We start from the raw sequence: 57,671 nt of genomic DNA, 5'->3' as shown, positions 1-57,671 counted from the left end.
GGGATATGTCCCTGTCCAAAGATCACCAGCAATCGCTCATTTTCTTCTGTATAATTCAGAATATTGGCATAGATCTTTATATTTCTTTTATACCACTCCCCTACAAGTTCAGCTCCCAACTGATCGGTATTAATTTTTAAAAAAACCTCTTCCTGTCCATTTATCGTGTCTAACTTGTAATCATTGGTCATTTTTCGCATTTTCTTATTCAATTGCACTAAAAATGGATTGTACATATCCTGATTCCTTTTGAGCGCTTTTTCAGAATTAAAATCTATTAGATTTTGCAATACGGTCTGCTTGCTCAACTCTTTATTTACCTCCTCCATGTATGCTCCTGTTTCGGTCAATTTTTTCTGGAATTGTGGCATCTGTTCCTCAGATAGTGATTTTTGGAGTTCATCCATTAACCAGTAACCTTCTGCATCTACGGCATATACCCCATCGTGGCCCAGCTGCCTTGCCAGTTTAAAACCTAGCTGATAAATCTCATTCCTACCTGAAGCCAGATCTTTCAGTTCAAGTTGATGCGATTTATATAATTGAAATAAACTATCATACCTCTTCTGCAAGTTAGGATTTGCTTCTATAAAAATCTTGGTGGGTTTAAAATTTTCTAATTTACTAACAACCTCTTCAATTTCCTGCTGACGCCTTTCTGAAAAATAATCTTCCACGTCAAGATTAAAATTATCCTGCCCGGGATTATCAAAATGATAGACTCCAAGCAACATCACTTCATTAGTATTTTGAGCATTGCCTAAAATACTCATCAAGCTTAACATAATGGAGATAGAGAAAATTTTCATAAGCAATTGATTTTTAACGCATCCTATCAAGAAAGAGATACTCTCATCAAAAATGTTACAATATTCCCTACTAATGCTATTAAAAAGATCCCGGTAGTTTTATTTGTGATCCAAAGCAGGATAGAGTGGATTCTGTAAAATAATTTAATAGAACTTAACCGTGCTTTTCAAATCTAAGCGAACTTCCGAAGTTGGTATAATATTTTCATTTACTTCTTCTGCTCCAATGTGTTATTTTGAACTATTGAAATAATTTCCTCAATCGAAATATTGGGATCTGTTTCAATATTTGGTATAACTCCTTCTAATTCCCAGTTCGAGTTTGTTTTCGTAATAACGGGTGCAGCGGTAGAAATGGAAATTCTGAAATCGTGTGGCAGCTCAAAATATTCATTCATATGGGCAGCGCCATTCGTTCGCTCGCCTATGATTTTAGCTATACCAAATGCCTGGGCGGTATAAGCAAAATACTCTGCAGCTGAACCTGTTTTTTCATTCACTATAAGAAATAAAGGGCTACCGTCCCTCAATTCTCCATATACAAGATCGGAGGTGTATTGTGTATAGGGAGTACTATTTCTATCTGCAAAATGGGTTGTAGAAAGATGAGTTGGAGGCCCGTCAAAATAATGGTTGAGAATATATAGCATGATACCCGGATAACCTCCTCCATTGTTTCGTAAATCAATGATCAGGTTTTGCGAATTCTCCACCAATTTCATTGCTGCAACCGCTGTAGGCATTGTACGCTTTGGATGCATGAATTCAGTGATTTTTATATAAGCCGTATTATCATCCAATATCCTCACACTTTCGAAACCGTAATTATCTTTTAGTTCATTTTCTTTTTCCAGTTCTTCCCAACTCTTTTCTGAACTCCCGCTCCCCGCTTTTTGCTTTTTTCTTTTAATATACATATGCCCATCGTTACTGATTTCCTCCAAATCCTTGGAGAGTATGTTTATTAAGCTATCCGGATCATGAAACTTTATGTATTTTCCTGAATTAACCAACTTTTTAAATTCACCGGCTATCCTTTTGCCCTTATCTTCAAAAACATAATGCTTTAAAATTAATTCCGGAATAGCAGTAATAATTTCTTCTATTTGGTTTTTAGTTAAATTATCTGGATCCATTTCTTCCCTGTTAATCACAGGAGACAGCTCCTCATTAAAAGTTTTTCTCTGTTCAGAAGTTTTAGCCACCAAAAAGCTGGTAAAGAACAGCGTATATATTATACCAATTTTAATTTTACTCAGTTTGGACTTAGTTAAGTAAAGAATATTTTCCATGGATTTTTTGATATTTTTAAATGATAATTCTTTTAATAAGTGTTAAATAATAGAAGGGCCCAGGCTCTTGATATAAATACAATATTCATTAATAAATCTGGCCCATATAAAACTCAAGTATCTTCCTTCTGATTAACCATTCATAATAGCTGTTTCGCAAATTGATCCTGGCACGGTCCAGGTTATTCTTACTAATGATATATTCCACATAATTACTTACACCATTGTTAAACCGCACCTCGTTAACACTAAAAGAATCTTCATAAGCGAGAACCTGTTCCTGAAATAAGTTATAATTCTCATATGCGGCGGTCATCAAATTATGAGCAGTTCTAACTTCAGTTTCCAGGTCATTTTTTGCATTCTCTAGTTCCAGCTGTGAATCTTGAAATTCCAGTTTGCGAAGTTGTATATTCTGCCGAGCCCTAAAACCATTAAAAATTGGAATATCTACAGAGATCCCAATAACGGTATTGAGGTTGTTATTAAGCTGATCTAAAAAAGGTATTGATTCCTGTGTGAATTGTTGTTCATTTCTAAACACTGAATAATCTGTACCATCTACAGTCACAAAACCTGCGGTTTCCACCACTTCACTCCCCGTTTCATTAAAAAGATTGGCCAGACTTGAATAATTGGAGTTGACCTGAGCAAAAAAATCTACGCGGGGCACGTAAAGCGACCTGGCAACTGCTATATTTTCTTCGGCAGCATGTACACGAAATTCCCTGGCCTCGATGGAAGGCATATCCTTCAGGGCATTTTCATACACTTGTTGTGCTGATTGGGTAAATTGACCTAGACCTGTCTCCCTGTTCTCATAGTCCAGCTCTATATCATATTCCACATTCAGTAATTGCTTTAACTCTAATTTTGCCTGTTCCAACCTTGACTTGGTTTCGGTAATTACGGTCTCATCATTTTTTAATTGACCTACTATATCAGTATAGTCAGCAGGATTTCCTTCCCCCTCCTCATATAAACTTTTAAGTCTCCGGGCTTGTTCATCGGTGCTTTGATATCTCAATCGTGCCAGTTCCAATAGATCCTTATTATTCAGGACCTGATAATACGCGATCGCTACATCCAGAATGAGACGTTGCCGCGCCTGTTCTTCCTCTGCCTTTGCAGCACTAAGGTTAAACTTATCCCGTTGAATAGAATTGAGGATTTCAAATCCATTAAAAATCTGGTTTCCAAGATTCAATCCTACATTGGTAAAATTCAATTGTTGATCGATATATGAATTCGTAAAAGGGTCAATACTTCTACCGGTATTCGTACCGTAATTAAAGTCGGCATTAATATTAGGAAGTAAGCGGGATCTGGTTTGCCTATAGTTTACATCTGCCGCTTCTCGCTGAATAATGGACTGGCGATACGAAATATTATTATCTAAAGCTATGGTGATGCATTCAGAAAGTGAAAGGCTTTTAGAGTCGAATCCCTGAGCTTTAGCAGACAGGATCACTAGAAATAGTATGATGATGATGATCGATGATTTTCTTTTCAAAACAGATGATTTTAATTTTTTACGATACTTCCATCCAGCAGATGAATGGTTCTGGTTCCATAGGCCGCATTACTTTCAGAATGTGTCGCCTGGATTATAGTCGTACCCTCCTTATTAAGTTCGGCAAATAGCTCCATGATTTCCTCACTTTGCTTCGAATTAAGGTTACCGGTAGGTTCGTCTGCAAGAATAAGTTTAGGGTTGATGATCAGTGCTCTGGCGATTCCTACCAGTTGTTGCTGGCCTCCACTTAACTGATGAGGAAACAGATCCTTTTTACCAACGATGTTAAACCTGTCAAGCATATCGGCCACTCTGGATTGTCTTTCAGACCGATTTACCTTTTTATACAGCAAGGGTGTTTCTATATTTTCATATACCGTTAGATCGTCCAGTAAATGATATGCCTGAAAAATGAAACCGATATTCTCATTAAAGATTGCAGTCCTCTTCTTCGGTTTTAACTCGTGTATGGCCTCACCGTCAAAGTAGTACTCGCCTTCATCAAATTCGTCGAGCATTGCGATTACGTTCAGTAAGGTTGATTTACCACTTCCTGAAGGGCCCATAATGGAAAGAAACTCTCCCTGCTCCACTTTCAGATTTAAGTCATTGAGAAGAAAAACCCTTCGGCCTCCATTATTGACCCATTTGTAAATATGATCCAGTGTTAACATTCTTGATTTATTTTTAGAATATAGATGTAATGATTGTGCCATGTTTTTAATCTACTGTATATCAAAACTTTAATTAAATTTATGAGTTTTTAATGTGTTCATTTTCGAACAGGGATTGTTTAAATCTGAACAATCAGCACACTCTTAAAAGTCAGTTTCTAGCAAAAAACAGAAACCTGCCTATATAGTAGCAGGTTTCAAATTCAACTAATTCAAGACAAATTTATTCCGTTCTAATCGCCTTTATGGGATTAGACATTGCCGACTTCAGCGTTTGATAGCTTAAGGTGAAAAGCATAATCATAAGAATTAGTCCCGCTGCTATGAGTAAAATCCAGGGCTCGAAACTGGTTTTGTAAGCAAATTTGTGAAGCCATTCTTTTGCAAGGAAATAAGAGACCGGCGCTGCAAGTACGAAGGCAGCAAGTAACAATATCATGAATTGCCCTGTTAGCAGCTGCCAGATAGAAAATACTGAAGCTCCAAGGACTTTTCGAACACCGATTTCCTTTCTGCGCTGCTCTGCCATATAGATGGAAAGACCCAGCACTCCGAGACAACTAATTAAAATTGCAAATCCACTGAAAGTTCCTATAAGCTTTGCCGTACGCATTTCAGCCACAAAATTCTTCTTATAATCCTCATCCATAAAACTATAAGAGAAAACTCCCTCAGGATCAAAAGATGTAAAGGTCTTTTGAGCGTGGGTGATCGCGGTTTCCAGTTGCCCGGCACTACTTATCTCTATATTGACGAAATTCAGGAAACCACCATAATGCAGTACGAAGATTGCAGGATCTACCGGATCAAAAGGCGATCTGGTCACCATATCTTTAACCACACCTATGATCTTAAAATTCCCATTATTGCCCCATTGAACATATTCACCAACCGGGTTATCAAGACCCATATATTCCACCGCGGTTTCATTAATAAGTATAGCTGTGGAATCACTCCTGAATTCCCGGGAAAAATCACGTCCCTCAACGATATTCCAGTTCACCATTTTCCCAAAATCATAAGTAGCCCTTAAAGTATAGAAGCTATCATTCATATTAGGGTCTTTTCCTTTCCAGTTGAATCCTCCATTGGTTATCTGGGTGTTCGAAATCTTCACATCAGAAGCTGCCACATTACTAATTGCCGGTGAGGCAAGAAGCTGTTGTCTTAAGCCCTGAAAATTCTTTATAACCTTTGAACTATTAATGGGTATGGAAACCAGTAGTTCCTGATCGTAATTAACAGGCCTGTCTTTCACAAAATTAATCTGATTAGTCACCACAAGGGTTCCTATAATGAGCAGGATGGAAATGGAAAATTGAAAAACCACCAGGCCTTTTCTCATGGCTCCTGACCCATCCCGGGTTTTCAGCTTTCCTTTTAATGTTTCTATAGGATTAAAACCTGAAAGATAGGCCGCAGGATAGGCACTTGCCAGAATCCCGGTTATGAATACGAGTAAAATACCAGATATCCAGAACCACAATTCTAACCAGGGAAACTGTAAGGATTTCCCGGTAATTTCATTTAGGAAAGGGAGCGTGAGAAATGAGATCCCAATGGCGATTACGAAAGATAAAAGAACCAGTAATATAGATTCGGTAAAAAACTGCTGTATAAGTTGTTTCCTCCCGCTTCCCAGAGTTTTTCTGATCCCAATCTCCTTTGCACGCTTCATTGCGTGGGCAGTGCTCAAATTGATGAAATTGATACAGGCCAGGAGAAGTATGAATAATCCGATAATCGCAAAAATTCTTACATATTCAATCGCTCCGCCAACATTTTCACCGTTTTCAAACTCAGAATATAAATGCCATTTATCTGCTGGAAAAAGGAACATTTCAGCCTCGTCATGATCTTCATAACGCTCGCGCTTAATATTTTTTATCTGGTCTGAAATCCGGGCCATTGAAGTTCCTTCGGCAGTTTTCACAAAAGTCTGAAACCAGCTGTTCCCCCAGCCTAAACGTTCCTCATATTGCTGATTCTCGGCCAGCAATCTCCAGGGAGCGATGAATTTCCAGCTCTGAAAATCGGAATTATCAGGCAAATCCTTATATACGCCCCCCACCAGAACTTCTAGCGAACTCATAAGCTTTATTTGCTTTCCTACAGGATTTTCATCTCCAAAGATCGATTTGGCAAGAGATTCTGAAAGCAGTATTGAGGAGGGATCGTTGAGTGCATCCTTACTCCCCGAAAGCAGGTCAGGTTTTAGAATCTGTATAATAGATGCTTCCGCAAAACTACCATGCCCTATCACTTTTGTTTCTCCAAACTTTACTGGAATATCGGTACCAAAGGTGCTGGTTGCGACCGCTTCAAAGAAACTTCCATATTCATCCCTAAGAACGGGCGCCAATTGAAGTGGCTGATTCTCTTTTGTTTGCTTCTGCCCTGCAAAGGTCTGCGTTTGCATAACACGTGCGATCCTTTCATGGTCTGGAAACATTTTGTTGAACGATACCTCATCGTAAATCCATATTCCTATGGAAATTACAGCCGCCAGACCTATTGATAGCCCGGTGATATTCAGAAAAAAGAAACCTGTGTTCTTTTTAAATTTTCGTAGTCCTAATTTTATATGATTGGTAAACATAACTATTCTGTTCTAAGGTTTTTTACGGGGTTGGTAGATGCGGTTCGTATGGTTTTTAAACCTACCGTGAAGATCATTATGATGAAAGAAATTCCTCCTGCCAGCACAAACGTCCACCATTGTATACTTATCCTATCAGGATAACTACTCAGCCACTCCTCCATCTGGTACCAGGTAATTGGAACTGCCAGTGCAAGACCTATCAGCAGCAAAATCACAAAGTCCCTGAGGAGTAAATTTACAATGGATGGAACGTTGGCTCCCAAAACCTTTCGAATACCTATCTCCTTCCTTTTTTGTTCAGCGATGAAAGAGATGAGACCAAATAATCCAAGTGTGCATAATATAACGGCCAGGACCGTAAAAATCGTGGAAATTCTTGCCAGCCTTTTTTCTTCAGAAAGCAAACGTTCAAGTTCCTCATCCACGAAACGGTACTCCATTGGTTTATGCCTCAATATATCGTTCCAGGAAGTATTTATTTTATCGAGTGTTTGAGAGATGTCATTTCCTGCGATCCTTACAACCATCCAGTCTGTTCGGCTATCCATATAATTGAGTATAGGTCTGGTAACCGATTTCAATTCAGTAAACTGAAAATCTTCAGTGACCCCCACGATTTCCAGGGCCTGGTCGGTTTCACCACCGGTTTTGTACATCAGTTGCTGACCAATCGCCTTTTCAGGCTTTAAATTGAAAGCCTTTAGTGCCGACTCATTAACGATGATTCCCAAAGTATCTGTTTCTGAAAGTGTTCGCCCGTACATCATTTTAGTACCTACCGTTTCAAAATAACCCGGGCTTATACCGTTGTATACCATGGTCTGGATCTTATTGGGATCTTCGCCCGGAAGGTAAATAGCAAGATCGGCATCCCGTACCTGTGATGGATACATGTCACTTAAAGCCGCTGAAGTCACCCCGGGGATATTTCCCAGACTATTGCTTAGTTGCTGAATGGCATCCTTGGCCTCATCGGTACCAAGTTTTATCGCAATAATATTTTCTTTACTGTATCCAAGATCCTTATCAAGAGTATGATGAATCTGATTCAGAATAATGATAACGGCTGCTATCAAACCTATGGAAACCATGAATTGGAATACAACAAGTGCCTCGCGAAGAAATCCTCCTGATGAGGATGAGAAACTCCCACTTTTCAGGATCCGTACAGGCTTAATACCTGCAAGTAAAAATGCTGGATACATGCCTGCTACCAATCCCGTAAGGACTGCAATAACTACAAGTCCGGCCAAAATCTCCCAATTCCATAATATATCGATTGTCAAAGAGGTCTGAAACAGCCCGCCCAGCAATGGCATTCCCAGTGCGATTAAAGGAATACTGATAAAGGCTGCTACAAAGGCCAGAATAACGGACTCACATAAAAACTGTTTTATCAAAGTGTTCTTACTGGCCCCGATGGTTTTTCGAATCCCGATCTCTTTAGCCCTCTTATGTGCCCTTGCTGTACTTAGATTGATAAAGTTCACACTTGCTACAAGCTGAATGAAAAGTGCAAGGATAGCGAGCATCTTCAGGTAATTAATGTCTGAAGTTTTTCCGATTTGAGATTCTATGCCGGCGGAATGCAGATTGATATCCTGAATATTCTGCAAATACAGCTTCTTGCTTTTTCCCCATTTTTCGAGATCTTTTTTAGCATACTTTTCCAGGAAGCCTGGCAACTTGGTCCTAACAAGATCAACATCAGCATTTTTCGCAAGTTTAACGTAGGTATGAACGAAGTTCTGGGTTGCAAAGTCGGTAGTATTTCTTACGAATTCTCCCATTCCGGGGGTATTCATGGATAAGATATAATTGGGCCGTAGATGCGATTTTCCAAAATTTTCATCAAAAACACCGGTGACCTTCAGCAGTAATTCATCCTCTCCACTTCCCTGAACAAGGTATTGATTTAATGGATTATCACCTTTAAAGTATTTCTCTGCCATTCCAGAAGAGATTACGATCGAATTTGGTTCGTTTAAAGCCCTTTTAGAGTCTCCCTTAATAAATTTGAAAGTGAAAATCCTGAAAATCGTACTATCTGCCAGATAGCCTTCAGCTTCAAAGTATGCTTCTTTCTGTCCTTTTGGTCTTAGCAATTCGCTGTTCTCAGAACCCAGATAAACGATTCGAGTCGCCTCCTCCACTTCGGGAAATTCGTCTTTCATGGCAAAGGCATACGGAGGTCCCGCTGTTGCAAAATTTGATTCACGGGAACCGTTGGTAGATCCTATAAAGGTTCGTAATCGGTAAACTTCGTCGGCATGTTCGTGATGAGTATCAAAATTGAGCTGGGAGAAAATATACACCATGATCGCAAGGCAGGATAAAGTCCCCAGTGTAAGCCCGAGAATGTTGATGAACGCCTGGGTTCTGTTCTTGAGAATGTTTCTCCAGGCAGTTTTAAAATAGGTCTTCCACATAATTTGATTTTTTGATTGATAGAAATTTATTCGCTTCTAAGGCTTTTGATAGGATTCAGAACTGATGATCTTATTGTCTGGAAAGCGACGGTAAGGAATGTTATTCCAAGTACCGCCATTCCGGATAGAACAAAAACCCAGATATTAATGTTAATACGGTATGCAAACTCCTGTAACCAGCTGTTCATAAAATAATATGCAAGAGGAATCGCAACAAGAAGTGCGATAAATACAAGCTTCATAAAGTCTGAAGACAGCAGTTTCACCATAGAGGCCGTGCTGGCGCCGAGAACCTTTCGAACTCCAATTTCCTTACGCCTCTTCTCGATCATAAAAGCGGAAAGTGCGAATAATCCAAGAGAGGCTATGAAAATGGCCAGAATAGCGAAAATTGAGAAAACAGTTTTTACGCGTTCCACGTTTCGATACATTTGAGCAAAACTTTCATCCATGAATTCGTAGCGTAATTCCTGGTTTGGTGCAAATTCTTTCCAGAGATCCTCTATTTTCGTCATCGTTCGCTCTACAGAACCAGAATTGAGTTTAACCGATACAATAGAAGGTGTTAATCCATAATAGAAACTAAGTGGCTCCACCTTGTTTTTCATGCTTTGATATTTAAAATCTTCTACCACTCCAATGACTTCGTATAGATCGTTAAATCTTGAGATTTGCTTGCCTACAGGATTTTCCAGACCAAGTTGTTTGGCCATCTCCTGGTTAATTATGGTCGTATTATTACCGGAATCTGATTTTCCTCTGAAATTTCTTCCTTCAAGCAGAGTGATACCAAGGGTTTGCAAATAATCCTCATCAATATACCAGGCCTGCCCCCCAATAGCCGGATCAATATTCCATTTACCGGCTTTACTGAAAGAATTTCCGTTTCTACGTGTACCTTCAATTGGCAGGAATGAACTGATGCTCGCTGAAGTGATCCCGTCCACCCCTTTCAGTTCTTCTTTAAACGAGCTGATCTGGTCTGAAATGGTAGTGGTACCATAAATCTGCAGTACCTGATCTTTTTCAAAACCAACTTTTGAGTTCAAAATGAAATCCATCTGCTGGTTGATGACGAGCGTTCCCACTATCAGAACTATGGAAATCACAAACTGAAAAACTACCAGGGCACTCCTGAGGTTGAAAATAGTTCGTGATTGTTCCGACTTGCTACGGAAGGCATCGATAGGCTTGAAACCTGATAAAAACAGTGCGGGATAGATCCCTGAAAGTACACCTACCAGTACCGCCATTCCAACAAATACAAGATAAAATAAAGGCTCATTCAAAGGAATGGATAATTCCAGTCCCGTTGCCGTTCTGAAAAATGGAAGTAACACTACAGAAAGAAAGAAGCCTATGAAAAACGCAAATATTGAAACCAGAACCGACTCAGAAAGAAATTGAAAAATAAGATGGCGCCGATTGGAACCTACAACTTTCCTTAAACCCACTTCCTTCGCCCTTTTTGCCGATTTCGCGGTGGAGAGGTTAATAAAATTGATACTCGCGATCAATAAGATAAAAATGGCAATGATAGCAAAGGTGATCACTACCTGAATATCATTTCGTTTGCCAACTTCATAACTAACATCGCTGGAATATAGATGTATCTCTTCAATAGGCTGAACCCTGAGTGACATATTTTCCTCCAGATTAACAGCCATATCAAAACCAGCTTTTAAATAGGCAGGTTTTAAATACTTCCGGATCATGGTTTGGCTTAGCCTCTTTTCAAATTCTTCCGTATTCGTACCCTCACTTAATTCTAAATAGGTATAATAATTACTCAGGAACCACCGGGTTTGTTCACCTTCGCTAAACTCCATATCCTTTAGTGTGAGTAAAAAATTATAGTCCATGTGAGAATTCTCAGGAAAATCCTTCATCACTCCGGCAACCGTGTAGGGTCTATCATTATTTCCATTCAGAATTATGGTTTGACCCATGGCACTTTCATCCTTAAAATATTTTTTGGCCATGCTTTCCGTCAAAACCAGGGTATTAGGCTGATAAAGGGCAGTTTTGGCATCCCCTTCTATAAAAGGAATACTGAAAATATCCAGGATCTCCTGGTCTGCATATGCGAATTTTTCTTCATGAAATTGCCGTGGAACGGAGTTGATTTGTATCTCATTTTCCCCTGCACCAGGAAATGACTGAACATCATTGATCCTCCCGGCCTTAAGTACTTCGCTGAATTCACTTTGCATGGTGGAAGCCATATTTGCGGAAAAATGCACGCCAACATCATCAAAGTCACTCATAGAGTAAGGTGACTGTAACCGGTAAATATTCTCTGAATTTGGCACAAAACTATCGTAGGAGGATTCATGTACCACGTACAGGGAAATAAGCAGGCAGGCACAAACCCCAATTCCTAAACCGATTAGATTTACGATGCTGAAGCCTTTGTTCTTAAGGATATTTCTCCAGGCAATTTTTATATGATTTTTAAACATTCCAGTATTTGATTGATCTTATTCGGTTTTTAAACTTTTGACGGGATTTTGAACAGCTGCATGAATAGTTTTAAAACTAATTGTAAAAACTGCAATTATCAGGGCAATTAAACCGGCCGCCAGGAACATCCAGAGAGAAAGACTTACCCTATATGGATAATTCTGAAGCCACTCGCTGCTAAAATACCATGCTACAGGTGTCGCGATAACAAAGGCTACTAGTACCAGTTTTACAAAATCCCTGGTTAAAAGCATAGTGACCGTTCCAATCCCTGCACCCACAACTTTCCGGATTCCAATTTCTTTTTTACGCTGGGCGGCCACAATAAGCGACATCGCAAAAAGTCCCATACAACTTAGTGTTATAGCTACTATAGATCCGCTGGTGATCATGGTGATCATGTTTTTCTCCCTTTTCAGGATCCTGTCAATATTCTCATTTAAGTAGGATCCCTGAAATTCAGCTTCAGGTTCAATTTTTTTCCAGGCTTTTTCAATTGTTTTTAAAATAGCTGCTGAATTGGCATTCCTTACCTTCACATAAATATATCTCATATTCCAGTGCGGTTTAAGGAAAAGGCTAATCGGTTCGATAGCCTGGTCCAGATCCTGAAAATTATAATCCTTTACAACTCCTATAACTGTGAACTTTTCAGCCCCCGTGTCATCCATCTGTAGAGGAGTTCCAATAATTTTCTCCTGATTGAGCTGTTGGGCCATATTCTCATTGATGATCACTGCAAGACTATCAGCAGGTCGCGACCTGTCAAACGAGCGGCCGGCAACCAGTTCCAGACCAATTGTTTCAGGATAATCGTATTCTACCATTAAAAGATTGGTTTCTACCGTTCTTCCTTCGAACTGAAAGCTCATTGCACTGGAAGATCTTCCACCGTCAAGACCAAGGCCAAGCACCCCATTTGCTGCTGTAATGCTTTCTATTCCCGGAGTTTTACCCAATTCATTCCGCAATTGCTGAATTACGCGGGCATCTTCTTTTTTCCCGTTCATCGGAATAGAGATCACCTCCTGCTTGTTGAAGCCTAAATCTTTATTCTGAAGATACTCCAGCTGACTATACAGCACCACAGTACCACTGATAAGGAGAATTGCAATGGCAAATTGAAAAACGATCAAAGTATCCCTAAGCTGGTTGTTTCCATCCCTTGAAAGTCTGCCTTTTAAAGCACTGATGGTTTCAATTCTACTTGCTGAAAATGCAGGGTAACCTCCGGCTATCAGACTTACAAGCAGGACGATTAACAGAAGAAATAAAACACCCTGTGGGGTGATGATCATGTCCAGCGATGCACTGGTTCTAAACAGGCTTTGGAATTCCTTTAGCAACAAACGGGCAATTCCCAATCCTAAAAGCGCACTAAAAAGAAAGACCAGCAGGCTTTCTCCCCAGAACTGGAAGAATAGCTGACCTTTCCCTGCACCTAAGGTCTTACGCATACCTATTTCCCTGATTCTCTGGAAATTCCTGGCGATGCTCATGTTGATGAAATTAACACTGGCTATAAAAATGATCAAAATGGCAATTCCGAGTAATAGATTAGGAAAGAGTCGATCTGCCATTAGCATCCCGTCTTTTTCTTTTGCCAGATGGATATCCTTTAATGGAAGCAATCTCTCCTGGATAAACTGACCATTTTCATCAGGGCTTACACCTTCCTTCTTCATCTGTTCAATGAATCCCTGGTTATGTGAGTTTGAAAAAGCTCTGGATGCTTTTTCAAAATTTGCCACACTTACGCCAGGCTCCAGTTTTATATATACCTCATGATTGGCATGACCCCAGTCATCTTTCAAATCTCTGTAGGCCGATGATGACTGCTGAGTAAAATCTGCCGCAATATCAAAACCCAGACTCGAATTTTGGGGAATGTTCTTAAGCACTGAGGTAACCAGAAATGGTTTTTCTTCACCATCAAGTTGCATGGAAATTGTTTTTCCAACCGCCTCTTCCTTTCCGAAGATGGTTTGCGCAGTCTCCTGAGTCAGGGCAATTTCATTGGGTTTTCCTAGGGCTTCAGAATCACCTCTGGATACGGGAAAATCAAATATTTTAAAGAAATGCGGATCGGTAAAAGCAACACTAAACCTGAATTGTTTCCCTTCAGAAATGATCACTTCACTCCCGGCATTGTACCTGGCAATCTGCTCTATCCCCGGAACTTCCTGCTTCAATGCTTCAGCAAAAGGTATTGGCTGTGAGACAAGAATCTGTCTTCCGGAAGGTACCTCGTAGGTTGAATAGGATTGATAGATGCGATCTGACTGATGGAAATTATCATAACTAAGCTCATAAATAGAATACATACCCAGCAACACTGCAGAAGCAAAAGCCACACTCAGTCCCACAATATTAATTCCGGCAAAGGTTTTTTCCTTAATAAGCGATCTCCAGGCAATTTTAAAATAATTACGAATCATATTATTCTGATTTTATGCTGTTAATTGGATTTGAATTAGCCGCTTTCACAGTTCTTATACTTACCGTTCCTAAAGCTATTATCATGGAAGCAAGACCCACCAATGCGAATATCCACATAGAAATTTCAGTTCGATAGGTGAATTTTGATAGCCAGTTTTGCATAAAGAAGAAAGACAGGATAGATCCCAATGTAAAGCTGATCATGAGAAGCTGTAAGAATTCCTTGGACAGACTAAACCAGATTTTAGATACAGACGCACCTAAAACTTTTCGAATCCCAATTTCCTTCTTTCTTTTTTCGGTAACAAAGGATGCCAGTCCGAACAAGCCCAGGCAACTTATAATTATCGCTAAAAACGTGAACGCGGTTCCCAACTGTGCAATTTGTTCTTCAGACTTGAATTTTTTTGCAAAATCTTCATCCACGAATTCGTATTGAAAAGTTAGATTGGGAAATACCTCTTTAAAAATACTTTCAAGCACCTGTAGATTGTCGCTTACATTCCTGGAAGGATTTAACCGGATGATATAAAAATTCTTCCGGTCATATTTATCAAATGCATAAATGGCCTGTTTAACCGGTTCGTACGGCGAATCGGCAATAACATTTTCCACCACCCCGATAATCTTCAAAGGAGGTGCCGAAGGATTATCAGCATCACGAATCAATTTTCCCACAGGATCCTGTAACCCCATATAATCCACTGCCGCCTTATTAATGATAACTGCATTGGAATCGGCAGGAAATTCTCTTGAAAAATCTCTACCTTCCAGAAAATCAACCTTCAATGTTGACATTAAGTTGTATCCGCCCTCACTCCAGGTAAATTCACTCCCCATATCTGCAGGTTTACCATCCCAGGTAAATCCAGAAACGTTGGACCAGATTTTAGTTACGGGATTTTTACTGGCAGCTATTTCTGTCACCGCCCCGGTTTGAAGAAGGCGGGTTTTGAAACTTTCAAATTTACCCTGGTAATCTTCGCTCATGGTCTCCATTTGAACCAGACCGTTACGATCATAACCAACAGGCCTGTTTTTGGTGTGATGAATTTGTTTGATAATGATAACAGTACCCGTAATTATGGCTATGGAAAGGGTAAATTGCAAAGTGACCAGAAACTTTCTGGCCAGGCTTGCTCCGTTTCCATCTCCCCCCGAGCTCTTGAGAACTCTAAGCGGCTTGAAGGAAGAGAGGTAAAATGCAGGATAACTTCCTGCCAGCAGGGAAATTATAATGATAAAACCTGCCGAAATAACCCAGAATATAACGCTGTTCCATGGATAGCTGAGCACGATTCCCGCAAAACTGTCAAAAGAATTTCTAACTAATAAGATAACCACCAACGCAACTAGAGCTGCCAGGCAAACAGTGAGTAAGGCTTCGGTTAGAAATTGAAAAATAAGAGATTTCCTTTTCGAACCCAGTGTTTTTCGCACCCCTATTTCACTGGCTCTTTTACGGGATTTCGCCGTACTTAAGTTCATAAAATTGACACATGCCAGTAGAAGAATAAATATTCCTATCAATCCGAACATTTTCAGCTGATCTATACGTCCGCCTTCCTGGATCCCGTTCTTAAATTCAGATCTTAGGTACCAATCCTGCATTGGAAAAAGAAACAATTCAGGATCTTCCGCATTATTAACGATTGCATTCTTTTTTACATCCTTAATTTTATTGGAAACTTCAGATATATTTACACCGGGAGCCATTTTCGCATACATCTGAAAAGAATTATTATACCAGTTGTCTCTGGAATCTCCGGCCCATTCTTTGGAGGAAAGAAAAAATTCCCATGGAAGCACGTATTTTACATTACTAAGCGAATTTCGGGAAGGCACATCTTCATAGATAGCCGAAACTCTTAATTTATTACCTCCGTCCAGCTCGATGATTCTTCCAATAGGATCACTATCCGCGAACAATGATTCAGCCGCACTCGCCGCCAGCATTACCTCATTTTTAGTGCTGAAGCCGCTTCGGTCACCTTTGATAATATTTAGCTCAAAGGTGCTAATGGCTGAAGATTGCATATAGTTCCCGGGAATGGTTACCAGTTTATCCTCAAACCTGATATCAAGATTATTGGTCCATGAAGACATGGTAATTTCCTCAAAATACTGGCCGTAATCTTCTCTTAACACAAACTCCAGGGGCATGGGAATGGTTGGTGCTGTACCAATTTCATTATTATATTCCTGATGCTGGTAAACCTGTACTATTCGATCTTTATCCTGAAAATAACTGTTGTAATTAACTTCATTATAGATATAAACCGCAATTAAAAATGTAGAAGCTAACCCAAGGGCAAGTCCGAATACGTTGATGCCAGTGAATAATAGATCCTTTTTGAGATTACGCCACGATATTTTAAGGTAATGTATTATCATAATTTTTGATTGATGAATGACTCCTGTTATACCAGCACGTTCTCGGTCACTTTCTGACCGTCCAGCATCCTGATGATTCGATGACTGAATTTTGCATCGTGTTCGCTGTGGGTTACCATTATAATGGTAGTTCCCGCCTCGTTAAGTTCCGTTAGCAGGTCCATAACCTCATTACCGTTGCTGCTATCGAGGTTTCCGGTAGGCTCATCGGCAAGAATCACTTTTGGGTTATTAACCACCGCTCTGGCCACCGCAACACGCTGCTGCTGACCACCAGATAATTGCTGCGGAAAATGTTTCCTGCGGTGCATGATCTGCATCTTTTCAAGTACTTCATCAACACGTGCTTTTCTATCGGCAGGCTTTACTCCTGTATAAATAAGGGGTAATTCCACATTTTCGAAAACGGTAAGCTCATCTATAAGGTTGAAGCTCTGGAAAACAAACCCGATATTATGTTTTCTCAAATTGGCTCTTTTTCGCTCATTAAAATTCGCGACCTCAATGCCATTAAACAGATAACTACCGCCGTCTGGATCATCGAGCATTCCAAGGATATTCAGTAAAGTGGATTTTCCACATCCCGAAGGCCCCATTATGGCGGCAAATTCGCCTTCTTTTACTTCAAAGCTCAGCTTGTTGAGCGCGATAGTTTTAACCTCTTCTGTTTTATAATATTTTTCAAGGTTGGTGATCTTTATCATTGTCTTTAGTTTAAAATGAGTTCTTCAATATCTTCGTAATTGCTGTAGCTGGAGGTAATTACCCTGTCTCCGGGCGAAAGACCTTCAAGTACTTCGTAATATTCTGTATTCTGACTCCCGATCTGAATCGGGGTTTTATAAGCCATGTCTCCATTTTCGGTAACCTTGAATATCCAGTTCCCTCCGGTTTGCTGAAAAAATGCTCCTTTAGAGACCAGAAGGGCTTCCTTTTCCTGGCTCAAAGCCAGCTTAATCTGTAAACTCTGGCCTCTTCTTATATTATCAGGAACCTCCTCTTTGAAATGCATGTCTACCTGAAAACGACCATTGCTCACCTGGGTATATACTTTCTTTATTTCCAGTTCATACTGCTCTCCATTAAAACTGAAGGTCCCTATTTGTCCATTAAAGACGCGCGTAATATAATGCTCGTCAATTTCGGCTCTCACTTTATATCCGCTAATTACATCAATTTGGCCAAGGCGCTCACCTTTTTGCTTCGACTGGCCAATTTCTGCATCCAGTGCCGTTAATTGACCATCTACGGGTGCCCTTACCACAAGATCTTCAACTTTTCTTTTCATAAGCTCCAGTGCTTTACGGGTTCTTTCATACGATTCCCGAACCTGTCTTGTTTCCTGTTTTGTAGAAAGTGAATCCTGGTCAAGCACCTGTCGGGTCAATTTTAGTCTTTCCTTCTGATAGGAATGATTATTTTCGGATTCCAGAAGATCCTGTTTCCCAATAGCACCTTTCTCATACAGTTTTTGATTTAATTCATATATCCGCTTGGCCTCCTTCAGACTGTTCTTTACCTCGGTTAACTGGTTCAACTTAGTGATCGTATTTTCCCTGGAAGCGTTCTGGGTACGTTGCATTTGAGTTAAAAGGTTATAAACAGCGGTTTCCTGATTTACCAGGCTTAATTCCAGATCGGTATTTGATAAACGAATAATCGGTTCTCCCTTTTTCATCATCGCACCGTCTTCTACGAATCGCTCTTCTACCCTTCCTCCTTCAATGGCATCGAGATATATCGTATTAATGGGAAGCACCACCCCGTTCACCGGAATGTTTTCCTGAAAATTACCCTCCCTAATCTCACTGATGGTTAGTCTCTCTTTTTCAATTTTTAGTTTGGCGCCCCCCGAAGCAGAGAATGCGAGGTACGAAAGGGCTGCAAGCAGAAGGATTCCTCCTGCTATCATGATAACTTTTTTTGTAGTAAATGTTTTCTTTTCTATTGGTACGTCCATATCTGAATTATTTCCGAAAAACCATAAAGTCAATATGATGCCAAAAATACAACTAACTGTTTTTAAGCGTTTTACGATTTGATGTAATTATTAAAGATGTTCGTTAATGAACACATTCTGTTCAATTTGATACACCTGCCTGGTTTAGCCTTCATTAAGGGCCTAAAGCAATTCATTGCTGGATTACTACTAGTTAGATCCTGATTAAAGCTGATAAGAGCAAATTCGAATTTCTATTTTAGGAATAGATGTAACTTTAGCGTTTTAACCCGCTTCTATGTTCTTAACTCATACAATCAGAGAATTAATTAAAAAATTTTTCATCAGCCTGATATTCATCATCACTCCTCTGTTATTTATTGGATGTAGTGAAAATACTGATGACTCTCCAGACGCACCAACAGATCCTAATAATACGATTCAAATAGATAAACGCACGGGTTTTGTGCAAAAGGGTCCTTTTCACAAAAATAGTTCTATCTCCTTATCTCCTCTTGATCCCCAGGAAACAGATCAGGTTTATAAGACCCAGACACTGGATAATTACGGATTATATGAATTCGAAGATATCATTCTAAGTTCCAAACTGGTAGAGATCAAGGCCCAGGGTTCTTATTACAATGAAGTAACTGGCTCTGATTCTGAAAACAAGATTTCATTAATCGCTATATCAGATATTAGTTCCAGTACAACTATTAATCTCAACGTGTTAACTCATCTGGAAAGCAAAAGAGTCCTTTACCTGCTTCAGGAGGGAAAAACTTTTGGAGAGGCAAAACAAACTGCACAGAAAGAGGTGCTGGCACTCTTTGACCTGCAGGAAGAATTGAATAAAACCAGCCAGTCTCAAAGCGATTATCGAAATTCCGAAGAATGGGATATCTCTCAGGACGAATTATTATTTATCATTTCTGTTATACTTCAGGGTGATTTAAGTGCATCTGAGCTGCATGACCTATTGGAAAGAATTGCTGAAGATATTGAAGAAGACGGAATTGTTAATGATCAGGAGATTCTTAGTCTGTTAAGAACAGCTGCCATGAATCTTGATCTAAGCGCAGTTTGGGAAAATTTAAAAGAAATATATCCCGATATTCATCAATATATAGACCTGGAAAATATTCAACGCCTCCTGGATGTTTTTCTGGAATACACAGCTAAAGCTCCAGAAATAATTTCTGCGGAAACAATAATGTCGGAGACCTCCTTTGCAAAAATCAAAATCGTTTTTAATCCTAACAGCTCTGAAACTATCATCGATTTAAAATATGGCGAATCAGAAGAATTAGGTGCAAGTATGAGTCCGGAAAATAATCCTTTTCAAGGATCAGATAATATAGACCTGGAGCTTACCTTGAATGAACTAAGTGCCGGGACAACATATTTTTATCAGCTAACTGCTGAAAATGAGCATGGGATTGTAAGCTCTGAAATAAAGAGCTTTGTCACAGGAGGTGCCTTGGCTGAAGAAACCAGAGATCTGTCATTAAGCCCTGAAATCAATTCGGTTTCTTTTGAAGGATATGTTAATCCAAATTCCCTGGATACAAGGGTATTTATCGAATTCAGTAAAACGGCTGATAATTTTTCTTCAGAAAATTCAATCCTGATAACACAAGACCCTGTTAACTCTGAGACAGAAACCAAAGTTTCAGGAAGTATTGATAATCTCGATACAAATACTTCTTATTATTTCAGGCTAAGAATGGAAAATGCAGCGGGTATCTCTTATGGGAAAGTGCAAACTACGAATACTCTGGAAGACAAATCTCCAATGATTACGTATTTCGGTTTTTCGAATATTACAGCTTCTTCCGTTGATATCTCCTATACCATTAATAACCATAACATCTCCTCGAAAATTGACATGACTTACAGTCTTTCGGAGAATTTCGCAAACCCTGTGATTCATGAAAGTCAATCAATTTCGGGATATTCAGAAGAGAAGACATTTACCACATCTGTTAATGGTCTTGCTCCGGGTACGATTTACTATTTTAAACTGGAAATTAATAACGATCATGGTAATGACCTTGCAGAAGGAAAAGTCACAACTAATTCTGGATCTATAATGTTTATGGGTATGACCTCAAGCGAATCTTACCATGGGGAAGAAGTAATTATTAATGTCACTACCTTTTACGATAATTCTGATAATCTGGAAGTTTCCAGACAGGGATTTTTATTTGGAAGTGCTCCCGGATTAACTCTGCAGAGTAATGATGAAGTCCTGTATTCCTCTTCAATTACCGATACATACACGGGCACATTCATGGGTTTCAAAAACTCTACTCATTACGTAAGGGCATTTGTGGAAACCGCTTCTGGCAACTTCTTTTCTGATGAAATTGAAATTATTACTATTGACGTGCCTACGGTGGTGACATCAGGATTCCATGATATATTTTCTACGTCTGCAGTCATTCACGGAGATATAACAGATGATGGCGGAGGGGAAATAATCTCTTCAGGCTATTGCTGGAGTAAGGCACCAAACCCGACCATTCGGGATAATATGTTAGAGGAGGAAGTATCTTCAACCACAAAATCTATTATTGATGGCCTTGATCCCAACACAACCTATTATATTAGGGCTTACGCAAAAAACAGGGCGGGCATATCTTATGGTAACGTATTAGAGTTTACTACAACAGAATAAAGATGCTTTTAAGCGGTAAGGTTAATTGTAAATAAGATGAAAATAAAAAACACGGTATTCCCGCTTTTTATGTTATTTCTGGCCACTGATATTTGTGCACAGGGCAAGTACTCTTCCATTGACTCCATTGTTACACATAATGCTGATCATAACCAATTTGAAGGTACCGTTCTAGTAACGGACTCATCTGGAATTATCTACAACCGGTCCTTCGGTTTTAAGGATTTGGGCAAGACAGATCCTATTGATAACAATACACATTTTAGTATTGCTTCGATCACAAAAATGTTTACCTCAATTATTATCCTGCAGCTGATTGAAGAAAAGAAATTAAGGATTACAGACAATCTTGAAAAATTACTGCCAACTTATAAGATCCCAAATTCGGAACATATATCGGTTCATCATCTTCTACTTCATATTTCAGGTTTACCCAATGAAAACGATTCTATTTTTCATCAAAAAGTATCACCTGAACAATTTATAAATACAACACTACTTGAAAATCCAAATGAGCTCAACACTTTCAACTATACTAATATCGATTATATTTTATTAGGAAAAATAATTGAAGGTATTGACGGGAGAACCTGGCAGGAATCTGTACAACTAAGAATTCTTGATAAGCTTGCCATGAACGATACTGGATTTTTGGAATATTCCAGGTATCCAGAAAATTACGCCCAGACATTTTCTATAGACCAGAATAATGATAGAAGAAAAGATCCTGAATGGTTTTACGAAAATTATTATGCGGCAGGTTCAATGTATTCTACGGCATCAGATTTATCTAAATTGCACGAAGGCTTATACAGTGAGGCACTCTTAAATTCAGAGACCGCTGGTTTATTTCAAAAACCTTATCCCGAATTCAACTACGCGGGATATGGTGTCTGGATATACAACTATCCTTTCATAAACTCACAACCCAGAATAATGGAGAGACGCGGAGCAATTTTAGGTTCCAACTCGGTATTTGTAAGGTTTCTGGATAAAAATAAATGCATTATAATACTTAGTAATAACAACAAATTTAATCCCGATTCTTTTGGCGCCATCAATAACTTAAAAGAAGCTTTAATTAATGAAGTTGGAAAAACCAGCGGCTAAAACCGCCTACTTTCAATAGGCGGCGCCACCAGATAGAAAAAATCATTCTGAGCAGAAACCAAGGACAGGCAACTAAATCAGGATATCCCTTAGCATGAGCCCACGGCTAGTTCTGTGATTTTGTTAGCTCCAGATAATATGGAAAAGCATAATGGAGTTCGCCACCAAGTGGGAAAGCGGTTAAAAAACCTTTTAACTTATTACCTTCCTTTATAAATTTAATATTTAAAAGATTTCTCGATTCAGGCAATTCTCCTTTGGGTAAATTACCCACAACTGAGCCGATTATCCTGTTATTGTTAACCATCATGAACAAAAATCCAGTTTTTATAAATAAGGGCTGTGGCATAGTATGGGATACGACAGTATGATCCAGATAGTTAAAATAAATATCATCTTCTTCAATTAGTAAATCTACAGGAATATCTGTCTCCCCAATCTGAAGACTCCCACTCCACTTTCCAATTAATTCTGAGTTAGCTGCAATGTCTTTATAGTTGGCAATAGGATTAAAAATTCCCTCATTCAGCTTAACACCAAACTCAGATAAAGCTGTTTTGGTAAGTTGTTGCATAATGGCAGAATTGAAAGTGTTTGAGGTAATCGAAATTACAATTTCCCGATCCGGAACAATAAATAACATGGCGCTGGCTCCGGCTGTACCACCTTCATGCCAGTAGATCGGACTCCCACTATTATCACTGCTGGCATACCAGCCAAGACCATAAAAAGTATCCTTATAATAGTGATAAAAAACATCCGGATTTTTATATGTATGCATTTGCATAAGCTGCTCTTCTGAAAGAGCAGGGAATTCATTTGTAAGACCTAAGTGAAAATTCCCGAATTTTAAAAGATCTTCGGTAGTTGAATAAATATTCCCAGCTCCTTCAGTGTTGTTGTATAATTCACCATCTATGAATTTGTCATTTATAGATTTCACTGCAGTATTTGAATAGTCTTCCTGTGGATCAATAACGAAGGAATTCTTCATTTCCAGAGCTTGAAAGATCTCCTTCTTCATAAATTGAGCGTATGATAATCCCGACACCTCTTCAATGATTTCAGAAAGCAAAGCGTATCCCAGATTTGAATATTCATAAACAGTTCCCGGTTCTTCAAACTGAGTTCCAAAATGTTTCCATGAATCCTCAAAGCTTATTTGCTTTTCATGTTCAGGTGTTACATAAAAGTATGTTCCCAGGCCGGCGGTATGAGACAGCAACTCCCTAATTGTAGGTGTGTGATAGGTACTATCAACTTTTTTAATATTGTAATCGGGTAAATAGGTAGTAAAAGGATCATCAATATCAATTTTATTTTGTGAGGCTAAAAGCATAATCCCGGTAGCCGTAAAAGGTTTGGTGACCGAAGCGATCTGGTAAGGAGTAAAAGGTGTGGCTGTTCCTGAATCGCCTTGACGTGCAGTTCCTACTGCAGCAGAATAAACAGTCTTTCCGCCACGGGAAATTGAAACGGAAACTGATTTAAGCGCTCCGTTCGCAACCAGTTGATCCATTTCCTCTCTAACTACAGAAAGATCTGGCTCCTTTTGCTGTGCAAAAAGATTTGTGATTGATAATAGAAAAACCAGCCCATAAAGTTTTAAAGTTCTCATCTTGAATAAATTTTAGAGCAAGATTAGAACATAAGACAAAGCCAGTCGACCGGAATTATAATTTGGGACTAACTTTTAGAATTCTGGACCCTTTTAAACCAGGCGCTTGGAGTTTCTCCCGTAATTTTTCTAAATACATGATTAAATGAAGATTTGGAAGAAAACCCACTTTCCAGGGCAAGTGCAAGAATGGTAAAATTTCGATCTTCATCGGCCAGCATTCTTTTCTTAAACTCTTCAAGCCTGAAAAGATTGACATAATCGTTAAAATTCATTTTGTTTACTGCATTGATGGCTTTGGAAACCTGGTAAGCCGGATAACCCGCCTCCTCAGACAATTGTTTTAGCGTTAAACTGGGTTGCAGGTACAGTTTATTTTGAAGCATCACTTCATCGCATTTTTCAGTAATTACTTCTAATTCTGAAAAAGTTTGAGAGGAATTAACCTTATCCATGTTCATTTCTGCTGAAGAAAAACCGATGATCTTAATAGGTTTACGAATGTAGCCCTGAAATCCAAGCCAACATGAAATAATGGCTATAACAATGAAAATGATATAAAAATAATCGCTTAAATAATAATTATTGAACAAGAACATATCAGTAAACCGAAGCCCAAACCATATTAACCAGATAAGACTCAAAGTAAGAACTGGTCCAAAAAGCCAGAAAAGACCATCGCGATCAAGATTTGAGGACTGTTGGATCACCCATTTTCTAAACCTTAAAAGAATGGAAATGGAAATGCCTGAATACACAAAAATGCTTATTACACCAAGGAGTTTTACAATAAGATAAAAGGTTATGGAATGATGTGCTTCTCCCTTTAGCATCCATTCATGTGATTCCTGGAAATATTGGGAACGGTAATAAACAAATTCAAGCAATACGGGTAGAAAATGTATTAAGTCAACACGGCGGAAGCTATAATTTGGATCGGTTACGCTTCTGGTATAAAAATATGTAGCAGGTCCTATTCCAAAAAGCATTTCAAGATGTAACCCGGCCGGGGCCTGTAGATAATCTCTCAACAAATACTGCAATGGAACATTTAACGCAATAAACACATAAAAAAACAGGAGCAGTGCCAGAAAGAAAGGAGTTTTATTAGTTTTTCCGGACTTCAGAAATAACAGGAATCCAAATAGTATGGATTGCAGGCAGAAAATAATAATTATAGTATTCGAAATGGTAAACTGCAAAATGTGACTTTAATGTGTGAGTAAAAATAGACAATACTCTATCAAATCATATACTATTGTTTTCTCAGACTTTTAATCCATTGAATACATTCTACTTCATCAACGATGGACCATGAATGAGGGTGGCGCATACCATTGCTACGATATCCTGTTTTTCCCTGGACAAACTCAGCCCTATCATTTCCCAGAAGATTTAATCTTACAATCATTTCTGAAGAATTAAGGTAATTGGAATCATATACACTGCGCTTTCGGTTATTAATCTGCCATGGTATATCCACATCATGATAGACCCGTACGGCGATATCTTTCAAAAATCTCTCGTTCCCCTCAGCGTTTTTATCAAACGGGTTGAGAGAATCATAATATTTCATATTTGCAGATGGCTTACCGGCCTGCTCCACCATTAAACCGGATATATACTTAGCCTCACTGGCACCTGCTTCTGAAGCATTCTTAGACAGTTCTCTTTCAAAATACTCCCATAAATCTACAAGGTCTACCGGTGAATCAACACTGAATAGCGCCTTGAATTTTACCGGACAATTCGCTGCTTTCTCGTTACAGTATTCAACATATCGCAAAGCAATACTCCCACCTGCAGAAAACCCGCCCATAGACCATTTTTTATCCTTAAGTTCAGGATACTTTTTCAATATCCGGGAAAATGCTGTATTCAAATTATCACGAACACTCTCACTTGCGAAAACAGTATCACCTCCTGCGATAGCTATAACTAAAAAATTATTGGCGATAGCCCGGTAAGGCAACATAGATTCGGTTAAAATACTTTCGGGAACCTGGCCAAAGCCTGGCAGCAATATCAACACTTCTTCAATTTCGTTTCCTTCCGGGGTGATTTCGAGAAAGTATCCAGTCTTAGGGTCTTCGCTGAAAATGATTTTTTTATAATTCTGGGAAAAGACAGAAGAGGAAGTGAAGAGAAAAATTAAAGCATTAAATACAAACCTGTAAAGCCGCATGTTATCAGTTTATTGATTATTCAAAGAAAACTATAAATTAAGGTATACTGTATTACATCTCACAAAAAGATTTGCAAATTGCAATATTATGCACCGGACCGATCCGGAATCGCTACTAAACAAGAAAAAAAATAAACAACTGGCCACCACTGTTCGATTTTGAACAATCTGTGTACGAAAGTGATACAGTTTTGAGAAGGTTCCATTTTCAGCTTTAAAAAATTTCAGATAAACATCATATATAGTAGATTTGTTTTTATGCGATTAAAAGATGCCAATGTACTCTTAATAGATGATGATCCCGATGTACTCATGGCCCTTCGGCTTTTGCTGAAGCCGAATGTGGCAGCCATTACGACCGAAAAATCCCCGGGCAATATTCCCGGACTTCTGGCAAGGGAATCTTACGATATTGTGATCCTGGATATGAATTTTAACGGGCTCGTTAATACAGGTAATGAAGGAATATACTGGCTCAACCGTATCAAGGAAATCAATTCGGATACTATCGTGGTTCTTATCACCGCTTATGGTGAAATTGATATAGCAATCCGTTCGCTTAAGGAGGGAGCTTCAGATTTTATTGTGAAACCCTGGCAGAACGAAAAGGTACTGGATTCATTAAAGGAACTGGTGAAAACCCAAAAAACATCTTCCCGTCCAGCCAGAATGAATGTTCAGAATGATCGTATCATAGGAGAAAGTGAAGAGATCCAGAATATCTTCTCAAAGATCAAAAAAATCGCTCCTACAGATGCCAACATCCTGATACTGGGTGAAAATGGTACAGGGAAAGACCTCATCGCCAAGGCCATTCATGAAAATTCCAGTAGAAAGGACAAACCTTTTATTAAGGTAGATGTGGGATCTCTCACCTCTACTCTTTTTGAAAGTGAATTATTCGGTTATAAAAAAGGAGCGTTTACAGACGCTAGGGAAGACAGAAAAGGACGTTTCGAACTTGCTAACGGGGGCACCCTGTTCCTGGATGAAATAGGAAACATAAGTCTTACCCAGCAAGCCAAATTATTAACAGTTCTTCAGAACAGGCAGATAAGCCCCTTAGGATCTGGGGAAAGTATTCCTATAGATATAAGACTTATAACGGCTACAAACCTTAAGATTTCTGAACTTTCGGATGAATTCAAATTCAGAAAAGATCTTATTTATCGCATTAATACCGTAGATCTTGTAATACCTCCATTACGGTACCGTGGGAACGACATTACGCTTCTAGCAAAGCATTTTCTGGGAATCTATGGCGATAAATACAACAAAGATGAATTAAAGCTGGATAAAAGTTTTCTCCAAACCCTGAAAAGCCATCCTTTCCCCGGAAATGTTCGAGAACTTCAGTTCGTAATGGAAAGAGCTGTAATAATGGCCGAAAATAAATTGCTGACTGAAAAGGATATTTCCTTCTCGGCAATAGAATCTGCTCCACAGCTTCTGGAGAATGAGGAAGTGAAACTCGAGACCGTCGAAAAGAATACGATTCTAAAAGTTATTGATCGCAACAAGGGAAATATCTCCAAATCTGCCAAAGAACTCGGTATCACCCGTGCGGCATTATATAGACGACTGGATAAGTATGATCTTTAAAACCTATCAGTTTGCAATTATCTGGAGAATAGCTCTTACCTGTATAGCGGGTAGTTTCAGCCTGTATTCCTTTTTAACTGAAAGTTATATTCTGGCAGTAATCAGTCTGGGGCTGGCGCTTCTTTTCCTGTTTCTTCTATTCCAGTTTTTAAAAAGCAGGTTCCAGCAGGTTGATGATTTTTTTGAAGCAGTAAAGTATCGCGACTTTTCCAGAATGTATGTCACAGACGGAAAGCCCCCGGAGATCCGCAAACTATACAATGGTTTCAACCTTGTGAATCAAACAATAAGAGAAATGGATTCTGAAAGGGAAGCGCAATTCCTTTATTTACATAAGATCCTCGAGATGGTGGATATCGGGATTATTGCTTACAACATCCAGGACGGAAACGTAATATGGATGAACGATGCGTTTAGAAGCATCGTAGACTGCCCCTCATTCAAGAATATAAAATTCCTTGAATCCCGAAATGCCGAACTTCATTTGCAGCTCTTCGATAATTATTATCAAAAACCGACAGCTATAGATCTGCCGGTTAAAAAAGAGATGATTAAGGTACTGATATCCAGCAGTATCTTTAAGCTGGAAAACGAGAGCTATAAACTAATGGTAATTCATAATATTGAAAATACGCTGAACAAAACAGAATCTGACGCATGGAAAAAACTTCTTAGCGTTATGACCCACGAAATAATGAATTCCATCGCTCCAATTAATTCCCTGGCAGGAACCCTTAAGGAGCATGTGAAGGCCTCCAGAGAAGCTATGACCAATAGCGGCATGGAAGTGGAAGATCTCGAAAATGGTTTGTCGAGTATAGAAAAGAGAAGTCAGGGGCTTATGAAATTTGCCAAGACCTACCGCAGCCTGAACAAGGTAACCCAGTTAAATATTGAAAAGATAGGAATCACAGAACTATTTAAAGATATTGAGCTTCTTATGAAGCCTTCATTGAAAGATGAAGAATTGGAATTCATTGTAACAGAAAAAGACCTGGACCTGGAGGCCGACCCGTACCTGATAGAGCAGGTTTTAATTAATTTAATCTTAAATGCCCTACAGGCAAGTAAGTCAAATGCTCATCCCAGGGTGATCGTTAAGGCTTCAAAGAATACTGAAGGAATGCTTAGCATTCAGATCGCCGACAATGGTCCCGGAATCCCTGAGGAAATTGTAGATCAAATATTCGTGCCTTTCTTCACAACGAAGAAAAACGGAAGTGGGATAGGCCTGAGCCTCTGTAAACAGATCATGACCCTTCATGGCGGAAAGATCAAATTACAGCCTAATGGTGCAAAGGGAACTGTAGCCAGTTTAAGTTTTTAATTTATTTCATTACCACCAGATAACCCTCCGTTTGTAGCATAGATATGTGTACTGAAATCATTGCATACGATATTTATTGATTTCAGTATTATCTTTAATCGAAAGGGTTCAGCATGAAAACAACATCTATTCCTTATGTCCTGTAGGGTTTAGCTTTGACTATCATCCTTAGTATTTTAGCTGTAATAGTGAAGAAATAAATACAGCTAATATTACCGCCGACAAGTTTTTAAAAGACATTACAAGCGATAATCCTGACTACTGCAAGAATCTCGCGCTTTTTGAAATAGCCGACATTGAAATACTTATCCAATCTGCCAACAACTTTTCAGAAATTTCCTGTTATCCTTATAATCCTATTTTTTCCAAAGTAACTCAGCCCAACCTACTTGGCGAATGTATTTTATGGACCATTGAGGGCATCAAGCAGAATACCAGATTCCCTTCGCTGGAACCTCATCTTATAAATCAGGAAACAAATGGAAGGCTTAGCATGCTTGAACTGGAGGAGGTATATACTTTATATGCCAGGTGGTGGAAAAGTTATAAGGACAATCCAGTCCCCGGTTTACTAAATGTAGATGTGCTGGAGCCCAATAATTTCAGATGGAATCATGTCCGTTTTTAGCATTAAACACAAAACATTTAAGATCCTCAAATCAATCTTTTGTAGATATACCACCAAAACTAAATTTGTTATAGCTGAGGTTTATAATAATAACTTTAACATTAAAAAGGTTGTGCCCTACAGCACAACCTTTTATTAAACCAATTCAAAAATAATTACCAGATTTTTGTTTGAAACCCAAAACCTGCCTTAGCATAGAATTCTCCATCAATATATGCACCACCTGCCTTGAGGATAGCTATATTACCTAATTTAACTTGTAGACCCAGTTCCGGATATACCTGGATATTTTCTACTCCTTCTACTTCATAATACATCATTTCGCCATCAGTTTCAATAAAATAATCTGTATAGACCACCCCGGCTCCTCCATAAGCCCACAATGGATAAATCACTTTAAAAGTAAAACCGAAATTAGCACCAATTTTAGCTTCTTCAAATTCTTCAGATACTTCACTTACCAACTCTTTTTCTACCGCCGAAAGTATGGAGATATCACCAACATTCTGATTTGCGTTCAAATTAAAATAAGTTCCAACTCCTCTCAGACTCATCCTACCGAATTCCAATCCAAACATTTCATTACTTGAGTAACTACCTAAAATATACTTCGAAGAGGTTTGACTGGCGATCCGATCTTCTTTCTTCATTTCCTGATCGATATCCTTAAGCCTTTCATTGGCAAGATCTACCTGCTCTCCGTTTGGATAATCGGTTTTATACTGACGGTAGGTATTTTTGGCCAGGCCAAACTCTTCATTTTCAAATTGACGGTTTGCTTTGTCAATTATCGCCTTTTTTCTGGCTTCTTCAATCTCATCAATATATTTCCCTGTAGAATATTTAATTCTATAAGTATTATAAATCTGAATATCATTCAGTTTCATGGCCTTCGTGTATAATTCCTCTTCACGAGCCTCAGCAAGAAGGTCATTAACCTCATCCCTATATCTTCCTTGCGGATAATCCTCATGATATTCTTCAAAAACCTTTACATTATTTACTGATTTGGCATTTTGAAAATCCTTTTCCTCTTTATTCTCAAGTATAATTTTAATTTCTTTCGCTCTTGGAGTATTTGGATAGCCACTTAAATATGATCTTAGGGCAGTTAGACTTTTAGTGTTGACTGCTCTTTTATAAGCATTCTCTTCTGCTTCCCTGTCAGCTTCCAGCAATTCTTTATGTTCCACTGCAACCATACCAACTTGTTGTGTTCGGTCATCACTGGAACTTGCAGTTCTCATAAATTCTTCTGAAAGTTCAGGAATTTTTTTATCTCTTTTATCAATCTCAAATCTTGACATCAGTTCCAGATACAAAATATCAGGATTGGTCATTCCCAGTTCTTTTTCAGCTTTATCCAGGAATTCCAGAGTCTCGGTATACTGATTGCTAGCATAAGCCTCTTTTGCTTTAATATAATAGGCCCTGGCCAGATTCTGACTAAAAACCTGGGTTGAAAAAAGACATAGAACTAATGGGATAAAAAGTAATTTTAACTTCATGATTTTCAATATTGATTTATTTAACTTTTAGAATTATTCTGGGGAATCGAATCCTGTTTTTTTGTAGTTGACCAATAATCAGGTTTCGCATCAGATTTGACAGGATTAACCGAATCTTTTGGAATCTCGATAGAATCGTTCCAATAATCGGGTCTCGAGGAGTCTTTCAAATTAATATTCTGTTCTTTAGTGGTGGACCAGTATTCATCTTCAGAAGTTCTGGAAGATTCGGCCTGTTCAATAGTCCAGTAAGCATTATCTGTTTCTGAACTCTGAGATTTATTGAATTCCACCAATAATTCTCCTGAAGGTATCTTCGGAATAAAATTCGATTTCAAAGCTTTTTCCGAAATTGCTGAGTATAGTTTTTGTATTTCGGGCAAAGTCTTTCGCCAGTTATAAATTTTGTAGTTAGAATCAGACTTTTTAAAATACTCTGCTTTTAATTCTGAAAACAAATCCTTTAAATAAGGATATTCGCCACTGGAATTAGGATAAACGACGATAACAGGTGAGAATCTAAGTTCTGATTTTTCCCTGATTGTGATCTCCATCGTATTAGGAAAAATTACATTTTCTTTATAGGAGTTATAATTCTTACTGGTCTCTGTATAAAATAAGTAAATGGGTTCTCCGTTTTTTGCAAATTTGTCATAAGTCTTTGTATAACTTATCTCTGCATTTAAAAAATTTTCCCGAGATTGGACTATAGCTTTTTTTGCTCTTCTTATTTCATCAACCATGGCATTGAACTCTCGTTTCTGACGAGCCAGGAGTGCCTGCCTTTCTCTTTCTCTCTCCCTTGCAATCCTTTCTCTTTCCAAACGTCTTGCTTCCTCTTTCCTCTTTCTTTCCTTCTCCTCTGCAGCATCATGAAAAATCTGTGCGACGATTCCAGCTCCGGCTGCTACGGCTACTCCTTCTACTGATCCCTGATTAGCAGCCTCCTGAGCAAGTGTCATACCTGCTCCCACATAATTACCCCCTTGAATCTGCTGTGCTGCCAGCGTAGCCGCCCTGTCCATCCTTTCATTTTCTATCCTTTGTTTTTCTATCTGGGCAATTCGCCTCTGTTCTAATTTTTCATAGTATTCCCTACGCTCCTGTTCTTGTTTCTCAATAATGCTGGAAGTTTTTTGCTGCTGTTGTTGCTGAAATTCTTTCATCGAAGCATTATCGTTAGACTTTTTCTTCTTTTCCCTCTCATAATACGCAGCATTATTCTGCTGAACATGCTGCTTATGAAATTCATCTCTTGAAAGCCCATTACTTTTATTGGCAGACTTGTTTTTGGCTTTCCACTCTAGTTCTGCAACATGGGCTACATGGGCTTGACCGTTCCAATTAGAAGAGGGGCTATTGCTATTATTGTTAGAAGAGGTTGAATTAGAATTCAATGAACTTGAAGCCTTTTTTACAGCACTTCTTATTTTATGAAAATCAGAACCCTGAACCTCAGAGATTCTTAATTCTTCGACTCTTCCCGTTTTCTCCCAGGGAGAACCATTTTTATTGTTTGCATTATGACGCTCCTTTACACTTGCGGAAAAAATAACTTCCTGGTTGGTCTTTAAAAATCCTCCTTTATGAACAGATCCCCCGCTTTCAAATCGTCCGAAATCTCTTTGAACTGATCCCGGGATTAGCATACTAACGGTTCCGCTTGCTGTAAAGTAGCAATTCGAGCATTCCATTGGAAATTGAATTCCCTGAGCAGATAACTGACTTCCCGAATAGTTCTTTCCGTTATATTTTATTCCCTGAACGATAACATCATCTTGCTGGATCATAATCGAGCCACCAGAGAAAGTCATAGGTTTAGTGGAAATCTTTACGATACCATATATGCCATCACCTGTTTGAAAATTCTTCGTAATTCTCTGTACCTGTTGGCTGTATGTATTTAAAGAAATAAATAGCAGTATCAGCAGATAATTTGGTTTCATATTAAATAGGAGGTAAAATTCACCCGGCAAACATTAAAAAATTGTTAAAACGTGTCAATACCTCTTAAGGGGTATTTTTATGGAATATTTTTAGCAGAATAAAGTAGAAAGCAACTTTAAAAAAATTAGATAGATGCCCATTTTTGTCAATGTCCCAATTAAATGACAATTTGGTTAAATGAGGAAAACAACCATCAGTTTTATATAGGAAATGAAATTTTAACCTGGACCCAATCCTTATCTTTTATGGATACATTGGCGAATTCCATTTTGTAATAGGTGCCGTATAAATTATGTAATTTCTGTCGAGTAATGGAAATACCAAAACCATTTTCCTTAAAATTCGCCTTAAGTGGTTTCCCATTATTAAGGATTTCTAAGATCATATTATTCTCTTCACTGTAAGCATTAATCTGTATGGTCAGGGTATTGTTAGTAAACCCATGCTTAAACGCATTCTCAATAAAAGGTTGAAGGATTATTGCAGGTACCTCTTTCTGAAGAAGATCGTATTCTATCTTCTTTGAGATTTTCAAAGTTTTTCCAAATCGCAATTTCATCATTTTAAGATACCCATCGGTAATTTTCAGTTCCTCTGCCAGTGTTATTTTTGATTTAACCCCTGTCTTTAATACCGATCTAAAAAAATCGCTTAGATCGTATAAAGCCTCTTTCGCTAGTTTCCGGTTGGAATCGATAAGACTTACTATATTATTTATAGAATTAAAAAGAAAGTGGGGTTTGAGCTGGTAATTAAGGACCTGAAGTTTCATTTCCAGAAGTTCATTCTGGAATTTGAACTTGGTTTGCTCCTGGATCTTTACTTCTGCACTATAATAATAAGCCAGGATAATGAACAGGAAGGCACTTATAAAGATAAAGGCCTTTGGCAGATTAATGATTAAAAGATCAAAACTATTCAAAATCGCTTCATATTCTATTGAAGTAAAAAGAACCTTTTCGAAAAAGCCAAGGAAAATAAAAAAAGGAAAATAGAATAGCATGGCCCCAAATAAAGAAAGACCGATGACCAGTGACCAGGAAAATCTTGGTAATAATACTTTTTTCACAAATATTGAGATAAGTATAAGATAGATATTCATCAAAACAAATTCCAGCAGATGTAGCTTAAGTGTATCTCCAAAACCTATTCTGGGATTAAAAGAATCAGTAAAGTATCTGGCGTAATAATTCTGGACTATTGCCATTAAGATATAAATGACATAGTATGCATCTATTAGTACAAACAACCTTAAATCGATATGTCGAATGAACTTCATTAATCAGAACGACTATCAGAGGTTATAGTAGTAAGTATGGACATATAGAAATATGAAGTTTTCAAAGCGTTTAGTTTATCTTTCATTGAGCGGAAGAATAAAATGAAAAACGACCTGGTTAGGACTTAGGTTATTTTTAATTTCCAGTGTGTAGTTATAATCATATAAATGATCAAGTCTTTTCTTAAGATTGCTCATCCCGGTCCCGCGACTATATATTTCCTCAATATCATCTATGTGCCGCCCATTATTCATGATTTTCAGTTCCAGAGAATCATCTGTTTTCGTAGCGGCTACTTCTATTTTGAGAACTTTGTGTTCACGGCTATATCCATACTTCAAAGCATTTTCTACTATTGGCTGAAGTAATAAAGAAGGTAATTTACAATTTAAGCAATCTGGTTCAATGTTATTAATATATATAAGCTTATCATCAAACCTTGTTTTCATCATAGCGACATACTTTTCCAGGATAAACACTTCCCTTTCCAGTAATATGGTTTGGTCATCTCCCACCTCCAGTACATTCCTGAAGAAATCACATAGATCAACAAGCGAATCCTGAGCTTTTCTTTTATCCTCATCTATTAGATTAATAACGCTGTTAATACTGTTAAATAAAAAATGGGGCTGTACCTGAGAGCTAAGAATCTTAAATTTAGAAATATTCAATTCGTTCTCTAAAGCGTTTTTCGCGATCTGGGTGCTCTTACTCTCTTCTAAATAATAATAGGCCAGAATGATGAAATTGAAACATAACACCAAAAGAAAGTAAAAAGGAAAATTTATTAATATGTTCTGAAAATAATCCAGAGGATTTTCAAAGCTTCTTTCAATAAACCAGTATCCCCCTAAGTTGTATAAAATAATTATAAAAAAAGTCAATACAACTGAATAGAAAAAATTAAAGACAATTATCCTTATCCATGAATATTTTCTTTGAAATTGTTTTCGTGTGAAAAGGATAAGAGATCCGGCTACCATTAAGGTGGTGAAATATTCTATCGCCCAGACTTTTAAAGAATCTGTAATAGCAATAGGAGCATTGAAATAGTTAATAAATAATCTAGCGTAAATGTTTATCCCAATTCTGATAAAAAAATAGATTGAATAAAAGATGGATAGAAAAATAAACAACCTGCCTTCGGAAGTACTTAATACTTTGTTAGTCCGTTTCCACATAATCCTAAGCCTTATCTGATGAAGTAATCAATAAACATTTTGTTTAAAGCGTGGCCCTGTTCATTATTAATAAAGAACACATAAGCGTTTTTGTTTTTCCTATTCATCAGAAAGTAAGAGGTAAAACCTCCATTATTACCCCCGTGTCCATAATACAATTGATCATCTATTTCCCTAATTTCAAGTCCTAATCCCCAGGCCTTTACATTAAAATCGGTATAGAATTTATTAGTTTCAGGAATAGGTGTATGTTCTGCAAACATATTTTCGAAGGTATTTTTCTCAAGCCCTTTTTCATTTAATAAGGCGATGATAAATTTAGAAAAATCCATGGCTTCCGTTTGAAGGCTACCAGCGGCTCCAATGGTTTTGGAAGTTATGTTGGGAAGACCTGATGACCATTCCCGACCATCCTGCTTACCTTCCATATGTCCCCATACCTTATGCTCATATAGATAATCATCCCACACAAAATAAGAATGTTTCATATTCAAGGGTTCAAAGACTTCCTTATCTACCAGCCCGGCAAGCTCGTTCATATTCATAAAATTGTTATTAGCCAGAACTCTGGCCAAATACTGGTAGGCTTCACCCGAATAATTAAACTCTCCAGGCTTTTTCGCCATGAAAAACTCCCCTTTTTCCCCGTTCAGACTATCCGGCACTTCACTAAACCATCGCCAGTTTGGAAAACCCGTTTTATGACTTAAAGCCATTTCTGCAGTGACCCATTTTGTTTCCGGGAATTCTTTAAAATCAGGATCCTCAAGCATCAGCGATAATGGTCTTTCAATATCTATGATAGATTTTTCATGCATCTTTAAAGTAAAATAGGCAAAAACCGACTTGGATATGGATGCCGCCTCAAAAATAGAGCTATCATTTACTTTTTGACCAGTTTCACGATTAGCTATACCTGATGCCCGATGATAAACAACTTTTCCGTTATTAATTACTGCCATTGAAATTCCCGGTATTTCCAGTGTATCCATAGCCATATCAATAAACCCGTCTATTTCTGTCCGACTTCTTTTTTGAGTGGTATCATTAACCAGTTGTATTATGGTTTCATTTGCACCTACCGGTTCAGATTTTGTTTCGGTACAGGCTGCAATTAAAAAGATGATAACCACTGGAATTATAAAAGCTTTAAAAATTTTCATCACTAACTTATTCATTTATTTGAATTTCATACTCATAGGGTGCTTGTATCTCTCCTTAAAAGAGAAAAGATAATTCTACCCGATTGTAGCTAAAGTTGACAATAGCGTAAACATGATCTCCAGTGTATTTTCTTGTTAATTATCCTAAAAGGTTTCATTAATATAGACCAGAACTTCAGTTGTATGTGACGGTTTTGAATGCAAGTTTTCAAACTTTGCTCCGAATGGCTGTTATTTTGATTTAAACGGTTAATTAGATTAAATGAATTATTTCTCAACTCATTAATCCCAATCACAAGCCCTATGCTTTGCTGAATAATCAGGTTACCGGGTATACGATACCTGGCCACTATTAAATTATATTTATAAAGGAAAGTCTGGTTTTTTAAAACGATTAGTCCTGGGTGAATCTGAATTAGCTTTTATAAAATTCTTCAACAAAAAGGGTAGAATGACTTCCCCAATACTTCCAGCTATAGGTGGTATAATGCTTTACAATGATCTACCTGGTTTATATTTTTTTATATAAAACGGAGGAATGTTTTTATACAACGAAGCTATACTTCTCCAGCTTTTCCCAGTGTACACAGCTTGCTGTTCTGGCCTTATCGCATTCTGAATTTATTTTCCCGCTTTCTTTACCGGTACAAAGCATCTCCCTGGCCAGCGCAGATTCACTTGATTTCGCCTGGTCTTATCAGGAGAGATTAAATTATAAAGTCTATTTCCTTTAATTAATCATTGATAAAAATTAAAGGCTTCCCGACGATCTCGTCGGGAAGCCTTTTTCAATTATTTTAAAACATTACAAGGAATGTCCGCACCGCTTCCCATTCCATAAATACTTAATTTTCCTTTAAAGTCATTTCCTACATAATTCTGGAAAATATCATAATGCCTGTACCTACAGGAACCATCTTTCCATTTACCAATACCTGCGATTCCTCTTATCCGTCCAATAATCTGCCCTGTATTATTATGTCTAAGTACGGTCCAATCTCTACCGGTTAAAACCACCTTTTGATACTTCTCACTCCATTTTTTGTCTTCTGCATGAAGAATTAAGGTGGTTAAGGAAGCTGCCTCTAAGTCCTTATCATGGGCTTTAGCAATTGGAATTCCTACTCCAGGCGATGCGTAGAGTTTTTGTATCCCCTCCATATCCTGTGTGACGTTTAATGAACCTTCAGCCAATAACCCTATGTTTTTAACTTCATCATTATCGTCTTCATATGCCAGATGCAGCTCTATTCCAAGGACGTACTCATCCTCTTTTTCCATTAATTCCGGATGTTCAATAAGTAATTTTTTGAAAGTCCATTGTAGCAACTGTATGTTTTCGGTTGGATGTACAACAGCTCCCCAGAATGTGGTAAATTTCTGCTTATCCCAATTATCTATGTCGACTAAGTTTACCTGAAAGTCTTCATAAATTAGTTCGCCGTCTATAAGATATTTTACTAAAATGCTTACATCACTTAATTTGATATAATCAGTCTTAAAATGATCTACACATAAGTTGTACATACTTTTGTTCCAGAACGCACGAAAATAAAGAGGATCGCCCATCTTATAATCAGTAATAAATTCATCCTCGTTATAATTATCATGTTCTATAAGCTGATTTGAAAAAACAATTTTATGCATATTGGCCTCATGTACAGGATGTGTAACTCCATTATCTTCCTTATAATACTGGGTTATATCCTCGGTAAAATTCTCTGCTACCTTATCCTTAAGTTTTTTAAGAAATTGAGCCTGAACGTTTGAAAAAGTGAACGTGGCAAATAGCAGTACAATAAATCTTGTTTTCATTAGTAAGTAATTAATTTAAATGTTTATTTAAGTTATATGTAATAGAATATTTTAAAGTCTTTTCAACCTGAATATGGATATAATTCCCTTATGGTGTTTGAGATAAGTTAGCGCAGTGGGAATGTAGAAATGTGATCTTCCAAAAGATTCCGGATTTTAATACCTTCTTGCAATAATTTCTGGCTTTGCTCTTCAGGTATTCGAAATAATCGCATTACTTAGCACCTCGCTCTTAGTAATAGTCATACCTGTGTTGTACATTTCCGTTCTCAGCCTTAAGAAGGATAGGATAACCTTCCGTATCAAATTCAAAATTGTACTCCCTAGTGTAATCACTTTGCAAAATCCCATCTTGATAGGTTCTCTTTCTTACGCTATCATATAGCTTCCTGAAAGAGAAAAAAGGTTCCGGACCCCATGAGAGAAGAGCTAAGTGCGGAGTGACATTTTGAAACATGCTGTTATGATTACTGTATGTAAAATTGAATATCTGGTTCAGATCATCTCCGTAAAAAACTTTTACTTCCGTCAGATTGCCTTCAGCATCATGTTCAAACACATGTTTATGCGTATAATCATCGGGCCAGCTAATTGAGGTATACCGAATTTCCTTTATTAGGTCGTTTTCAAAGAAATATTGATTTACAAAAAATTCATCATTTGCAGTGGGCCTGTAATCGATAGCGGTCACTTTATTTTCACCGGGATAATCATATTCAATGTATCCATGAGATTCTCCGGTTTCATTATAAAAAATCCATTTCGTCAGCCGGTTATTTACATACTCATATTTAGAAAGCAATGTCTTTGTGTTATTTTCTACCCGGGATTCCGATTCCAGGAACTCATTGTCATTATACTCAAACAGCAGGTCGGTGCCATCTTCATATGCGTTTTCCCATAGTTTAAGCTTTTTCCCGGGAACTCCTGAAAAAGGTCCAGGAGTGTATTCTTCTTCATTACAACCTATTAATATCCCCAGAAAAACCAGGATAAAATATTTAACTGATTTCATAAAATATGATTTAATTTTTAAATACCATGTTGGGAGATATACCCTGACTGCAATGACGTCATCGATTACAATCTTAATCCATATCTCAGTTTTAAGCCAAAGGCAATCGAATTAAACTCTTCTACAATTGGATTAGTGTTCTGTGAAGCGTATAGGACACTTTCATTTTTAAAATCTGTCGGATTTTCTGTGTCGTACATGAATATTTCCGAACCTGATCCGTCTTCTTTAAGATTGTTCATTCCATAATCGATAAAAAGGCCCAGATAAAGGTTTTGCATATCGTTCACTTCTAATTTCACTCCAGTTTCAAGGTTGAGTATATAATTGGTCTTTAAATCGAATTCAGAATCACTCTTATATCTTTCAAATTCACCAAATCCCATAAATAATGGATCTGAAAGTTCTGTGTTATATTGTGGATAGTAAGCGCTCGTAATTAAATCCCTGGTTTTTGATTCAGAAGATGATTGCACATCAAAGCCTATTTTAATACCGCCTGCAACATATAAGCCTATGGGGCCAGTTGTTTCATATTGCAGTTTTAAAGGAATGCTTATAAAAGAAACATTTTGATCTTCCTGATAACCTGAAGCAGTATAGCGAAATTCAAAGTTCTCACCTTCCTGATCGGTAGCTTCGCTGCTTCCAGATATATTATCCAGAAAGACGTTCGTTGAAAATGCCTGATACTCAGCACCGGTTATAATGCTCCATCTTTCATCCAGATAAAATGCGTAGTTTATACCGACTCCATAACCGTTGTCCATTTCACTGTCTTCCTGTAATACTTCAAAATCCAGTTTAGAAAACTGCCCCTTCACATGAATACTTAACTCGCTTTTAGACTGTGCTATTAACGAGGGCATGCTGACCAGTCCAAATGCGATTATCAGTAATGACTTTCTGGAAATTTTATTGAATATATGATCGAATAATTTCATTTTTTTAATTATTAGGGATGGAATTAGCGTACAATGAACTTAACTGAAACCTTACGGTGACGGGTTTGACAAACCAGCAAGTAAACACCCTTCTGGGCAAAGGCCGGAATCTGAATTTTGGTGATATTTTCACTGGATTTCATTCGCTTAATAACTTTCCCGTTCAAATTGAGTATGGAAAATTGTATCTCCTCCATTTCCTTAGGTGAAAAATCTGTTCGAATTTCAATCTCCGATCCGGCTCTTACCGGGCTGGGAGCAATCTGAATCTCACCGGTACTTCTAAGAGAGATATTAGCAACACAGGTTCTAAGTTCTTCTCCTTCTGAAGTTTCTAGTATTACCTCGTATTCAGCCTCCGGATCCAACTCATCGCTACTGTCATCACCTGCTGAATAGTACTGTCCTCTTCCTATAAATTGACTGTTTTTATACCATTTGTAATCTGTGAACGTATAGCCCCCATTGGTAGAAGGATTATTATTTACCATTAATACATTGTTGAACTTTTGAACAACTATATTTTCAAAATCGAATTGTTTCTCAATTGTAATGGTATAAGTTTTCCATAGATCCCCATTGAAATAGATCTCCACGGTCTCAGAATAGATCCCGGGTCCAGGTATACTTATGTTAAATGATCGTCCCGGCATGATTTCCACATTTTCAGACGCGTCAATCGAAATAACCACTTCATCCTGGTTATTTCCGCATTCAATCAGATAGAAAATATCCTCTTCAGGATCCTGGAAAGTATTGTCTCCAATAGCTATAGTGGGTTCTACCAATGAATTGCTAACTATTAAGGTCCTGGTAACCGGCTCGGCGGGTTCAAAATTATTATTACCCTCCTGATAAGCCGTAATAGTGATTTCTCCTTCTTCAAGTATCCTTACATATCCATTGGAACTCACCGTAGCTGCAGGACTATTATCTTCAGAAGAAAAGGTATAGAATACGGGTAAAACTGAAGAACTGGTACCCGAAAGGAAGAAATTAGTATTTATAGCCAGATCTTTCTCCCCTATCTCAGGAAAACTTATTTCTTGCTCTGCTTTTTCAATCTCCAACATTGCTTTTAGCTCCAAGTCATTACAATTTTGCATACTCAGAAAGGCTGAAACCTCATAGGTACCTGCATTGATCTTAGCATTTCCTTCATATCTCACTACAACGTCTTCCGGTAAATTCTCTATAAAAATACTTTTTGAACTTCCGTCAAATGTGAAAGTCTTACTATCAAAAATAATATTACTCAAAGGTGTCTCCTGGATAGTTACATTTTGAATTTGAGTTGTTTTGTTTCCGCTAGAGTCTTCGTAAGTCCAGATTATTTGCGTTACGCCTAACTCTGTAACAGGAAAAGTGATATCATGATATGCACGTATTGTTCCGTCACACATATCCGAAGCTGTTGGAATGATTAAATCTTCTTCATTTAACTGGCAAAAAACAACGATATCCTCTAACGCTGAATACATGGGAACAGGAGCAATCTTATCCAGAACAGTCACTGTTGCCGAACCTGTGCCTATATTTCCATTAATATCTTCTACTTCCAACTGAACTGTATTTTCTCCAATATTTGAACAGTCAAAATCCAATGTATTTAATCGGAGCGGTTTCAATCCACAGATATCGGCTGAACCATTATCTATCATTTCAGGATTGATACTGGCCATTCCATTTTCATCCAATTCTATCGTAATATTTTTTGTAAGCACTGTAGGAGAAATATTATCCTGAACATTTACAGTTGCATTCGCAGAGCTTCTGTTCCCGGCCTCATCGGTAATGGTTAAGGCAATAGTATGCCCGCCCACATCACTGCAATCAAAATCTGACCTATCTATGCTAATGGCTAAATTTGCCATACTTGTCAAATTATCGTAAGATTCGTTATCTATTCCTTCTGCGGTTACGGAAACTTTTCCCAATTCATCAAGAGTAACACTAATATTATTAGTTACTACCACAGGTTTTACCCCGTCAACGATCAAATCCTTTTCAAAACTTAATGAAGTTGCTGCTCCTGGGACCGGTAGGTCGAGAATAGCTGAAGTACCATCGCTATTTTGAATAGTAGCCCCGTTAAATTCCAAAGCATTGAAATTCGCGTATCCCAGGTCAGTATTAAAATCACCTTCCTGAATCTGGTAGGTAAATGAAAGCATATTTGTTCCAGACCCACTATCATAAATAGCATAACGATCACTATCTCCGGTTTCAAGCAATAAGCGCGGGCTCCCACCAGCTACTAGCACCGTTTGATCAAATTTCACATTTATACTTAGAATATCTCCAATTCCATACAGACCATCGGCATTATCGCTAGTTACCAATTCCACTAAAGGGTTACCAGACTCAATGCTAATTATAACAATTCCCCTATCACTCAGGGCTATGCCAGATCCCGTATTGCCCATATCATTAAGTTCAACAGCTATTTCAGCAGTTCCAGTATGGTCAGTTTCCGGTAAAAACGTAAGATTATTTATAGCTTCATTTAAATCGGATAGTTTTCCTTCAACAATCGTTAAATTATCATTACTACCATCACCCGAGATGAAGGTAAGTCCATTCACTGATCCAAGACTCAAACTACCATTGGTTGTGGTAAGTTTCAGTTCCAATATACTATTTCCGGCATCAATATCTTCCAGCAGGATAAGATTGGCATTTACAGCGTTAAACTGCAGGGAATTGTTCATAATTACAGTCTGAGTTCCCGGTACATTTACTACCGGGGCATCATTTTCTTCAGAAATCGAGATAATAGCTGATTGACTTGCTAGCTGACTTCCGCCTGAACCTGTATTACCAAGGTCGTTAACAACAAAATCTATGCGTACGTCAACCACATCATTTTCTTCCGTTGTATATAAGATCGCTTCTGAAGCAATAAATGAATTCAATGCTGATACCGAACCTTGTAATATAAGAATAGAACTACCGGAACCAGAAACGCTAATTCCAGAAGAATTTGTAGCCTCCAATATTCCTCTGGCGACTTCTATCTGAAGTTCGATAGTTGCCGAACCGGCGTCAATATCTGCAATACTGAAGTCCTTAATCGGGCTGGCCGCGTCTTCAAATACCATAAAATTAACTGGCAATGTAATCTCGGGAGCATCGTTGATATCATTAATATCGATATTCGTAGATCCAAAATTTATTAATGTATTGCCTCCATCACCGGTGTTTCCATTATCTCTAGCAGAAAAGCTAAGAAGATCAGCATTATCCCCTGTCAGATCTGAAGGCCCTTTATATTTTACGGAATTTGCATCAAGATACGAGTTAATGTCTGAAACGGTTCCGGATAAAATTATAGCAGTAGTTCCGGAATTAGTAATGGAAACTCCTGCTTCTGAGATTGCAGTTAAAATACCCAGGTCAACTTCCAGATATAAATCTATTACACCATTTTCTGAATCAGGATCGGCTATTTCTACATCTCCCAGTTGCAATAAACTTTCCTGCTCCTCCTCCACAGACAGATCTGTGGGAATTCCGTTTACACTTGGGTCATCATTTACCTCTTCTATATTAACCGTAAAAATTATATCCATAGAAGCGGTAGCACCGCCATTTCCATCAGAAAGATTTACATAAAATTTTCGAGGAGTAGCATCAGGATTTTCGGTATTTACATTTTCATAAGTAAGGGATCGTACCAGTTTCGTTAAAAGGTCATCAGTTACGGCTGGATAAAGATTTATAATCAAATCGTAACCTAAACCTGGTAAGGTGGTGTATCCTATTCTAACACCACCTACTTCTACCTCCATACGTCCTCCAGAATTTATTAGTTGAACATCCCCGGATGTATCTATACCCAGTTGATCTTCAGAAAAATTACGCGAAGAATAAAAAAGAAAATTTAGCTCTCCTCCATTCATATCAGGATCTGTCACCAGTGCATCGCCTCCGGCATCAATATTTACCGGCATCCCGCCTTCGGTATAGGAAACTACATCATTTTTCAAATTATTAATTACCGGGTCATCATTTATCCCAGAAATTGTAATTGAAAAATTCTGCGAGGTCAGGCTATTACCACTTCCATCTGTCAAGTTAAAAGAAAAACTATCCGAAGCTGCTTCTGAACCATCATGCGTGTACAACACTTGATTTGCCAGTAATTGTGACTGACTAAATGAAGTTATGGCCAGCCCGGAATTAGTAGATAGTTCTACTCTTCCATTAGAAGGTGCACCGGTGATTTCATAGATAAGAAGGTTATCATCGGTATCTGTATCTGTCGCTAATAGTTCCGAAGAGTCAATAATTTCTGAATTTCCTTCATTTAAATCAATTCCGGTATTAGTTACTACTACAGGTGCTGTATCATCAAGATCATTTAATTTAATTTCTACCAGTTCATTAGCGCTCGAGATCGTACCATCTGTGGCGTAAACATATATATTGAGAATAGGATTCAACTCATAATCCAAGTCATCTGTATCATTAACGGTAATGTCACCTGTTAAAGCGTCAATATTAAAGGCATTCTCCCCGTCACCATCGGGGTTTACATTTGTTGAAATTGTAAAACCAGAAAAAGTTGTTCCGGCATCAGCATCAGTAACTTCTACAGTTCCAACTAATGTTCCGTTCGCGAAATTTTCATCAATTTCAAAGGACTGATTCGCGGTAATTACTGGAGGCGTATCATCATTTAAAATAGTTACGAACGCCTCGTCTGAAATATCTATTGCAAAAGCAGTTCCGTCCAGATTACTCTGAACCACTTTGAGTGTTTCATCGGCTTCCAAATCGCTGTCCTGAGTGGGAAGCACTGTAAAGGTTTGGATTTCCCCACTATTTCCGGAAAATGTCAAGGTGTGGTTGCTTAGTGGGGTATAATCATTATTAGCGATTGTAGCCGTGACATCTATTGTACTTATATCTACAGTAAAAGGATCTCCCTCCACAGAATTCTCTAAGGTGGCTTCTAAAGTAATTACTCCATTATCTTCAATGCCACTAACATCTTCTATGATTATGGAGCTGGAGTCATCATTTAAAATAGTCACTATGCCTGAATCTGTAATTCTTACCGGAAGCGAAGTGCCGGAAAGATTACTGGGTGATACCTTCATTGTTTCATCTGCCTCCACCGTCGTATCAGGGTGTGGGGATACCAATAAGGTTTGAGTTTCTCCAGCTAAACCAACAAAAGTTAAGGTTGCACTACCCCGTGGACCATAATCACCTGAATCCATTCTTGCAGTCATATCCAACCTGTTCGCAATCATGCTAAAGCCTCCCTGCACAGCATTATCCAGTGTAGCTGTAACGGTTATTGATCCATCATCTTCATATCCGCTTGCATCTGCGATGGTAACTGTTGCTGTATCATCGTTCAAAAGAGTAACTATCGCAGTGTCTGTAATATCAATATCAAGAGATGTCCCTGAAAGATTACCTTGAGAAATAGTGATGGTTTCATCTGCCTCCAGTTTTGTATCTGCACCAGGCGTAATTGTAAAGGTTTGAGTTTCTCCGGCAGTCCCGTTGAAAGTTAAAGTCTGACTCATAATTGGAGCATAGTCGCTGTCGGCAGTTGCCGCGGTACCATCTGTAGAGTTTATATCTACGGTAAAACTATCTCCAACTACAGTACTTAAGGTTGCCGTTAGCGTAATTACTCCATCATCCTCATTACCACTTACATCGGCAATAGTAATCGCTGGTTTAGGCAACACATTTAAAGTCGCTGTATAAGACGGGCTGTCCTCAGCACTATCATTCACTCTAAATTGAAATGAAGAATTTACAGATCCGTTCTGGATATATTGTAAACTTCCGTCGTCTAAATATAATTTACCAATTTGGCTAATTGCCGGGATTTCTTCTCCACTATCGTATAAGTCATTCTCATTGGTGTCCAGATATAAGGTTCCGGCAGATGGTAAAGTTTCTATTACCAGATAATCTAATATATCTCCATCAGTATCTGCATAACCAAAGTCACTTGTATTAAAAGTATAGGTGAGTCCTTCATATGGATTTGCGGTAAAGCTGGAAGCGGTTGGAGGAGTGTTTCCGGTCCCTAATACAGAACTCTGCCTCAAAACCCAGATATTCCTGTCAGTTCCGGATTCTACCGCATTAACCACATAGCTTATATTCCCATCTACATCTATGAACTGTCTTACGAAGGAGGAAGTACTGAACTCGGGAACGCATGCACTATGATCGCTTATAAAATTCCCGGAATTATCAAAAAATTCCAAATACGATACTCTGGGAGAATTTTTGCGATATGACAGATAAAATCCATTCTCTACAGCCAGTGGTTCCTGGATAAAACTACTCCCTAATTCTCTTCTAATAACCTGATTTAGTGCAACGCTTCCATCATCATTATAGATTTTATAGGCTATACTTCTTGTATCTGTAGTTGCACCTGTTTGAACACGGTACACCAGCAAAAATTGATTATTAGCCAATGTTTCAACATATGGTCTCACGGTAGAACCACCCGCAGGAATTAAAAAATAATTACTTCCGCTTATCTGGTTTGGTGTATCTGAACCGTCATTGAATATCATTCCATAATAATTATCACTGGCATTTCTGATAAAAACCATGAACTTACCCGCCTCATTGGCCGCCACTTTATAATCATATTGGGCAGAACCTGTAAGTCCAGCCAGATCTGTTAAAGAGATTTGATTAGCATCTACAGCGGTTCCAGCCTGGGAAAATCTTCTCATAGAGTAGTCGACACCTGAAGTAGCCCAAACAAAAATTATATTTCCATTAGAGAGCTGTTCGATTTCCGGAAACCTGTTTAACTCACCGGGAAGGGTGTTTATTTTGGTTGCTGAACGTACTTCATTACCGCTGGCATCGACAATTTTAAAATAAATATCCGTAAAACCTTTTCCCGCGCTCGGAGAATACCAACACATTACAATATTTCCATTTTCTAGCTGAAAATATTCAAAGTTATCGCTGTCATCATTTGTTCTTGGAGTAACATCAGGAAAAGTGAAAGGTGAAGTAGTACCATCAGGTGCTAGCTTTACAAAACTCTCAGTTGTAGTTCCAGGATCATAAACACGTACGATTAAATTTTCTCCATATACATGAACAGTACCACCGCGTGAGTCTATTGAAGGGTCATTTTCTATATAGTATTTGGTGCCACCCACATCATCGGGACAGGTTTGGGCAATTAAGAATCCTGTTAAAAAGAACAATAAGGTAAATAATGCTTTTCCAGCAGCAGGTTTGAAATGGGTCTTCATAATTTTAGATTAGGGTGCAATAAGCTTTTAATGACTGGTTAAACCAACCTAAGGCTAAACCAGGATTAATTAAACCCTAAAATTATGTTAAGCTGTGGAACCTGGGTTGTTATATGATCCCAACTGTAGATTACATGCACCAGGAGTATGCTACCAGGTCAAGAAGAAATATTCCGGTCTTAGAAATAGCATTTTTAAAATAAAGGAAAGAGATAGGTATGCAACCTCTATAAAAAAGGCTAGATAAAATCTAACCTTTTAGCCCGGGGCTCATAAGAGTATTATAACAGAGTGTCAATCTCCTCAAATAAAATTTCCAGATCTTCATCTTTTTTAAGGCTTAAATCTTCTTCTTTCAGATAATTTCTGATTTTTTTATAGAGGGATCTATCAAACAGGTGCTTGAAACTTTTATTATTCACTTTGAAATATGAAGCAGAATCATCTTCTTCCAGCTTTACATAGTGTTGAAAATTCTCAGTATAAATATTGGGAACATCTGTAACCATGGAATTATGGCTCTCCCTTCCAACCCGGAAATCTTTCCTGGGTATGTAAAAAAGATTTACAGCAGATCCTTCATATAAGGGAAACAAATATTCTTCCTGATAATTACCGTTTTTATCAATTAAAGAATGAATTCGGATATTTCCATACTTTTCCGTTTTGAGCCACACGTTCTTCATTTTAATGAGCCCTTTAGGCTCTTCTTCTTCCAGCTGGGTGAATTTGAATACAAACTGCCCCGCAACAGCATGATATTTAACGAAAACATCTCCTATGTTCTCGTCAGAATCCATAAGAGTGGCTTTCCAGAATCTATCATTTAAGTAGGGTGACCCTTTTGTTTCAAGATCATTAGATGTAGCCTCCTTATTAACCAAATTGATCATCTGGTTTTGAAGCCTTCCGTCATGTTGAATATAACCCGTATACAATTTACCATATTCAACACTATTAAAGTCTGGGTTTTGGGCATGGAAACAGACAGGAAATAATAAAAATAAAATTAGTTTTTTCATAAGCAATAAAAAAAGCTGCGCCGGTTAGAGCGCAGCTATGTATTCAAATTATTTTTTAATCAACTTTCTGAATTATAAATTGGTGAGGGTTACCATTTATCCCACCAGCGAAATCCAAAAACAGATCGATATAACCGGAACATGAATAAACAGTTCCGCTAATTAACTGATAGTTGTTACCTCCATATGCTGTGATTGAAAGACCATCTTCATTTATCTCAGTAACCATTCCTGTATCTGAATCAACAGTAAGGATTAGGGGATCACTCCCCAAACCAGGATACACTCCCTCCACGATGGTAATTTGATTTTCACCAGGGCCTGCAATCACCTCTCGGGTTTGCAAAGTTTCCTGAAAGAAAGGACCAAAATGATTATAAACCACTTCATATGAACCTACCGCATCCTCAACTACAAAAGGACACAAATAACTCACGTTAAAAACAAAAGCATTTCGGTAACCACCTTCTTCTAATAAGGTTTCACTAATGTTACCACCGTTATAGCCGTCTCCATCTGCATCAAAGTTAGGAACAGGCTCGGCCTCATAAACGGTACCATCAGTGGTAGTAACTACAGCATAAAAGCTAAAAATGTTACCTCCGCCAAGTTCGCTAAGATCTACTCCCAAAGCGGTTGCAAGATCTGAAGGAGCAATACTCAATTGGGCTGGAAACTCTGTAATTGTAGTCACCAGTTTATCTTCATATGCTGTTCCATTAATTGTTGCTGAAACATACAGATCGTAAGTCGCAGCGTTACCAATTGGATCAACCAAAGTCGCGTTGAATACCGCTTCGCTGCTGCTCATATCTGCAACATTTACTGAAAACACAGGGGTTTCCTCAAATTTTATCCATCCTCCATCTTCATATTCGAATGGGACGTTGAATTTTTCCCCCTCACACGAAACCATTAAGGCCAGTGAAAAAAGGAATAGTATTGATTTATATATATTCTTCATTTTCATGATTTTTAGTTTAAGTCAGCTGAAAGCGTATCCCAGAATACTCTCTCATCTCTAGATCTTTGAGAGATATTGCGGTTTGCAGAAGTAGCATCAATCGGATACAAATAGATATTCGCGAAAGGCTCGTCCGGACTTTCCACCCCTTTAGGGTAACTTGGATAGCCAGTTCTTCTGTAAGTATTATAAGCCTCTACTCCGTTACCAAACATAGCAAGGTAATACTCGGTCATTATGATTTCCAATTTTTCTTCTTCTGTACCGGCATTTTCATATGATTCCAGAACTGCAGCTATATAAGCTTCTTTTTCATCTGAATCCATTGGTATACCACTCAAACGTTCTACCTGGTCAAAAGACTTTCTAATCCCATCTTCCAGATATTCCTCCGGCGTACCTGTTACTCCAATTGTTAATGCTGCTTCTGCTAAAGTAAAGCTGCTGAACGAAGCCATCCATATTGGCTGAATTCCTTCCCCATTCAATCCAGGATTCTGAACAACATTCTGGAAAGTTGAAGGATCGTTTACATCTCCGTCATCATATGCTCCTCCTGCCGGGTAGATACCGTAGGTAGATCTTTCTGCCTGATCGTTAGGAATACCTTCCAGATCCTTATGATCTCTACCCCAATATAAATCACCGGTATAACAGTAATTGTAGCGAACTCTCCCGTCACATGGCAGGAAATCACCACTAGGCTCATCACCGGTTTGCCTGTAGATATAATATCTCAGTCTTGGATCATCAACCTCTTTGGTATTCTTGATTAGATTTATAAAGTCATTAGACATATAAGCATCGGCCAGTGAAGCTGTATAGTTCTGTCTGTATAATGGATGCCTGCTGTCTGCAGGAGCCACTGCACTGGAATATTTGAAAGTGAAATCTTCAGAAAGGTCATCGATATAATTTCCCCCGGCGATTATTGCATCAATTGCACTGGCAGATTCTGTAGGATTAACCAATCTTGTTGTGATATGCATTTTCAACTTTAAACTGTTGATTGCTTTCATCCAAAGATCCTCATCTCCTCCGTAAAAAAGATCGTTTTGAGGTTTATCTGGTGATGCAACCGATTGCTGAAAATTACTAACTGCCTCGTCTAAAACTGCGAACGCAGCTTCATAAATTTCCTCGCCTGAATCTACAGCAGGATGGGGAAATTCATTTGGCAAATTTGCTTCATCATAAGGAACTTCTCCAAAATGATCTACCATCATTACCATAGACCAGGCTTCTAAAACCTGAGCGATAGCAAGGTGATGAGCTAAGGAAGGATCATTTTCTTTCAAAGAAGCCAATGCATCGGTATTCTTCATAAGTCTATATGTGCGTACATATGGACTCGGTATACCAGAGAATTGCTGAAAAGTGGATTCGTCGTTATTGGCCGCATAGGTTCCACGAAGGTTTTCCATACGAACCATTTCAAGATCTGGCTCATTGAATCTCCAGAAGATGTTTTCAAACTCCAGCTGAATACCATTCAGCAGATAATCAGGATCTGATTGATCTAAAGTCAGGTCATTTGGACTATCCTGTAAATCCAAATCCACTGTTTCACAGCCAGTAATGACTGCAAACAGAAATAAAACTTTAAAAAGCCTTAGTTTATTTTTCATATTTCAATTTTTTAAAATGTTGCTTTAATTGAGAAACTATATCTTCTCGATGTAGGAGCAGTTCCAAATTCCAGTCCCATACCGTTACCAACACCAGTACTTAAAACTTCAGGATCATAGTTGATCTCATCAGGGAAATTGAATGCCTTTACATACAGGTTTTGACCATTAAGAGCAAAAGAAACTGATCCAAATGGCGTTTTAGTTAATAATTTTGAAGGTAACTGATATGACAGTGTAATGTCTCGAAGCCGTATATTTGAGGCATCATAGATAGTACCTTCATTCGTATCAAGGAAATTAATAAAATAAAGGTCGTTGGCACTGATCTGGATATCATTAGGAATAGCATTCCCATCATCATCTGTCAAAACTTCTCCTGTTTCAGGGTTTCCAAGAACACCTGGAATTACATGTGGTCTTTCCCTGTCTGTAATACTCACCACCCCTCTTCGAATTAGGTTATTGGTACTTAATGAATAAATATCACCACCATGCTGATACTCCAATTGAGCTGACAGGTTCAGATTTTTCCAGGTAATACTGTTAATAGTCGTTAAGTTCCAGTCAGGGTTTGGATCACCTACAATTTTAGGCTCCAGTCCAACTGACCCACTAGGAATAATTTTTCCTGTATTAGGATCAATCAGAAAACGTCCCTGGTCATCCTTCACAGCGTAATCCCCTTTAATAACTCCTAAAGGCTCCCCTTCTATGGCAAGGTTAGCTATTGTACCAAATCCTGCGATATATATTTCATCTTCCGGAATATCTATAACAGTGGTCTCATAGGCATTGAAATTATTATTCAGGTTCCATTGAAAATCCTCTCCGTCAATCAACTGCAGATTTAAACTCGCCTCAAAACCTTCAGTGTCAATTCTTCCAGCATTGATGATCGTAGATGAAAATCCGGTTCCTGGAGGAAGCGATGAGGTTATGATCTGATCTTCAGAAATTCGTCGGTATACTGTAAGGTCCAGACCTACCCTGTTACTCAACAACTTACTTTCCAAACCTAATTCAATTTCCTTGTGTAATTCAGGTTTAAGATCTGGATTAGCTCTAAAATTGTCAATTTCATTTGTCGGAATTACTTCACCATCCCGATCAACAAAGGCTGTAGGAATCGCGCTTAGTTGAGCTCTTGTATTGAATGGAGTTGGATATCCAGCTGATGTACCAAATGCACCTCTCAACTTTAAATAATTCACCGATTCTCCTCCAAAACCATTAAATGCACTTGTAGGAATAAAGGATATAGATGCACCTGGATAGAATAGCGACTGGTATTCCTTCTCTACTGTAGAACCCCAGTCATTTCTTCCAGATAAGGTTAAATAAAGATAGTCCTGATAATCCATTTCAACCTGCGCATAGGCTCCAAATACATTCTGGTAATTCCTGAATGATAAAAATTCATTTATTACAGGATCAATTTGTGACTGGTTGATGTAATTTCTTTCATTCAGCACCCCAAATACCACCTGATCTGTACTGGCAGTTCCGCGACGAACATAATCATCACGTCTTGCATTGAAACCTACTCTGGCATTGAAGACCAGGTCATCGGTTAAATCATAATTATTAAAGGCAAGACTCACATTATGGTCATTAATAGTGTTTACTGCATTGGTCTCACGTAAATAACCTCTACCCAACAAATCTGTGGTTAAAGAACCTTTATTTACAAAACTCATGTTGTTTTCAGTATAAGTATCCAAACCATAACGATAGGTTGCCTGAATATGATTATTGAAATCATATACAGCACTCATATTTCCAAAAAATCTTCTTGAGCTCTGACGGTCACCAGCATTCTCAAGTAACCAGTACGGATTATCCTGATCTGTTCTGTAATACACACTCGAGTTATCCAAAGGATTGGTATAGGGTAAATTTGCCAGGTCCAGGTTACGAGGTATAAATAAAAGCCTGGTAAAAATAGACACGGCTCCCACACCATTACCTGCTGCAATTGGAGGAGTTTTAACTTTAGTGTCAGCGAAATTGAAGCTTCCTGAAACAGTAAAATTATTGGAAAGTTTTGCAGAACCTCCAAGTCCAAGATTAAGCCTGCGTAAATGGTTTTCTGGAATAAAACCTTCTTCATCTGTGTGACCTACACTAAGATTCAGATTAGTATCACCATTAGCACCTGAAATATTTACGAAATTGGATATTCCAATACCATCTCTAAAAAAACTGCTAACATTATCTGGCACTGCGCGATAAGGAATCTGAACTCCCTGGAATTCCGGAAATGCCTCTGCTAAAACAGATGTATAATAAGGATGGTCTATCATTAAGTCCTCATCAAATCTGGCACCCCAGTTTCCAACGAAACCACGATTAGGAGTTTGATCGGCACCTTGACCATATTCATTCTGATATTCTGGCAGGTTCATGATTTGAGTAAGATACGTGGTATTGCTAACGCTCACTTCAAACTTTTTGTTAACATCCCCGGCACTACCAGATTTGGTAGTGATAAGCACCACACCATTCCTTCCCTGCTGACCATACAGAACAGAAGCACTAAGCCCCTTCAATACACTAACACTTTCAATATTATTAGGATCAAGGTCCAGGAATCTCGAACTGGTATTATTTCCGCCATCCACGAAAGATCCCTGAGCATTATTAGCACCATTAAAAGGAACGCCATCAACAATGAATAGCGGCTGGTTGTCACCGGTTATCGAACTCTTTGACCTAATGATAAAGTTAGTCCCCGATCCCGTTGCTCCCCCTGTACCGGTAATTTGGACACCAGGAACTTTACCAGCAAGCGATCTAGCGATATCCTGCTGCGGTTTTCTTTCAATTTCTTCAGCATCTACTGTAGAAACCGCATAACCAAGTGCTTTTTTTTCCCTTCTTATTCCTTGGGCCGTTATTACCACCTCTTCTAATTCAGAGGCACCTGCAAGAGTTACATTTACCTGATCTGAGGTATCTGCCCCAATGGTAATTTTTGTTGTATCAAAACCTACAAAGGAATAGGTTAAGGTTTCCCCTACGTTTGCTTCGATAGTATAATTCCCATCAAAATTAGTTTGTGTCCCCCTTCCGGTGCCATCAACGATGATGTTCACTCCTGGCAAAGGAACACCTTCGGCATCTGTCACCGTTCCTGAAATAGTTCTTTGCTGTGCAAAAAGAGAAATACCTGATAGCAGGAATACCATCAGGCACAAAATCTTGTAATTACTTCTCATATTTTTTGATTATTAATAATTTGTTAAGGGCCTAAAAGTAAAAGGAAGGTTTACGATAACAGGAGGTAATGATCTTAACGGTAGTAATTTTGATTTTATCAGTTCATATAGAGCTCCTTGTTGCAGTTATATGTAAATCAGTGGTTTAATTTATGATTTCGATATATTTATAATTTTATAAATTGCTCTACCTCACGCTATAAAGAATGTAACATTTCATCCTGACAGGCGTCTATCAGGGGTAAGATTACTTTAGAACTATAAAAAATACATCCATGCGAATCCTTATTGTTGACGACGAAATCCTGGCAAGGAACCGAATTAAGAAGCTGTTAGAATCAAGAAACGATATTGAAGAAATAGAAGAATCGGAAAGCGGGGAATCGGCTATAGATAAGATTCAAAAATTAACCCCGGATCTTATTTTCCTGGATATAAGTTTAAAAGACATGACTGGTTTTGATGTGCTTTCCAACCTGAAAGATAAAAAGAAGCCAATCATTATTTTTGTCACCGCATATGATAACTATGCTTTGAAAGCCTTTAATTTCCAGGCTTTTGATTTTTTGCTAAAACCTTTTAAAGAGGAACGCTTTCATAAGAGTGTTAATCAAGCCAAGGAACTAAATCAGATGCAGATCCAACATCATCTGGATAAAAGAATTAGAGACCTTATAAACCTTACAAATCATGAGAATAATACTCCTGTAAAAAAATTACCAGTCAAGGTTGGAAACAAAACTATCTTCATCAACAGCGCAGAAATAAAGTATATTAAAGCCGACCGCTACTATGCCGAAATATTTACAGAAGAAAACTCTAAACATGTGATTCGTCAATCCCTTAATAGTTTAATGGAGTCCCTGGACAATGAAAAATTTTGCAGAATCCATAGATCCACAATTATTAATAAGGAATTCATCCTGGAAGTCATTCATTCAGATTATTCTGAAATAGACATAAAAATGAAAGACGGACAATTGTTCAGGGTTAGCCGATCCCAGAAAAAAGAGGTTTTACAGTCTTTAGGAATCTGATAAAGATATATAAATTAGACCTTCAAAGCGGGTAGTATTATTTCTACCTTAACCCCTGTTTTCTCATTATGTATATTGTATACCTGAAAACTGGCGTCTTTCCCATACAATTTCTCTATTCGCTGTTTTAAGTTTGATAAACCTAATCCCATTTTAAATATATTCTGTGTGGTAGGTATTAATTTACCATCATTAAACATTGTGAAAATCAATTGATGAGAGACCCTAGCAATTTTTATTTCAATATTTAAGGTCTTATGCTGGGGTGAGAATCCGTGTTTAATGGCATTTTCCACTAAAGGCTGTAACATTAACGAGGGTACGCCGTAATTATAACATTCGAAGTCTATTTGTTGGTATATCTTTAGATGAGCCCCATGACGCACCTTCATAATACGTATATAACTCTTCAATAGATCTAACTCCAGCTTTAATTTGATAATATTGGAATTACCCACATTTAGAACATCTCTTAAAAAATTGCTGAGATCTGCAATAGTATCTTGTGCCCTGGTCTTATTGACATCCATTAAACTGGAGATACTATTAAGAGTATTAAATAAAAAATGCGGTTGCATTTGAGATTTTAAAATGGAAATTTTAGCTTCGCTCAACTCTTCCTGTAATATTCTCCTTTCCTCTTCCTGTATCTTTAATTCCTGTATATAATAATATATATAAATGATAAATAACAGGGAAGCGTAGATTAGAAAATAGAGCTCTATAAGATTTAATGCATTTAAAAGACTTTTGCCAAAATCAAATGCGCTCAATGCTTTATCTTCAAATGTAATTATTTGCAGGTCAAGGATAACCTGTGTTAATATGATCATAAAAATCGAAAGGAAGACATTGAGAATTATAAGTTTTAACCAGCCAACATTCTTGCTCCTGGACCTTTTTACATAAGCGGCGATGAGGATCATGAATGATAGAACCAGGATCCAGTCCACAAAAATGATCTGAATTAATTCTTCAATATTAAATAAGGGGGGAACTTCAGAAAATGATCTCTTCCTTAATAAATTTAAAAATGCTATTAATGTATGGGATGTATAAAATAAAACCAGATAAAGAATTAAAGGCAGATCCAGGTTTTTTATCAAACGTTTTATAAAGTTCAAAATAAAATCAACTAAAAGATAAAATATGAAGTATTCTTTGGGATATTTTTAATTTCCAAAATCGTGGCTAAGATAAGCTATTTGAATATTTTATAATATTTCTAGGAATCTTTAACCTAAAGCTTATTCTTTGACTAAGTTTTAATAATTGCACAATTCTAATAATTCTGGAGTAAATACTGAAATAACATTTTATCTCATACCTGGACTTCTATAAGTTGATACCTTATACTGGATAAAGCAGGTTCAAAAAATTGAAACTTTTACCTCCGGAGTGAGGATATTTATTCTTCCAACTTTACTCCTTGAAGACGAAACCTAGTAAAGGTGTCCTCAAATAGGAAATGAAACCTGTAGGAATATTTTAGATATTTCCGGGCTCGCCCTGTAATTGAAACTGTAAATTTTGAGAAGAATTATTATATAGAATAGCCAACGGTTTAGCTTATAGCAAGTTAGCGGAATGGTCCGCACGGATTATTCCGCTAGTTTTTTTCTTGTTTGGAATTGTAAAGTATCGAATTTTGTTCAGAGGCCGCCTATTGGCGATGAAGCGGTGTTGTGCATAGTATTTTAAAGTAACACTTTTCCAATTACATCTCCTTTATTAATTAATCCAATATATCTAGGATCCCAAGCATTTTCTCTGTTATCACCCATAACAAATATTTTATCTTTTGGAATTACAATCGGACCAAAATTATCACTATTCCAATTTTTTCCATATTTATCTTTAATATCTGGTTCGGTTTCTTTTTCAGGAATTATAAATCGATTTAATCTAAGCTTATTAGCAATTTTTTTATTTGTCTCTATAATTAACGTATCTAAAGTGGAAATTTGATGTGGTTGA

The 57,671-nt window shown here is 37.9% G+C and carries 35 protein-coding genes (1 of these 35 running past the window's edge); 6 read left to right on the top strand and 29 right to left on the bottom strand.

What is annotated here, in order from left to right:
• From EZJ28_RS14835 to EZJ28_RS14785, 11 genes are all read right to left on the bottom strand, one after another.
• Positions 1–809, bottom strand: partial view of a DUF5694 domain-containing protein gene (locus tag EZJ28_RS14835; protein ID WP_131399290.1) — the 5' portion only. 70 nt of this gene lie to the left of the window's left edge; only the first 809 of its 879 coding nucleotides appear in the window; the start codon lies at positions 807–809; its stop codon lies beyond the left edge, outside the window.
• 209 nt (positions 810–1,018) lie between these two features.
• Positions 1,019–2,101 (bottom strand): S41 family peptidase, encoded by a 1,083-nt coding sequence (locus EZJ28_RS14830; protein WP_131399288.1) that lies wholly within the window; start codon positions 2,099–2,101, stop codon positions 1,019–1,021.
• A gap of 88 nt (positions 2,102–2,189) precedes the next feature.
• Positions 2,190–3,614 (bottom strand): TolC family protein, encoded by a 1,425-nt coding sequence (locus EZJ28_RS14825; protein WP_131399286.1) that lies wholly within the window; start codon positions 3,612–3,614, stop codon positions 2,190–2,192.
• Positions 3,615–3,625: 11 nt separating this feature from the next.
• The gene (locus tag EZJ28_RS14820; protein WP_131399284.1) at positions 3,626–4,291 is read right to left on the bottom strand and encodes an ABC transporter ATP-binding protein; all 666 of its coding nucleotides are present in this window, start codon (positions 4,289–4,291) and stop codon (positions 3,626–3,628) included.
• 223 nt (positions 4,292–4,514) lie between these two features.
• Positions 4,515–6,890: an ABC transporter permease gene (locus EZJ28_RS14815; RefSeq protein ID WP_131399282.1), complete on the bottom strand. Its 2,376-nt coding sequence runs from the start codon at positions 6,888–6,890 to the stop codon at positions 4,515–4,517.
• 2 nt (positions 6,891–6,892) lie between these two features.
• Positions 6,893–9,322 (bottom strand): ABC transporter permease, encoded by a 2,430-nt coding sequence (locus EZJ28_RS14810; RefSeq protein ID WP_131399280.1) that lies wholly within the window; start codon positions 9,320–9,322, stop codon positions 6,893–6,895.
• Between the two features lie 26 nt (positions 9,323–9,348).
• The gene (locus tag EZJ28_RS14805) at positions 9,349–11,784 is read right to left on the bottom strand and encodes an ABC transporter permease (protein ID WP_131399278.1); all 2,436 of its coding nucleotides are present in this window, start codon (positions 11,782–11,784) and stop codon (positions 9,349–9,351) included.
• An 18-nt stretch (positions 11,785–11,802) separates the two neighbouring features.
• Positions 11,803–14,223 (bottom strand): ABC transporter permease, encoded by a 2,421-nt coding sequence (locus EZJ28_RS14800; protein WP_131399276.1) that lies wholly within the window; start codon positions 14,221–14,223, stop codon positions 11,803–11,805.
• A gap of 1 nt (position 14,224) precedes the next feature.
• Positions 14,225–16,618 (bottom strand): ABC transporter permease, encoded by a 2,394-nt coding sequence (locus EZJ28_RS14795; RefSeq protein WP_131399274.1) that lies wholly within the window; start codon positions 16,616–16,618, stop codon positions 14,225–14,227.
• Between the two features lie 26 nt (positions 16,619–16,644).
• Positions 16,645–17,322 carry an ABC transporter ATP-binding protein gene (locus EZJ28_RS14790; protein WP_131399272.1) on the bottom strand — a complete coding sequence of 226 codons (678 nt, stop codon included), beginning with the start codon at positions 17,320–17,322 and terminating at the stop codon, positions 16,645–16,647.
• Positions 17,323–17,327: 5 nt separating this feature from the next.
• The gene (locus EZJ28_RS14785; RefSeq protein ID WP_131399270.1) at positions 17,328–18,578 is read right to left on the bottom strand and encodes an efflux RND transporter periplasmic adaptor subunit; all 1,251 of its coding nucleotides are present in this window, start codon (positions 18,576–18,578) and stop codon (positions 17,328–17,330) included.
• Positions 18,579–18,855: 277 nt separating this feature from the next.
• On the opposite strand from EZJ28_RS14785, the gene EZJ28_RS14780 reads away from it, so the two are divergent.
• Together EZJ28_RS14780 and EZJ28_RS14775 are read left to right on the top strand one after the other, a co-directional pair.
• On the top strand, positions 18,856–21,237 hold the full coding sequence (locus EZJ28_RS14780) for a fibronectin type III domain-containing protein (protein ID WP_131399268.1): 2,382 nt from the start codon (positions 18,856–18,858) through the stop codon (positions 21,235–21,237).
• Between the two features lie 36 nt (positions 21,238–21,273).
• Positions 21,274–22,347, top strand: coding sequence for a serine hydrolase (locus EZJ28_RS14775; protein WP_131399265.1), 1,074 nt, complete (start codon positions 21,274–21,276; stop codon positions 22,345–22,347).
• Positions 22,348–22,453: 106 nt separating this feature from the next.
• On the opposite strand, the gene EZJ28_RS14770 is transcribed toward EZJ28_RS14775, so the two are convergent.
• The 3 genes from EZJ28_RS14770 to EZJ28_RS14760 form a co-directional block, all read right to left on the bottom strand.
• Positions 22,454–23,965 (bottom strand): serine hydrolase, encoded by a 1,512-nt coding sequence (locus tag EZJ28_RS14770; RefSeq protein WP_131399263.1) that lies wholly within the window; start codon positions 23,963–23,965, stop codon positions 22,454–22,456.
• Between the two features lie 68 nt (positions 23,966–24,033).
• Positions 24,034–25,008, bottom strand: a complete 975-nt coding sequence (locus EZJ28_RS14765; RefSeq protein ID WP_131399261.1) for an AraC family transcriptional regulator — start codon at positions 25,006–25,008, stop codon at positions 24,034–24,036.
• A gap of 212 nt (positions 25,009–25,220) precedes the next feature.
• On the bottom strand, positions 25,221–26,150 hold the full coding sequence (locus EZJ28_RS14760) for a hypothetical protein (RefSeq protein WP_131399259.1): 930 nt from the start codon (positions 26,148–26,150) through the stop codon (positions 25,221–25,223).
• A 258-nt stretch (positions 26,151–26,408) separates the two neighbouring features.
• Here EZJ28_RS14760 and EZJ28_RS14755 point away from each other — a divergent pair, with 258 nt between their 5' ends.
• The 3 genes from EZJ28_RS14755 to EZJ28_RS16220 all read left to right on the top strand — a co-directional run bounded on the left by EZJ28_RS14755 (position 26,409) and on the right by EZJ28_RS16220 (position 29,707).
• The gene (locus EZJ28_RS14755; RefSeq protein ID WP_131399257.1) at positions 26,409–27,752 is read left to right on the top strand and encodes a sigma-54 dependent transcriptional regulator; all 1,344 of its coding nucleotides are present in this window, start codon (positions 26,409–26,411) and stop codon (positions 27,750–27,752) included.
• Complete coding sequence (locus EZJ28_RS14750; RefSeq protein ID WP_242670137.1) at positions 27,712–29,079, top strand: PAS domain-containing sensor histidine kinase; 1,368 nt, start codon at positions 27,712–27,714, stop codon at positions 29,077–29,079. Before EZJ28_RS14755 ends, EZJ28_RS14750 begins: the two co-directional genes overlap by 41 nt.
• Positions 29,080–29,275: 196 nt before the next feature.
• Positions 29,276–29,707: a DUF4943 family protein gene (locus tag EZJ28_RS16220; RefSeq protein WP_131399255.1), complete on the top strand. Its 432-nt coding sequence runs from the start codon at positions 29,276–29,278 to the stop codon at positions 29,705–29,707.
• A gap of 155 nt (positions 29,708–29,862) precedes the next feature.
• On the opposite strand, the gene EZJ28_RS14740 is transcribed toward EZJ28_RS16220, so the two are convergent.
• The 13 genes from EZJ28_RS14740 to EZJ28_RS14680 form a co-directional block, all read right to left on the bottom strand.
• Positions 29,863–31,215, bottom strand: coding sequence for a tol-pal system YbgF family protein (locus EZJ28_RS14740; RefSeq protein WP_131399253.1), 1,353 nt, complete (start codon positions 31,213–31,215; stop codon positions 29,863–29,865).
• Between the two features lie 20 nt (positions 31,216–31,235).
• Positions 31,236–33,161, bottom strand: coding sequence for a hypothetical protein (locus tag EZJ28_RS14735; RefSeq protein WP_131399251.1), 1,926 nt, complete (start codon positions 33,159–33,161; stop codon positions 31,236–31,238).
• A 200-nt stretch (positions 33,162–33,361) separates the two neighbouring features.
• On the bottom strand, positions 33,362–34,441 hold the full coding sequence (locus EZJ28_RS14730; RefSeq protein ID WP_131399249.1) for a sensor histidine kinase: 1,080 nt from the start codon (positions 34,439–34,441) through the stop codon (positions 33,362–33,364).
• Between the two features lie 75 nt (positions 34,442–34,516).
• On the bottom strand, positions 34,517–35,203 hold the full coding sequence (locus EZJ28_RS16075) for a sensor histidine kinase (RefSeq protein ID WP_165499093.1): 687 nt from the start codon (positions 35,201–35,203) through the stop codon (positions 34,517–34,519).
• A gap of 431 nt (positions 35,204–35,634) precedes the next feature.
• Positions 35,635–36,801: a serine hydrolase gene (locus EZJ28_RS14720; protein ID WP_131399245.1), complete on the bottom strand. Its 1,167-nt coding sequence runs from the start codon at positions 36,799–36,801 to the stop codon at positions 35,635–35,637.
• Between the two features lie 777 nt (positions 36,802–37,578).
• Positions 37,579–38,601 carry a hypothetical protein gene (locus tag EZJ28_RS14715; protein ID WP_131399243.1) on the bottom strand — a complete coding sequence of 341 codons (1,023 nt, stop codon included), beginning with the start codon at positions 38,599–38,601 and terminating at the stop codon, positions 37,579–37,581.
• Positions 38,602–38,833: 232 nt separating this feature from the next.
• Positions 38,834–39,616, bottom strand: a complete 783-nt coding sequence (locus tag EZJ28_RS14710) for a hypothetical protein (RefSeq protein ID WP_131399241.1) — start codon at positions 39,614–39,616, stop codon at positions 38,834–38,836.
• Between the two features lie 65 nt (positions 39,617–39,681).
• Positions 39,682–40,560 (bottom strand): outer membrane beta-barrel protein, encoded by an 879-nt coding sequence (locus tag EZJ28_RS14705; RefSeq protein ID WP_131399239.1) that lies wholly within the window; start codon positions 40,558–40,560, stop codon positions 39,682–39,684.
• Between the two features lie 23 nt (positions 40,561–40,583).
• On the bottom strand, positions 40,584–47,822 hold the full coding sequence (locus EZJ28_RS14700; protein ID WP_131399237.1) for a cadherin-like domain-containing protein: 7,239 nt from the start codon (positions 47,820–47,822) through the stop codon (positions 40,584–40,586).
• 281 nt (positions 47,823–48,103) lie between these two features.
• The gene (locus EZJ28_RS14695; RefSeq protein WP_131399235.1) at positions 48,104–48,844 is read right to left on the bottom strand and encodes a hypothetical protein; all 741 of its coding nucleotides are present in this window, start codon (positions 48,842–48,844) and stop codon (positions 48,104–48,106) included.
• Between the two features lie 55 nt (positions 48,845–48,899).
• Positions 48,900–49,808, bottom strand: a complete 909-nt coding sequence (locus EZJ28_RS14690) for a hypothetical protein (protein ID WP_131399233.1) — start codon at positions 49,806–49,808, stop codon at positions 48,900–48,902.
• Positions 49,809–49,819: 11 nt separating this feature from the next.
• Positions 49,820–51,436, bottom strand: coding sequence for a SusD/RagB family nutrient-binding outer membrane lipoprotein (locus EZJ28_RS14685; RefSeq protein ID WP_131399232.1), 1,617 nt, complete (start codon positions 51,434–51,436; stop codon positions 49,820–49,822).
• Positions 51,437–51,447: 11 nt separating this feature from the next.
• Positions 51,448–54,657, bottom strand: coding sequence for a SusC/RagA family TonB-linked outer membrane protein (locus EZJ28_RS14680; RefSeq protein ID WP_131399230.1), 3,210 nt, complete (start codon positions 54,655–54,657; stop codon positions 51,448–51,450).
• Positions 54,658–54,932: 275 nt separating this feature from the next.
• On the opposite strand from EZJ28_RS14680, the gene EZJ28_RS14675 reads away from it, so the two are divergent.
• The gene (locus tag EZJ28_RS14675) at positions 54,933–55,694 is read left to right on the top strand and encodes a LytTR family DNA-binding domain-containing protein (RefSeq protein ID WP_131399228.1); all 762 of its coding nucleotides are present in this window, start codon (positions 54,933–54,935) and stop codon (positions 55,692–55,694) included.
• A 14-nt stretch (positions 55,695–55,708) separates the two neighbouring features.
• Here EZJ28_RS14675 and EZJ28_RS14670 read toward each other — a convergent pair whose 3' ends face one another.
• Entirely contained in the window at positions 55,709–56,647 is a 939-nt protein-coding gene (locus EZJ28_RS14670; RefSeq protein ID WP_131399226.1) for a sensor histidine kinase, read from the bottom strand.
• Between the two features lie 744 nt (positions 56,648–57,391).
• Positions 57,392–57,671: S26 family signal peptidase (locus EZJ28_RS14665; protein ID WP_207388472.1), on the bottom strand; the 280-nt coding region annotated here is incomplete at its 5' end.

The organism is Gramella sp. KN1008 (assembly GCF_004332155.1).
GTDB lineage: Bacteria > Bacteroidota > Bacteroidia > Flavobacteriales > Flavobacteriaceae > Christiangramia.
This window is presented reverse-complemented; position numbering and strand designations above follow the sequence as displayed.

Coding starts and splice junctions, on each gene's coding strand:
- EZJ28_RS14830 (WP_131399288.1), bottom strand. CDS start 2,101: ATGGAAAATATTCTTTACTTAACTAAGTCCAAACTGAGTAAAATTAAA.
- EZJ28_RS14820 (WP_131399284.1), bottom strand. CDS start 4,291: ATGTTAACACTGGATCATATTTACAAATGGGTCAATAATGGAGGCCGA.
- EZJ28_RS14815 (WP_131399282.1), bottom strand. CDS start 6,890: ATGTTTACCAATCATATAAAATTAGGACTACGAAAATTTAAAAAGAAC.
- EZJ28_RS14810 (WP_131399280.1), bottom strand. CDS start 9,322: ATGTGGAAGACCTATTTTAAAACTGCCTGGAGAAACATTCTCAAGAAC.
- EZJ28_RS14805 (WP_131399278.1), bottom strand. CDS start 11,784: ATGTTTAAAAATCATATAAAAATTGCCTGGAGAAATATCCTTAAGAAC.
- EZJ28_RS14800 (WP_131399276.1), bottom strand. CDS start 14,223: ATGATTCGTAATTATTTTAAAATTGCCTGGAGATCGCTTATTAAGGAA.
- EZJ28_RS14795 (WP_131399274.1), bottom strand. CDS start 16,618: ATGATAATACATTACCTTAAAATATCGTGGCGTAATCTCAAAAAGGAT.
- EZJ28_RS14790 (WP_131399272.1), bottom strand. CDS start 17,322: ATGATAAAGATCACCAACCTTGAAAAATATTATAAAACAGAAGAGGTT.
- EZJ28_RS14785 (WP_131399270.1), bottom strand. CDS start 18,578: ATGGACGTACCAATAGAAAAGAAAACATTTACTACAAAAAAAGTTATC.
- EZJ28_RS14780 (WP_131399268.1), top strand. CDS start 18,856: ATGTTCTTAACTCATACAATCAGAGAATTAATTAAAAAATTTTTCATC.
- EZJ28_RS14775 (WP_131399265.1), top strand. CDS start 21,274: ATGAAAATAAAAAACACGGTATTCCCGCTTTTTATGTTATTTCTGGCC.
- EZJ28_RS14770 (WP_131399263.1), bottom strand. CDS start 23,965: ATGAGAACTTTAAAACTTTATGGGCTGGTTTTTCTATTATCAATCACA.
- EZJ28_RS14760 (WP_131399259.1), bottom strand. CDS start 26,150: ATGCGGCTTTACAGGTTTGTATTTAATGCTTTAATTTTTCTCTTCACT.
- EZJ28_RS14755 (WP_131399257.1), top strand. CDS start 26,409: ATGCGATTAAAAGATGCCAATGTACTCTTAATAGATGATGATCCCGAT.
- EZJ28_RS14740 (WP_131399253.1), bottom strand. CDS start 31,215: ATGAAGTTAAAATTACTTTTTATCCCATTAGTTCTATGTCTTTTTTCA.
- EZJ28_RS14735 (WP_131399251.1), bottom strand. CDS start 33,161: ATGAAACCAAATTATCTGCTGATACTGCTATTTATTTCTTTAAATACA.
- EZJ28_RS14730 (WP_131399249.1), bottom strand. CDS start 34,441: ATGAAGTTCATTCGACATATCGATTTAAGGTTGTTTGTACTAATAGAT.
- EZJ28_RS14720 (WP_131399245.1), bottom strand. CDS start 36,801: ATGAATAAGTTAGTGATGAAAATTTTTAAAGCTTTTATAATTCCAGTG.
- EZJ28_RS14715 (WP_131399243.1), bottom strand. CDS start 38,601: ATGAAAACAAGATTTATTGTACTGCTATTTGCCACGTTCACTTTTTCA.
- EZJ28_RS14710 (WP_131399241.1), bottom strand. CDS start 39,616: ATGAAATCAGTTAAATATTTTATCCTGGTTTTTCTGGGGATATTAATA.
- EZJ28_RS14705 (WP_131399239.1), bottom strand. CDS start 40,560: ATGAAATTATTCGATCATATATTCAATAAAATTTCCAGAAAGTCATTA.
- EZJ28_RS14700 (WP_131399237.1), bottom strand. CDS start 47,822: ATGAAGACCCATTTCAAACCTGCTGCTGGAAAAGCATTATTTACCTTA.
- EZJ28_RS14695 (WP_131399235.1), bottom strand. CDS start 48,844: ATGAAAAAACTAATTTTATTTTTATTATTTCCTGTCTGTTTCCATGCC.
- EZJ28_RS14690 (WP_131399233.1), bottom strand. CDS start 49,808: ATGAAGAATATATATAAATCAATACTATTCCTTTTTTCACTGGCCTTA.
- EZJ28_RS14685 (WP_131399232.1), bottom strand. CDS start 51,436: ATGAAAAATAAACTAAGGCTTTTTAAAGTTTTATTTCTGTTTGCAGTC.
- EZJ28_RS14680 (WP_131399230.1), bottom strand. CDS start 54,657: ATGAGAAGTAATTACAAGATTTTGTGCCTGATGGTATTCCTGCTATCA.
- EZJ28_RS14675 (WP_131399228.1), top strand. CDS start 54,933: ATGCGAATCCTTATTGTTGACGACGAAATCCTGGCAAGGAACCGAATT.